We start from the raw sequence: 57,671 nt of genomic DNA on the forward strand, positions 1-57,671 counted from the left end.
GCGTTGCCTACCGCTCCGCAGGCTATTCGGGATGGTAGCTGTCGATCACGAAGACGTGCTCGTTGTCGATGCGCGCAGCTCCGGCGATGTGAGGGTGGTCGCTCCGAGCCAGCCTGTACGCGGATAGGTGATCAGCCAGCAGACATGCGGCAAGGCGAACTGCCGCGGCAAAGAGCGCCGGCCTGTCTTCCGCATGTGAAGAGTGACGCAGTCATAACTTCCCGAACGCCACGCCTCTCCAACCCCAGCCGGTCCGATGAGCGGCTTCAATTAGGGGCGTCTTTATTTCGGTGGTATTGAAGCGATATTCGTAAACCTTGCCGTAGGACAAATCTTCCTTGAAGGCGAAGGCCATGTCGAAGCTTTTTTCCCACTTTCGACCGCGAAACGCATTAGCGCTCAAAGTAAGCGTGGGCACGCCAGCGCGCCATTCGACGGACCATTCCTGATCGACGGCGCGAACTTCGCAAACGGCAGCATCGAATTTCATCAGCACCTTGAACACCCTTTGCAGCCCAGCTTTGGCAAATAGTTCGTACCAGCGGGCATCAGCGATCTTCCATTCGGCGACGAGATCGACGCCTTCCGGCTTGCCGTCACGAATGATGAACGGCGCAGTCTTTCTATTGATGGCGAGAAGATCATTGCGAAGCGCTGTCGTGGATTGGCGGTCCACCCCATTCGGCGCCGGTTTATATCCTGTCAGCCAGTCGAACAATTTCACGGGAGGTTCCTCAATCAGGGCACTGTGGACAATCTCTACAGTGAGACACATTTGCCAGGCCCGCTAGGAGAACAGATAAGAACAACGTGTACGGCTTTTGCACACCCCACTAACGAGAAGGCATGATGCAGGGATTTCGATCTGTCGGCGGCTTGCAACGTTTCATCTCGGTCTTCTCGGCAGTCCGAAATCTCTTCGTCTAACCGCACCAGAAACACTCAGCCCCAGCCACCCACATTCATCGGATCCGCACAAAAATGGCGCGCAGTGGAAAGCCGTGTCCGGCGCAACTATCTGAGTTCATAGACAAACGCTTTGTCGGGCGTTGATGAAACAACGTGACAGTGCCGGTGAACGTGCTCCGGCAGGGTTACCGCGTGAGTTTGCAGCAACGACACTTCTGCTTGAATGGCGCAAAATCGCCCGCACGCTGGTCAGGCAGGGCAGATGAGGTGGCCGAGGGCGCGGGACCGAGCGGGCACGACGTGACCACGCCCAAAAGCGGTCTTTCATCCGGTCTCGCTGGCGAAAAACATCTGTGAATGTGGGAAAATGCGCGCATATTAGCCCAACGATAACGACATCGTGCGCCGCAGGAGCGTTCACCGCTGTGGATCGAAAGCTTGCAGCCATCCTTTCAGCCGATGTTGCCGGCTTCAGCCGCCTCACGGCGCTGGACGAGGAGGGTACGGTTCGCGCACTCGATCTATGCCGCGGTCGGATTGACGAAATGGTTAGCGAGCATGGTGGCCGTATCTTCGGTAGCGCAGGCGACGGCCTTGTCGCCGAGTTCCCAAGCGCTGTTCAGGCCGTCCGGTGCTCAGTAGAAATCCAGCGCCGTCTCTTCAGTCTCTCCGAAGCCCTCCCACCCGATCGCCGCTTGGAATTCCGCATCGGCGTCAATCTGGGTGACGTCGTTGTGTCGGGAGACGATCTGCTCGGCGACGGCGTCAATATCGCGGCACGCGTGCAGGAGATCGCCGCTCCGTCAGGCATCTGCATTTCCGCATCGGTGCGCGAACATCTTGACGGCAAGGTGCCGTTCGCGCTGACCAGCCTCGGCGAGCGGAGCTTGAAGAATATCCCCCGGCCAATCTTCGTCTTCCGGGTCGATTGGCAGCAAGATATGCCTGTCGGAGGCAGCATAGCGTCCGCGCCATTACTTGTGGCCCGCCGTGACAAGGACCAGCCGTCAATCGTCGTCATGCCCTTCGACAACCTCAGCGGCCAGGGCGACGAATACTTCGTAGACGGCGTTGTAGAGGAGATCACCGCCGCGCTCTCGCGCGTTCGGGATTTCTTTGTAATCGCGCGACAGTCCGCATTCACCTACAAGGGACGCTTCGTCGACGTGCGTGAAGTCGGCAGGGAACTCGGCGTCAATTATGTGGTCGAAGGCACCGTTCGCCGGGGCGGCGACCGGCTGCGCATTTCCGTGCAACTGGTCGATGCGGAGACAAGGACCCAGTTCTGGTCCGATCGTTACGAGGGCGCGATTGAAGATATTTTCGAGTTCCAGGATCGGATCGCGGCGCAGGTGGCAGGCGCCATTCATCCGGTCATCCGCAATGCAGAGATCGAGCTGGCCAAGCGCAAGCCGCCGACCAGCCTGCGGGCCTATGATCTCGTTATGCGCGCCTACCCGTACCTTTGGGGCCGCCGCAAGGATACCAACAACCAGGCGATCGAACTGCTTCAGCAAGCGATCGCCGTCGATCGGAGCTATGGTCGCGCGCATGCACTTTTGGCGTGGTGCCACGCCTCAAACGCCTCCTACCTATGGACAGAACAACCGAAACCTGATCTGGAAAAGGCGCGCGCAGCGGTCGAAGCTGCAGGCTCGATCGGCGATGATCCAACCGCGCTGACTGCCGCCGGCGCGGCAATGAGCATCTGCGGCGACCAGCAGCGCGCCACCATCCTTATCGAAAAGGCGCTTGCGCTTGATCCAAACAATGCCTGGGCATGGGCGCGCCTGGGCTGGATCGCGATCTACAAGGGCGAAGCCACTCGCGCGCCGGAACGCTTCCAGCGTGGGATGACCCTGAGCCCAAGAGATCCGCTCACATTCAACATGAGATTAGGGATGGCCTTTTCTTTGGCCATGGAAGGTTCTCTATCCCAGGCCATCGCGATAGCCCAGGAGGTCATCAACAGCTATCCTGACGTGACCTGGTCCTATCGCCATCTCGCCGCCTGGTCGGCGATGAGCGGAGACCTGGAGACCGCCCGATGGGCCGCGCAGAAGCTATTGGCGGCCGAGCCAGGCTTTACAATCGAGTGGTATCGAGCGCTGCCCTGGTTTCAAAACATACCGCATTGGGAAGAGAAGATGGCCGAGGGTTTGCGGCAAGCAGGTTTGCCCGAACGCTGATCGCCGATCGAGGACATGCGCGGTCCGTTCTCGGCGGTGGATTTGCTCTTTTGGCGGAGCCGGCCAATGTCTTGGAAAGGGCGAGAGCGGCTAAGGTCTGGTTCTGGCGCGTTTGAGGCGATGAGCGCATCAGCCGCTCAGCATGACTGCTGCATCTATCCTTAAATCCTATTCGATTTAAGATGCAGCAATTCAAAGTGCTGCAGCGAGCTTTGCATTCAGTTCTAGTTTCGCGCGTCGACAGGCGTGTGCAGTGAAGCCCCCATCTTTTCGGCCGCTGCCCGCAGACGCTTGTCTCTGGTCCATAAGGCCGCACGCTGATCAAGGAGAACCGAGGCCAGCAAATGGGCCTCAGTGTAGCCAATGCCCATGCTGAAAATGTCGTGGCGATCGATCATCGTCATGACTTCGTCGTGTGTTGCGACGAACGCTTCGCGCTGAGCGGCCAGGAAAGGTATCACGCTCCCGCGATCCCGAAGCCTGCCAAGCGCCAGTTCGCCAATCACAGCCGGATGGCAGAGTAGGCCATCGTCCTCAATAATCCTACGCAGCTCTATATCGACATGGCGGAAATGATCAATCCAGATAGAAGTGTCTGCAAGTATCACTTGGCCGCTGTGCTCCGGCGGCGTGGGGCTGCCTCCGCATCGGGCATAGTTCCTCCGAGCGCGATGAGGCGTTTTCCCGACTCCACACGAACAAACGTCTCCAACGCTTGGCGGACTAAAGCGGCGATTTCTTTTGTACCGGTGAGGGATCTGGCTCTTTCCATGAGAGCGTCGTCGAGGTCGATAGTCGATCGCATTATCTGGTTTCCTAATTCTGGCATTATAAATAGCACCATTTGGTGCTGAATCTACGCCTGGTTCCCACTCTGATACGCCCGGCGCAGGCCATCAACTTAGCTCACGTGCGCACGAGACCCACGGCCGCCAACGCGCAGCAGCTTGCACGCATTTCTGGGTTCCACCCACCTTCGTCGCTGAGGAAGTATGTAGCCTACGGCGTTCACGGGCGGTGTGCGGTGTCGGAAACCCTGAATTCAGCTTCGACATCTCTCGCACTTGGCACTGGCAGTCCGACCCGTCGAAGCGCTGCGATGATGCGCATGCTGTCCTTCTGCGGCAGGTTTCTCTTCCTGTTCTCGGCCACGATGTTGGGCAGATAGTCGGGGCGCATGTTCATGAACACCTCGCCCTCACGCTTTGCGTCTGCCAACAGTCCGGCCTCAGAGTAGATGACCGCCGCAACGCCATGGAAGAGCGGAAATTTCTTCAGGTCGGCCTTGCGGATCAGCCGCACAGCCTTCTCATGATCCTGGAGCATGCAGGCGATCAGAGCGCGCGTCCCGAAGTAATATCCGGCTCCGCCTGGATTGAGCTTGATCGCACGATCCAGCAGTTCCGCACCACGCTCCCATTGCCCCGAGAACGCGACGCGCGTTCCGAGCTCTCCGAGGAACTCCGTGTCGTTCGGGTTGGCGGCGAGCGCCTCCTCGCCGACCTCGAACGCCTCCTTCGGCTCGTTATTGAAGAAGAGGGCCGTCATGAGCGCCTGCAGGGCGCGCGTGTTGTCAGGTTCGAGTGAGACCGCCCGCCGCGCCGAACCGAGCGCGCGCTCCATCGCGGGAACCTTGTCACTCTGCGGGTTGAACTGGAATCTGCCCTCGTCGAGTTGGACAATCGAGAGCATCGACCAAGCTGTGGCGTAGGCCGGGAAACGCGCCAAGGCGCTCTCTAGGCAGTCGCGCGCAGCCAGGTGTTCTTCCGGGGCCAGCTTCTCGCGGTAGGCGTAGAAACGCAGCATACAGTCATGGACGCCCACATCGTCCGGCGGCGGGTTCGCCGCCAATGATTTCGCGATGATGCCGTAAGGCTGGGCTATGGCCGTAGCCACTTTGCTGGCGACATCGGACTGGATGGCGAAGAGTTCGTGGGTGTCCAGATCCTCGTCGTAGTCCTGCGACCACAGGATCGATCCGTTGGAGGTTTCGACCAGGCGCACTGTCACGCGAACCTTGTCCCCCGCAACGCGGACCCCACCTGCGAGAAGGTAGTGCGCGCCCAGTCCATCGCGAACCTTCGATGTCTCGATATCGGGAGGCAGTGACTTCGATGTCTCGCGGCCGAAGACCATAATCTCCTTGAAGCGGGGGAGGGCGGTGAGAAGCTCCTCGGTCAGCCCGACGGCATAGCGTGCAGCCTGCGGGCCATCGCCCAGGTCCGCGAAGGGTGCGATCACGAGTGTCGGCTCGTCCGGAATCTGCCCGACGGAACGACTGGAGGCTGCCCCCGTCAGACCGCCTGCGTAATAGCCAAGTCCGGCGCAAACGAATGCTACAAACACGGCCAGCACGGGCCAACCGAGATGCCGCCATGTGAAGGCCCGGCGTCCGCCGCCGTCTTCGCTCAGTTCATCGTCGGCCGCCTCTGCCGGCGCCGGCGCGTCATTCCATGTAAAGGTTGGCACGTAGCCACCCTTGGGGATGTCAATGCGGATCGGATCGTGTTGGCCTGCAGTAAGATAGTAGCGTTCGATGACCCGGCGCAAACGTCCGGCCTCGATCCGCACGATGGGATCGTCCTGAGAGAAGTCCGCGCTGCGGTTGAACACCTCGATGGCAACCGAATACGCCTTGAGACGGTGCGCCCGGCCTGCAAGCGCTTCCTCGGTAACATACTTCAGGAAGGCAGCGCCGCGTCCACCACTAGGAAATTCGCGGCTGGACATAATCCGCACAAGTTGCGCCCTGACCTCCTCATGGGTCGGGTAGGGGCGCTCTGCCCGATCAACCGGCGACGACACCGAGGTCTGCATGCATTCTCCTCACCGGTCACAGAACGCGAGCAGTTTTTGCTTGTATTGGAATCCCTTATGCAACCTACCTCCCGAAGGGCATCTCGTCCACACTTGAAAGAGGTTTCGCAGCCGTAAAGTGTGGCGCTGTCGAGACAGAACCACCGGGAGAAATATAGGGTGGTGAACAGTGTACGATATTGCACATCCTCTCGCTCCGCAGCCAACCACAGCACGGCGAGCTTCGGCCGGAGTCGGCATGGTGCGGTCGCCATCATCGGTAGGGCCGCAGCCGTGGCGGTGTTCTGAACGTGCTTAACGAGCTTCATGAGTTCCGTCCTGGTTGAGGGCGTAGGCGAAACTTCGCCTGGCCGACTCCTGACAGGGCGCATCACGCGACATCGTCGCGATTTCCTCGGCATGTTGCTGTAGGTTACGGTGTGGCGGCGGCGGCCGGGGAGGGCACTCCGACGCGGATTGCCTTCGAGAAGTCGGGCGACAATCCGTCCGCCCGCGCCCGCTCATCGATTTTGGAAATCTCTCGCAACTGGGCAAGCGGCATCGACGTGTCGATGGCTCCCCGGTCATAGGCGTAGTCGGGAAGATAACCGTTGACGATCAGCCGCCAGTCGAACGGGACCTTGTCTCCGGCGACTCGCATCAGCTTGGCGACGGTCGTCGTGCAGTTCGTCGTGATCGAATTGTAGAACTGCGGAGTCCGGGCGAGAGCGTTGGCCTCGGCCACGTATTCGAGTAGCAGATTTCGTGCCTGCTCTGGACTGGCCCTCAGCCGATAGACTTGGACGTCCTCGCCACGCACGTTGGAGCGGACGCCGACAACGTCGCGTTCGTCCGCGGCAAGGATCACCAGAGGGTCGTTCTTGAAGAGATCGGCAAGAGGAGAAAACGCGCCACCGACCTTGTGGCGTACCTCGATCGACCAGGCGAGTTGCTCTCCGTCTTCGAAGCCGAAGCTGAAGATGACATGTGCGATCTTCGGCCCCGCCCAGTATGACATGAACAGGTCGACGGTCTTCACTTTGCTCACATCGTAGGTCCGTGTCGTCCAGCGCTCCGTGAAGTCGGAATTGCTTCGCCACCCGAAGTCCCGGACATCAGTCAAGGTCAGCGAATTTCCGTCAATGCTACCCGTGACCTGCCGGGCGACATCCGGTGCCCATGCTGCGTTCGCTTCCGGCTTGATCGAGCTCCACCAGAAGAGAACAAGGGCGAAGACGCCAGCGAACGAAAGGATGGCCCTCACGCGCAGCCGGCTGGCAAGCGCCGCTACAGTGAAGAGACCGAAGACGAGGAAGACGCCAGCGCCAATTGCCCGTCCGGCATCAGGCAGGGAAAGGCGAAACCAGAGGGCCAGGGAACCCCAGGCTGTCAAAGCCGCCACGATCAGCGCGATCGCGAAGATGAGGATGATCGCCATCAAACGAGGCATGTTGTTCCTTTTTTGTAGCCGCTGCTGTGCCGCGTTGATGCGGAGATCGCGCGTTCAACGGGCGGCAGGGAATGGCACGACCTTGTCAAGATCCAGCATGGTGTGGATTTCCTTGCCAAGGCCATCTATGAGTTCAAGCGCCTCGGCGTACCGCTCGTCTCGCTCCGGAGCCGTGGACGACTCCCAGTCCCGCACGAGTTGGTCCGCGATGGAAAAATCGTTGCACAGTTCTCGAAAGCTTTCATTGCGGGAGGCAAGCGCGTCGATCTCGCGCGCCTGCCCGGGAAATCTGCGCTTGGCGAACGCCGTATCGTATTCCATTGCATCGCCCCCGGACAGGCGACGTGAGGGGTTCCCTCACATCCGCGCAGTCGTCATGAAGATGGCACAGAATCCGGACGACGCCATGTAGGTTACCGTAACATACGGCGAGTTTCTTGCGGTTGGCAGCGGATGTGTGGTCCAAATCGGACATCGGCCCTTGGTGGGCCCAGCCATGCGAGGACGTTGCCGTGAAACCCATCCTGATCTCCGTCACAGCGCTACTAATGTCGACCGGACTGGCGAGCGCAGCCGACCCGATCGTCGGAAACTGGAAGACGACGCTCGGCGACACCGCCGCGATCGAGCCGTGCGGCGGCGGCTTCTGCATTACGCTGAAGAGCGGCAAACATGCAGGCGAGAAGATCGGCACGTTTGAAGGAGATAGCGGCAGCTATTCTGGCAAGATCACCGATCCTGACGCGAAGAAGACCTACAACGGAACCATCAGCGTCTCTGGCGACACGGTCACCCTCAAGGGCTGCGTGATGAAGATAGTCTGCGAGTCGCAGAAATGGTCACGCCTTTAGTCCGCGGGACCAGATGATACGGTAACATACCGGCGTTTCTGTCGGGACCTGCGGTTCTCGCACCGGGATTAAATTCCGGTGATCGGCCGGGCAAGTGGATCGGGCACAGCGGCTTGACAGGGCCTCGAAAGGGATATCTCGCGCTACAGCGCCGCGCGCCCTATTAGACGCGAAAAGGTCGCTGTCGCACTTTGACTTGCTGCATGCAGCTCTCGCAGCGGCAGCTCCTTCGGCTGCGGCCGACATCTCGGGGCCGGGACCGACCGTCATTGACAACGTCTGGAATAGGTCACGTTAGACGGGGCCGGCGGGCATGGCGACATCGGCGTGCGCGGCCTCCGCGTCAGGCGCGGTTGAGATCTCGCCTCTGGACGTGGTCGAGGATCAGGACGGTGCGATTGCGGGATCCTTTCAAGCGGTCGGTCGAATTTAATCTGATGCTGAGCGTAGCGCCGCAAGTCCGGCGGGTCCAAGAACGTCTTCACTGCGTGTGGAGCGGCGAAAGTTGTCGAAGTAGAGCGACCATTCGCCTTGGGCTGCCGAGCGGTACGGGCCGAACTTGAAATACTGCCGAGAGCCAAGCCCATGTTCTTCATGCCCGATATGGCCTCGGACCGTCACGATCCAGCGGTCGTTGGCGAAGAGTTCGATATGCCCTGTTCCATCCGGTCCCGGCTGGGTCATCACTGCAAAGTCAATCCATCCACTATGCGGCGTCGGCAGCTCATTACCCCGGTGGATGACGGTGATGCGATCCGTGTAGGCGGTGAACAGGCGCCCGTCCTGTGGCTTCCAGCCAGGGTCGGTGGCAACCAGCGCACGCATCTGCCGCTTTTCCGGCCGCAGAAAAACCGGCGTGAGGGCCGATGCGTCGGTCGACAAAGAAGAGCGCCGACAGATCACCGGAAAAGTGGTCTCAACGGTCGCAAACAGTCGGCCGCGAACGAGACGAAGCGCCAGGAACGGACTGAAGTCACCCCTCGCCTCCGGACCGATCTCGCGCTTCCATTGGGCGATCACATGGCGGTGGTCCCCTTGCGGGATGGGATCGGCAAACCTGACGGAAAAGCCGTACCAGACCGCCTTCTCATAAGGTACGCGCAGTGTCGTGCGTTCCCACACCTCCGCCCGCTCGCTTCGATCGTCTTCGCCCTCCCAGAGCGGTCGGACGCTTAGCTTCAACGCGCCGGCACTACGAAAGGTGACGTCGCGCTGAAATTCGACTGAGCCTGCACGTTGCTCGACATTGTCGCGGTAATAGAGCCCACCCATAGGCGAGAAGTTGTCGCCTTCGAAGCCGTCAACAAGGTTGGCTTCCCAGGACAACGGCGTCGCGGCGTCGCCATTCCCGTCAGGTGCGTTGCCAGCGGTATCCAATTCGACCTCCTCCATACCATCCATACTCGCAAGGCATTTCGTGCTTAAAGCTCCGTTCCTATCTTGCGACAGTCCATTGCGAGCCTCCGGTCAGCGATGTGGTCGTTGCACCGGGTTAGGTAGCAGCCGTTGTTTGACTTCAATCGACCGGCCCCACCGCAGACGTCACACGTGTGGTAGGATCGCTCCGCAATCTCGCGGTAGATCACACCAAGCGCGGCGGCTACTTCTGCCGACGGCCGATAGCCATTCGTCGGACTGAGATAGCAACGGAGACCACCCCATTTTTCCTCTATTTGCCGAATGTAGAGCTTGGAAAGCAGCCCGTGTTTGGCGAGGAAGACTTCGACACGCCGTACATACTCTTCGATTAATTCGTTCCAGCCCGTGTTCGCCGTTAGGAAAAGGGACCAAGCCTCCTCGCTCGTGCTTGGATCGAAGAGGCCGGCATAAGTTTGGCGAAGGTACACGAGGAACTCCGCATGTGTCATGCAGCGGCTCCTTTCGTATGAACCCGGGTTGGGAGGGACGGTCAGCTGCTGAGACATCCCGACAACCTCACCTAGCATAATATTCATGACGATCCCTCCAAAAAGATCCAATTTTGTCACGAAATGAAACTAACTCAGTCGATGTTGCCCACGAGGTGACGGCCGCCACAAGTTTGGTCGTAAACGCCCACAGCATCGCCACGCGATGGCGCGGCGATGCTGGTTCTGACGCAACCGGCAGGGACAGCGAGACCCCTGACTACAGGATGAAAAACCAATCACTCATGTTACTTCACGAGACCGAGGTTCACGAGCTGAACGCGTCGATTGTCGGCAGCCTTCGGGTTCGCCGGATCTACTGGCCATTCCTCGCCGACGCCGATCGCGAACAGACGGTCCGGCGCGACAGCGAATGTCGTCGATAGGGCCTCCGTAATCGCATTCGCCCGCTTCTGGCTGAGATCCAGATTGTGCTTGGCATCGCCCGTTGAGCTCGTGTGTCCGACGACAAGGAATTTGTAGCGCCGCAGGTTCGGATGATGCAGGGCGTCGGCGATCAGGCCGACGGTACGATAGGATTTCGGTTCGATGGCGACGGAATCGTTCTCGAAGTCGATCTCGACGATGAGCTGCGACAGCTGCGAAAGTTTCTGCCAGTTAGGAAGCGCGGCGACGCCCTTGCCTGCACTCGCAGCCGCTTCTTCCACAAGCAACGCGATGTCTACGGCGGGAGCGGCTCCCGCCAGAGCGTGCGCACGACCTGCGGGCCGCTCAGGTCCTGCGAGAATGGGTGGCCGGGTGCCAGCAGCAGTCCGGCGGCAAACATCGTTGCAAGTCGAAAGCTCTTCATGATTCTGTGTCCCTTCAACATTGTTCACCGCCATCCGGCATCGGTGATAGCCTGGCCGCACTGGCCTTCCTTCACGCGTGTCGCCTTGTTCAGGCAGGCAAGAATGTTGCCCTCGCCTTTCACGTCGCCGCAGTACTGAGCGACGTAATGCTTGCAGATCGTCGTGAACGACTGCTGGGCGGCAAGGCGCTGCTCGATCGAGGCAGTGACGCCCACCAGTGTCGCCGTGCAGGTGGGCGAGACCTTCGCGGCATGCTCCACCAAGCAGTTCTGGATGCGGCCGTTTCCGAGGTTCAGGCCCTTGCAGAACTTCTTGATGTCGGATCCGCAGTCGCTGGCGAGCGTGCTCACCGCATCGGCGAAGCTGATGGTGTCGGCACGGGCCGCGCCCGTCAGCGCGAGGAACGCGACCAGCGCCCCTCCTAACAGTCTGGTTCTCATCGACATGCTACCCCCATAGTGAACGGTTGATCGCCGGAGAAACTCCCCGCACACATCTGTTGCGCTATCGGGGGCGCGAGGGGAAGTATGTTACGGTTACATTGATCGTAGGATACGGCTTCAACGAGCCGCAACCGAGCTCCGGCTAGAACGTCACGGCCAGTTCGCGTGAATGTCCACGAACCATTTGTCGTTGATGCTACCATGCATGGCAACGAGACGACCGGCTCGACCGAGCGCGCCAACCGCTACGGTCGAACGCCCGGGAACAACGCTGAAATGCGCACGAAATCGAATTGCGTAGGCTGCTGAAGACTTGGTCGCCGGAGCGCCACCGGAACGCAAATGGTTCGTGACACTTGGCGCGGCTTTCAAAGCGGTCTCGGGTGGTCGTTGAGCAGTGCGCAGACGGAACTGAGTTCGCCCGTGACGTCATCAACGTCATTCGCCGCAGCTCCGGATCCGGAGCTGGTCGCTGGACGGCCCATCGACATACCCGGTCGCGACATGCCCGCGATCTTAATTTTGCTGCAATGCAACACAAACATTAGCGCTTACTGTTTGGCCGGGACTGTGGGGTCAAGAACAAGGTTTTGTCACCAAAACCTTGTCGCCATTTAAGGATATCAGATGTTCGACACACCCAAATCCAAATCGAACGACCTGGAAACCATAGCCCGCAGCGGCGGGGCGTTCCGCCGCATGGCTGCACGCGTACCAACCTATCTAACGGACGTGCGGGAGAATCCCGCCTGGCTGCCGATGTTCCTGCTGGCGCGGACAATGCCGTTCCGCAAGGCCCACTGGCTGACCGCCAAACCCGTGCGCTCCACTGACGACGCTACGCCTTCGATGTTCGGCAACCTTCAGGCGGAGGCAATCGCGACCGAACTCAGGCGAACCGGCATCTTTGCCGGTCTGACGCTGCCTGCGCCGATCCGCGAGGAAATCGCCCGGTTCGGCCGCGAAACGCCGTGTTTTGGCAACTTCGAGCGCAAGGTGGAGTTTCTCGCCGATGAGCACGCGGACGCCGAGCGGCGTTTTGGCCGCACGATACTGAGCGGCCATCATTTCGAGCGGGTTCTGCAGTGCGATGCCGCTTTGGCCGTGCAGCGGGACCCATTGCTCCTCAACGTCGCAAGGCACTATCTCGGCGGCCAAGCCACACTCATCACGACGCGAACTTGGTGGAGCTTTCCGACGAAGTCTGCTTCAGAGGCCGATCTCAGCCGCGCCTCGTTCAAGTTCCATTTCGATCTCGACGATTGGCGGATGTTGAAGTTCTTCTTCTACCTCACCGACGTCGATGCGGACGCCGGGCCGCATGTTTATGTGCGGGGCAGCCACAACCGCCGACGTGTCAAGCATCAACTGACGCTACTTGTCGGGCATCCGGCAGATGAGGTGCTGGGCTTCTACGGTGAGGACAGTGCCATTACCATGATCGGAAACGCGGGTACGGGTTTTGTGGAGGATCCTTTTGGCTTTCATATGGGAACATTGGCAAAACAGTCGCCGCGCCTGATGATGGAAGTTGGATTCGGCGTGTCAAAGCCGTCAAACCGCCGCTATCATGGTGAACCCGTCGTGCGGTGAACGAAGACGCCAGATTGGTTACGGTTGGCGCACTCCTGCCGGACCTTCGTCTCGTTCTGGCTCCTAAGAGAAACGACTGTCCAAGCTAGATTGGGAAGCTGTCAGGCAACCTCGAGGTGAGAGCCTATCGCCCCATGCGAGATCGCGGGCGCCTGCTTTTGCACGTGGGATGCGTTAAGTCGGCGCGCCACTATGTCGTGGTTGAGCCACTGGACGGGACCGGAGGGATCCGAGGTTTCGCCAAAAATCAGCTGCCCGGTCGCCTCCACCACGAGGGCACTCAGGTGGTCGCTGATCATCGCCTTGCCGTCCCGATGCATCTGCGTGATCTCGTTGGACGTGCCGATGGTCAGATCGGATTGTGCCTGGCTGTTTGCCATGGGCCACGCCGAGAAATCATAGAACGGACGCATGACCTCGTTGGCCTGCATATCGGTAATTTTCTGGATGACATCCGTCATCGTGAAGCCGTCTGCCAGAAGCCGCTCACATGCCTGCCACTGTTCTTCGGCCCATTGACCGCCGTTTTCCTTCTTCAAGGCGAGCAGCAGCGGTATCAGGGGAAGCTCGATACCCGTGAAGACGTCGGAGGAATTGGTCCGGATTTCAGGGCAGTTATAAACGGTTGCCTTGATACCCGCCGCCCAGGCTTCCTGCGCGATGCCTTCGAGCCGCATCTTGGCGTAGCCTTGGGTGTAGTTGGTGTAAGTCTGCCAGCGATAGCTGCCGTCGATCAGGACCGCCGTTCCATGGTAGCCGTAGGCCGTGTACCGGACCTGACCGCCCGATGCCTCCACACGTGCGCGGATCGCCGAACTGGACTCGATGAGGTGCCGAAAGGTGATCGCGGAGACTTCGTCGAAATTCTGCAGGATGAGCTTGCCCATATCGCTATCAAGCAGGGCTTGCGATGACATGTGGCGGGGACCACGCCCCTTGTAGACCCGATTGGCAACGACCAGGAATACCTTCGCCTTCGGGATGCCTCCGGCCATCGTATGGGCGAAAATGACATTGCGGCCGTCGGCAATCATTCCGTCGAGAACGGCCATGACCTGTGAAAGCGAATTCGTGAAGCGCGAAGTGGCAATGTCCCGGCACTGCTGGATGTAGTCCCAGTCGAGCCTGTCCTGTTCCCAACTCTCCAGTGTCATATTGGCCAGGAGATCAGTCGGAGTGGGACCACCTGCCGGAGCGTCGAGATCGAAGCCGGCCATAAGGGGGATGTTGATGATCCTGCCGCCCAGTCGCTCTTCGGCGGCAGAGAGTTCCTCGGCGTCCAGAGGTCGCAGTGCGTTGTTCTCGTCGCGGCGCCCGACCGTGATTCCCACGATCTGCATGCCTGCCTGTCGGGCTTGGTCGAGCAAGCCAGTTGCGTATCCGCGGCCGAACAGTTCGCCGAAAAGGACGAAAACATCACCTTTGCGAAAGACGTTGTTCTCGGCAAGGCGATTCAATGCGATCGGGTTTTCCATACTGTCAGCTCTTTGGTCCGTTCGTCGTCGAGCGGTGAGTCGGACGACCTTCAATCGTTACATGACCGGACTGATCCGTAATGGGAAGTCATATTAAGTGACCGTTCATTTCAAAACGTGATGTGCCGCCGGGGATCGCTGGGCGCAGTGGGTCGACATTCAAGGAGATCCGGCGACGATCTTGGGGCTGAGGTTGCCTCTTGTCGCCATGTCGGTGGCCGACATAACGGTTTCATTTCAGGCGGCGTCATCCATTTGCTTTTGCCTGCTCAGTCCAGCCTCGCGCACGATGTCGGCGATCCGAGCGAACTGCGTCGACAGTGGATTGGTCTTTCGCCAGACCATCCCGATCGTCCGGGTGGGGCGGTGGCCGGCAAGCCGTGACACGCAGACCGATGAGGACCGCGTTTCGGTCTCTATGGCCATCTCGGGAATAAGCGTCACGCCTATGCCCGCGCCCACCATCTGCACGAGTGTCGAAAGCGAACTCCCCTCCATCACATCGCGCGTCGACGCAGTCGTGATGTTGCAGACGGACAGGGCCTGATCCCGGAAGCAATGTCCCTCCTCCAGCAGGAGTAGGCGCATCTCGTGAAGTCTCTCCGAAGACGGCACCGGCTTGCCCGCATCCTCCAGGGGCCGTACCAGCACGAATTCCTCGTCAAAGAGCGGGATTTCCTCCAGGGCAGGCTCCGAAATCGGCAGCGCGACGATGGCGATATCCAGTTTCGCCTCCGCCAAGTCCTCGATCAGTCTTTGTGTGATCGCCTCACGCGGCCGCGGATCGAGTCCTGGATACAGTCGTGTCAGCGACTTTATTATGGTTGGCAGCAGATAAGGCGCTACCGTTGGAATGATGCCGAGGCGAAGGCGGCCGGCGAGCGGCCCGTGGGCCGCCCGTCCGAGATCTGCCAGTTCGTCGACAGCGCGCAGGATCGCGCGGGTACGGCCAACGAACTCCTCGCCGAGACCCGTCAGCCGTATGCGGCGCCCGCCTCTTTCCACGAGCGGCGCGCCAAGCAGTTCCTCCAGTTCCCTTATCTGCACGGATAGCGCGGGCTGCGAGATGGCGCAGCTCTCTGCGGCGCGGCCGAAATGGCCGATCCGGGCAAGGGCGTCAAAATAGCGGAGATGTTTCATCGTCAGGCCATTCATAACCTCAGCATATCGCTGCCTTTAGAATATACAATTGGAATTTATGAGGTGGGCTTGTTACTCATTGGCCACTCGGAAGGCACTTGCCGGTGGCGCTGACCCAAGAGGTATGCCCGCGAAGCCCTTCCAGTGTCCGTAGATTGAAGAAAACCCGTTGGAGGACCAAATGGATACGAAGACAACCACGGCCGGCAAGTGTCCGGTCATGCACGGCGGCGCCACGGCTCTCGGCAACTCCGTCATGGAATGGTGGCCCAACGCACTCAACCTCGACATCCTGCACCAGCACGACAGCAAGACCAATCCGCTGGGCAAGGGGTTTAACTATCGCGAAGAGCTCAAGAAGCTGGACGTGGAAGCGCTGAAGGCGGACCTGCGCGCCCTGATGACGGACAGCCAGGAATGGTGGCCGGCTGACTGGGGTAGCTATGTCGGCATGATGGCGCGCGTCACGTGGCACGCGGCCGGCTCCTACCGCGCCGCCGACGGCCGCGGCGGTGCCAACACCGGCAACCAGCGCTTCGCCCCGCTCAATTCCTGGCCGGACAATGTCAACACCGACAAGGGTCGCCGCCTGCTTTGGCCGATCAAGAAGAAATACGGCAACAAGATTTCCTGGGCCGACCTGATCGCGCTTGCCGGCACCATCGCCTACGACGTTGCCGGCCTGAAGACCTTCGGCTTCGCCTTCGGTCGCGAGGACATCTGGGCGCCGGAAAAGGACGTCTACTGGGGTGACGAGAAGCAGTGGCTCGCCCCGAGCGACGGCCGCTACGGCGACGTCTCCAAGCCAGAGACGCTGGAAAACCCGCTTGCTGCCGTGCAGATGGGCCTCATCTACGTCAACCCGGAAGGCGTGAACGGCAAATCCGATCCGCTGGCGACCGCCGCACAGATGCGCGAGACCTTCGCGCGCATGGGCATGGACGATGAGGAAACCGTGGCACTCACCGCCGGCGGTCACACCATCGGCAAGTCCCACGGCAACGGGAACCCTGGTGACCTCAGCCCCGATCCGGAAGCCGCAGGCCCTGAATTCCAGGGCCTCGGATGGATGAACACCAAGGGTCGCGGCATCGGCCGCAACACGGTCGTCTCGGGCATCGAGGGCGCCTGGACCGCCCAGCCGACGAAGTGGGACAACGGCTTCTTCGAGATGCTGTTCAACCATGAATGGACGCTGACGCACAGCCCTGCGGGCGCCTCTCAATGGGCGCCCATCACCATCGCAGAGGAAGACAAGCCAGTCGACGTCGAGGATCCCTCGATCCGCACCATTCCGATGATGACCGATGCGGATATGGCGCTGAAGGTGGACCCGATCTACCGCGGAATCTCGCTTCGCTTCAGGAACGACTTCACGGCCTTTTCGGATGCCTTCGCCCGCGCCTGGTTCAAGCTGACGCACCGCGACATGGGTCCGAAGTCCCGCTATCTCGGCCCTGATGTGCCGGCCGAAGACCTCGTCTGGCAGGATCCGATCCCGGTCGGCCGCAAGGACTACGATATCGGGGGCGTCAAGGCGAAGATCGCGGCATCAGGTCTTTCCATCGCGGATCTGGTTGCCACGGCCTGGGACAGCGCCCGCACCTTCCGCGGTTCGGATTTCCGTGGCGGCGCAAACGGTGCCCGCATCCGCCTTGCCCCGCAGAAGGACTGGGAGGGCAATGAGCCCGCACGTCTGTCCCGTGTTCTTTCCGTTCTCGAACCGATTGCCGCGGCATCGGGTGCCAGCCTTGCCGACGTGATCGTGCTCGCCGGCAACTACGGCGTCGAGCAGGCGGCAAGGGCCGCAGGCTTCGACATCGAAGTGCCCTTCGCCGCAGGGCGTGGCGATGCGACCGCCGAGCAGACGGACGCCGACGGCTTCGCTCCTCTCGAGCCGCTCGCCGATGGCTTCCGCAACTGGCAGAAGAAGGACTATGTGGTGAGCCCGGAAGAGTTGCTGCTCGATCGCGCCCAGCTCATGGGCCTGACCGCGCCCGAGATGACAGCGCTCGTCGGTGGTCTGCGCGTCATCGGCACGAACCATGCAGGCACAGCGCACGGCGTCTTCACGAGCCACGTCGGCGCGTTGACGACAGACTTCTTCGCCACGCTGACAGACATGGGCTATTCCTGGGTTCCGACCGGCAACAACCTGTACGAAATCCGCGACCGCAAGACCGGCGCGACCAAATACACGGCGACCCGCGTCGACCTTGTCTTCGGGTCGAACTCCGTACTTCGCGCCTATGCGGAGGTCTATGCCCAGGATGACAACAGGGAGAAGTTCGTCAAGGACTTCGTTGCGGCCTGGACCAAGGTCATGAATGCGGATCGTTTCGATCTGGCTCCATGATCCCTGGGATCACCCAGTCAACGCCTTCCCCCGTCAAACGGGGGAGGCCCTCGGATCCGCCGTCCCTGGACATCCGCATTCATGCTCGAACGCTAGGAACGGCTTGCCGGTTTCTTCGCAGGCTTCTCGGATTTGGCACTCCGGCCTGACGGCATCTTTCCAGCCGCTTCCCGCGCGTGGGCTTCCGGGCCGGCGACGATCGTGCCAGGTTTGGAACTATCCCGGCGATCGTTTTCTTTCGATTTGTGCGCTTCAGCTTCTTTTTCCATTGTTTCCCTTCCTCCGTTGCAAGACGCAACCTTAACGGCGCCGCCGACGTCTGGTTCCGTGCTATCGCAAAAACGCGGATATTCCTCGTTCGATGCAATTCAAGAGGTCTGCCACGGCTGCCACTGCGAGGGGCAGGGCGTTATAGCGAAACTGGATATCGAGACCATTCGCATCTTGCGAAATTGCAGGACTGCGGAAATCGCCAAACGCCTCGGATCTGGGCGGTGAGCGTCCACCGCGTGCAGGCCGGTGCTTAGTCTGACGGCAACCCGTCCGGGAACCGATCCGGCACGAGGTTCAGCTGGATGCCGTGTTCGAGCCATGCTTTGGCGCCGGCGAGCACAAAAGAGAAACCCTCGGTAGCGTCCACCGCCATCTGCGCGACCTCCTTGGCGGCGCCCCGGAATCCTTTATTGGTAACCTTGGCGAAAATGGTGCTGTCGGGCCCCTCGGTGAAGTTCCATTCGATAGGCGTCGGATAGCCGTAACCAGACCACTCGACTAGGATGCGCTGGTTGGGCTCGACCGCCTTGACGTCAGCGTCGACAGAGAAATTGTACCACCTCCAAGTCCATGTGATGCGCCTGCCCCGCTCTAGCCGGCCGCTTCCTTCCGAAAGCCAGAAGCGCGAGGTTATCGAAGGATCGACGAAGGCCTCGAACGCCTCGGCGACTGGCCGGCGGATCAGCATTTCGGCGTTGGCGATGAGCTCATCCTGCAGTTTCATTGCTGTTCTCCGGGCCAGACTCGGTGTGAGCGGCTGTTCGAACAACCCGTCCTGGCAGAAACGGCGGCCATCCTGTTCAGGAAAGGCGCGTGCTTCTGGCCCGCTCCAACCCCAAAAATCAGCGGCTCAAGGCGCCAAGCTAATCTGTTGATACCATTTTGACTTAACTTGCGATTGGCCGACGCGATGGCGTGTCGCCTGTCGCATGAGCGAGGACACGACACTGCGCCAAGCAAGGCTTCAAAACCTCTTGTTTCGCAGGAGCTGCCAGCCACGTGGCGGTTATTGGGAAGCTCCATGAACTTCGGTTCCTTGGTCCCGAGACGTCCTTTTGTTGGAGCGCTGGGCGTCTTTTGTTCCTGGGGCCCGCAGCAACACAGCACCAAAAATGGCCGACGAGACCGAACCGAGCAACACACCAAGTTTCAACTCGTTTTGAAGCGCAATCGCATCAGGGAATGCGAGCAGTCCAACGAACAGAGACATCGTGAATCCGATCCCGCAGAGCATCGCTACCCCATAGACCTGTTTCCAGCTCGCGCCGCTAGGCAGTCGCGCCCAGCCCAGACGGATGACAGCAGCTGACGCCAGAAAAACGCCGAGCTGTTTTCCCGCAAACAAGCCAAGCGCGATGCCAAGCGGAACGGGTTCGGCGAGTGATGAAACCGTCATTCCGTCGAAGGACACCCCGGCGTTTGCGAAACCGAAGAGAGGAACGATCAGGAAGGTGACCCACGGAGCCAACCCATGCTCGGCTTTGTGAAGCGGTGACGACATGTCGTCGGGCTTTGCAGAATTTGAACGCAATGGGATAGTCAAGGCAAGGATTACACCAGCCAGCGTTGCGTGAACACCGGATTGCAGAACAAGGAACCAGAGGACCGCACCCAGAGCGATATAGGGAAACAGGTGCTTCACGTTTGTCCTGTTCAATGCCACGAGTGCGACGGTGACCGCCGCTGCGCCAGCCAGCGCTAGGCCGCTCAACGAGCTTGTATAGAACAAGGCGATGATCACAACGGCTCCAAGATCATCGATAATGGCGAGTGCTGTGAGAAAGACCCGGAGAGATATTGGCACCCGCGGACCAAGAAGCGACAGCACCCCAAGGGCGAACGCGATATCCGTCGCAGCAGGGATTGCCCATCCGTTCGGATGTCCGCCCTCACCTAGGTTGAAGGCAAGATAAATCAATGCCGGACCGACCATGCCGCCGACTGCAGCACTTCCGGGGAGGACGCGGCGCGACCATGTCGATAGTTGTCCGTCAAGTACCTCCCGTTTGATCTCAAGACCGACCATCAGAAAGAAAAACGCCATCAGTCCGTCGTTGATCCAGTGCAGGACAGACAAACCGCCCACGTAGAGGTGCAGTGCCTGTTCATAGGACGAGCCGAACGGCGAATTGGCGACGACCAGCGCAGCTGCAGCGGCGAGCATTAGGATGATGCCGCCGGAGGCGTGGTTGTCGAGAAAGGCACGGAGGGGTGACGCGGGGCGCTTGGCCGCGAGCGCTGAATTAATCATGGATTAAGCAATTCTCAGTTTGAAGGACGGATGTCCTTCACCTGATCACGTTCTATCGATCGAAGGAAATCGATAGCTGTGTTGCCTCTTATAGAGCAAATCTATAAGAGAGGGTATGCCCAGTATCCAACAGCTTCGTTATCTGGTTGCCATTGCCGACACTCTCAACTTTAGTCGGGCTGCCGAGATATGCCATGTCACTCAACCCACCTTGAGCATGCAGCTTCGAGAGCTTGAACTTCGACTCGATGCACATCTGGTCGAGCGTACACGCTCACGCGTCGGCCTTACGCCAACAGGCGAGGAGGTGGTGTGCCGGGCCAGAGAGGTGCTGGCCAAACTCGGGGATATCCGTGAAGTCGCCAGACACGACCAGACTTACGGCCTCCAGGGCACATTACAGATGGGCGTTGTTCAAACTGTTGGAGCCTACATTCTGTCTGTTGCCATGCCGTCAATCAAACAGGATTACCCAGGCCTGCGGATTGTGGTGCGGGAGGACCGCCTTGAGAACCTGCCGAAAAAACTATCTGACGGTGCACATGACGTGCTGCTTCTTCCATGCGGCGTCGATGATTCCGAGTTTTGTTCCGTTCGACTGATTCGAGAACCCCTTCACCTCGTGCTTCCATCCGATCATCCCCTTGCGCAGCAGGAAACGATCGAGCCGGGACAGCTTGCGGGAGAAACTATCCTTTCGATGGAGCACGGCCATAGAATCCACGACCAGATCGCGGCGCTTTGTAGCGATGTGGGCGCGATACATGCGAAAGACTATGCTGGGAACACGCTGGACACGCTGCGCTTGATGGTTGCATGCGGAATGGGGTTGACCCTGCTACCGGCGCTTTATGTTAGGTCCGATGTCATGCGGGAGACGCTGGTGACAGCGCGACCGCTATCGTCTAGGGCACCCTCACGCGACATTCATATGGTTTGGCGCAACTCATCTCCACGACAGGCCAGCTACAACGCGCTAGCGGAATTGATAGCAAAGTGCGTGGCTCCTTGGGCCGTGTCAACGCAGTGAGTTCTGTTCGATCCCAAACTTGGTTCGGATTATCGTCGTGACATCATCTGCAACCGCAATTGGCGGCACTCCTGCCAGACCTTCGTCTGCTTCTGGCCCGAAGAGAAGCCAGCTCCCAAGCCGGTGGGAAGCTGTCGGGGCATCTCGAGGAGAGAGCCTTCCGCCCTTTGCGAGATCAACGGCGCGGGAGACTCTTTTTTGGCGGTAGGCGCCACGATATCGAGGTTGTGCCACTGGATGGGACCGGAGGGATCTGAGGATTCGCCAAAAGTGAGCTGCTCGGTCGCCTCCACCACGAGAACACTTAGGAGGTTCGCTTATCATCACCGCCGATTGTCAGATCGGTCTGCTCTTGGACGCATGACCTAGTTGGCCTGTAGATCGGTAATTTCTGGAGCACATCCGTGTCATCGTGAAGCCGTCGGCCAGAAGCCGCTCGCCACTGGTGTCCTCTGCCCATCGGCACCGATCTCATTCTTCAAGGCAGAGGATTCTCGTCATCTAAACCGGACATCAGGTTAATGCCGAAGCCATTGGAGGAGGGGCGCCGATCCCAAAATCGAGGTCGCTGGATCTCGGGACGGTTCCAAGGGGGACATGATTTGAGTTTGCCCGCGGCTCTATTGTTGTGGCCATTAGTTGCCGCCCTTAAGGCCCTTGGTAGTAGGTCGCATCGTCCTGCAGAAGCTCTGGCTTTGGCAGCACCGCGGTCTGCTTCTTTGTCCCCGGCAGGACCTCGAACCAATTGTCAAATTCGACCATGGTCGACGCGAGCTGGCTAAGAACCTGCGGATTGCCGTCCATCTTTGCCTTCCCGGCAGAGACCTTATCCGACAGCTTCGCCGTGCCGATCATTACATCCTCGAGTTCACCGCGATCGATGGTGATCGTCAGATCGGCATCGTCGGCCTGATAGCCGGCAATGGTTGTCAAAGTGGCATTGTTCATCTCGACAACGAACGTCTCGCCATTGTCTGGCGTCAACAGATTGATCTTGAAGTTCATTCCCTCGGCCTTGCGGCTGTCCATCTGGATACCGAGGTAGTTGAGGAATTGCTCCGTACCGGTGCCGCGCACGAAGTCGGGACTACCTGCCTTGGCCGCCTTCACGGCAATGACGCCGTCTCGCAGTTCTTTCGCGCCAGCCAAGAAGCTATGCCGGAGACTGGGACTCTCGAATTGATAGCCCATTTGCTCGTAGGTGTCGGCGAGCAGATCCTTTGCGTCCTGATTGTTCGGCTCAGCATAGACGAGCTTGTTGAGGATTTCGGTCGCAAGCCGATATTCGCCCTTAGCGTTTAGATCATGACCCTTGGCCATCACCTTGGAAGCGCCGCCCATCATCTCGATGTAGAGTGGTGCGGAATCCTCTGGCGACAACGGAACCAGCGTCGCCGGGTTCAGGTCCCAGAAGCCGAGATAGCGCTGGATGACGGCTCGGCTATTATGCTGGTAGGAGCCGTGATAGCCGCGGGCGTACCACTGCTCCTGCAGGCTCTTCGGCGGTTCGTAGACATTGTGAATCTGGTTTATGGTTACGCCCGTGTTCGCCAGATGCAGGACCTGATTGTTCAGGTTGGCATACATGTCGCGCTCACCGCGCATCACTTCGGTGATCCGTTCTCTCCCCCAACGTGGCCAGCTATGGGATGCAAACATTACATCGGCCTTGCTGCCGAACTCGTAGAGCGCGACGTTGATGTATTGCGACCAAGCCAACGCGTCCCGCACGGGGGCGCCTCGCAATGTCAGGATGTTGTGAAGGCTGCCGACGATGTTCTCGGCAGCCCAGAAGGCCTTGAGGTCCGGAAACCAGGTATTCATCTCCGCCGGCGCTTCGGTCCCCGGCGTGTTTTGGAAAACCATCCTAACCCCGTCGATGGTGAGTTCCTGAATGGGTTTGTCGATGGTGATGGTCGGGGGCAGAATACCGACGTCTCCGCTGGCGACAGCCTTGCCGATTGAGGCGTCGACATGGCCAAAGGGGCTCGGCGGGATGAGGTCGCCATAGGTGTACGTCTTGCGGCGGGTCATGACGTTTCCCGCGTAGAGGTTTTCGGCGATTGCCTCGTTCATAAATCCTTTCGGAGCAATGATCTGGACCTTGCCGGCTGCGAGCGCGGCATCCTCGACGACGCCACGAATACCGCCGAAGTGGTCGCCGTGGGAATGCGAAATGATCACGGCGACGACGGGTCTTTCGCCAAGTTTTTCATTGACGAATTTCAGGGCGGCACGCGCCGTTTCCTTGACCGTCAGGGGATCGATTATGATCCAACCAGTATCGCCCTTTATGAACGATATGTTGGCGAGATCGAAGCCGCGCACCTGATAGATGCCCGGAATGACCTCGAACAGGCCGTATTCCATGTTGAGCAAAGCTTGACGCTGCAGCGACGGGTGAATGCTGTCGAAGTCCTTTCCCTTCAACAGGAACTCCCAGTTGTCCATGTTCCAGGCTACGTCGCCCTTGTCGTTGATGATCTTGCGAAACGATGGAGCAGCAATGAAACCGCGTTCAGCTTCCGCGAAGTCTCGTTTGTCGGCAAAAGGTAGAAGCTGCCGTTGGCGTTGTTGCGCCTCGATCGTGAATTGAGACGGCATCTTTCCCTTCGAACTAAAATGTTGTTGATCCTGTGCAATCGACGCGCCTGCGAGTGACCCGGCAACAATTGCACCAAATGCCCAAAGTCTAAGTAGTCTGCTCACGGCCTTCTCCCTTCGACAGATTGAAGCGCGCGTTAGGCGCCGCCATCAGGACTACGAGCAGGTCGTTAAGCTCCAAGCCGTTCTCGAGCGGCGCCTGCGGGTTTTGGCATAGACCGAATGCGCGGCGAGCTAGTTGTTCGAACCGAGCGAGTTGCTCAGCACGCGCACCCGAACATTGCGCTCGTGCAGCGCCTTGACGATCGAGCAAACCCTCCTTCAACTCGGCGCCCCGTCCACGAAAGAAAGCGGTAACGTCGTCGGTCGCGAGCAGCTCCTGTTGGCAGGCTCCGCGCAGATTGAAGAGATCGGGTCGCTTGATCGGAGCGACGGGCTCTTGCACGTCACTCCGCCTTGTCTTGACAGATTTCGAACCACTTTCAGTGAACAACTTTTAGCAGGGCGGATAGGGGTAATATCCACACTGGTTGTAGTTGTTGTAGTAAGGGTTGGCATAGCCGTAGCCGTAGCGGTAGGGCGCGGTGGCGGCTGCGCCAATGGCGGCCCCCGTTGCAAGCCCGGCGCCGGCATACCAAGCGCCATGATAATCTGGAGCGTGCCAATAGTTGGCGTGGACATCGTTCACATGAACGTCGGCCCCCATTCGATCGCCGCCGGCGAAACCTCCGTGGAAGCCCCCGCCGCCAAAGCCGCCACCACCAAAGTCACGGCCACCACCGCCAAAGCCACCACCACCGCCAAAGCCACCGCCGCCAAAGCCGCCGCGGTCGATGAACAGTGCTGCAGGGCCGGTTCCGCCCGAAAGACTTCCTTCAAGGACCGCCACTTCGAACGTCAGGTTCCCACCCGAGAGCTTTGGCTTCATAATCGTCACTACAGCATCTTCGACCTTCGACCCGTTCCCGCCAAGGACCGAAATCGTGGCATTGGGCGGATCTGTGGAAAAACTGCCCTTACCTTCGTCCCATTGCATGACGAACTGCTCGGTCGAGAGGTGACCGGCCGCACGAACTGGCCGATCGGCGAAGACGATTGAATTCATCGAAACGCCCGTCATTGTGAGTGTGGTTCCCTCCAATTTCGCGCCCGCAGAGTTGAGGACGAAAAGCGACGGAACAGGCCCTGTCGCTTTTACCTGGCCGATCGTTTTGGCAAGCGGAACGTGCGGTGGTGTATTGGCGTCCTGCGCCAAAACCGAGCCGGGGATGAGAAATTGGCTCGTGGCAAGGAATACGGAAAGAAAGACAGCAGTTCTGGGTTTCATAACGACCTCCTGCGTTTCAGGGCAAATTGAAATGCGTATGAGCTGGCGAAGCTGTTCGGTCAGTCCGCGAACACTCGTCTCCAGTCGTTTTTCATGCTGATGACGATCCAGCCGTCCTTGATGGCTTCGTCGTAAAGTTCCTGCGTGAAAGTGCCGACCTTGGTCTCAGGCAAACCATTTGCCGGGCCATAGGCATATTCTCGTTTTGCGTCGTCATGCAGCACGAGAACGGAAAGCCGGGGGCCGTCCCCCGCTTCGGTATATTCGAGCATCTCCTTGTCGCCCGTTGAATTGCCGAAAGCGATGATCGGTTGTTTCCCAATCATCAGATGGATTCCCTCCGGTTTTCCGGCATTGTTGTCATTGAGGAGAAGCTTGGGATCCTTGGTCAGGAAGGGCTTTCCGTCCTTTCCATATCCATAGGTCGTTCCTCCGGCTGTACCCACCACCTGTTCAGGAGGGATCCCGTATGTGCTCTCGGAGTAGACACGCACGAAGTCCTGGCCGCCGCCTGTGACGATGTAGGTCTTAAAGCCATTGTCGCGCAGATAACCAAGAACCTCCTTCATGGGCTGGTAGGTGAGTTCGGTAAAGGGGCGCTTCCATCGCGGATCCTTTGCCGATGCGATCCACTTGCTGACCTCGGCCTCGAACTGGTCCACCGTCATGCCGGTAAGCGTGGCAGCAAGGATCTTTTCGAGATCCGCCATGGGGAGCTTGGCGATCGCTTCCCTGTCGCCGGTCAGCACGGTCTTGAAAGGCTCGATGTCCTTCAACTCCGGTTTTTCCTTCACCAGAGCCGGAACCCGCTCCAGGCAGTATATCACCTGGCTGTACATCGGGTGTTCGACCCAAAGCGTACCATCCTGATCGAAGGTTGCGATCCTTTCTTCGGGCGGCACGAAAGTGGGCTTTGTATTGTCGGTGGTCGCCTGCACGAACTCGACGATTGCCTGCTTGGCCACGTTGTCGTTCCAAGAGGGCAGGGGATCGGATTGAGCTTGGGCCGCAGTGGCCGCGAAGAGCGCATACAGCCAGAGATAAATTACAGTCAGGTGACCCGAACGCATGTCGAACCCTCCATCCGGGATAAAACAAGAATGCGGACGCCCCGAAGAGCGTCCGTTGTGATGTCGCTATCCGACAGCGTTTCAGTCGTGACCTGTCTTCATTTCCTTAACTTGCTGCATGACCTGCTCAAGATTATAACTTGCAGGGTCCTGCAGCGGCGGAAAGTTGATGTAGGTCTCGAGATGCTTCAGCCACAGCTGCTGCCCGATGGGCAGGATGTTCCAGTCATAGACATAGGCCGTCGAAGGCGAGGCGATCGCGCCCCCCATGCCGAAGAGTGTCTTGATCTGCTGACCGACCGAAGTTTCGAACGGATCACGCTTGATGTTGACGACCTGTGTCCAGGAATAGGGCTGCACGCCGGAAATGAAGCCCGCAGGGTCATCGGACACCATCGCGAAATACATCTTCCAGTTTTTGAAGCGGACCGCCGACGGCTCTTTGCCGGAATAGTACAAGAAAGAGTCGCGTGCGGATGGTGCCTTACCTTCCAGGAAGTCGCGCTGATCGATCCCGTCGAGAGTGGTTTTGACAACTTTCGGATACTTGCCCGCTTCGATCTCCTTCTTGAGCCCATCACCTTTCGGGCCGCCAGCAATGTTCACCAATGTCGGCAGCCAATCGAGTGATGCGAAGATCTCGTTCTTGACCGTTCCCGGTTCGATATGGCCCGGCCAGCGCACGACCAGCGGAGCGCGCATGCCACCTTCCCAGGTGCTGAGCTTTCCGCCCTTGAACGGAGTGGTGCCGCCGTCGGGAAAGGTAATCGTCTCGGCACCGTTGTCGGTGGTAAAGACGACGATGGTGTTGTCGAGTTCTCCCATCTCCTCGAGCTTCTTCAGCACGTAGCCGATGTTGTCGTCCATTTGCTTCATACCAGCTTCGTTGACGCCCCAGTCCTTGCCGCCCGGCTCGCCAACCATGTTCAGGTACTTGTCCGGCAGCACGGTGGTGATGTGCATGCGTGCCGGATTGTACCAGACGAAGAAGGGCTTCTTGGTTTTCTCAGGGTCGTTCCTGTCGAGGAAGTCGATGACCTTGCCGGAGATTTCTTCGTCAATCGTCTTGGAGCGCTCCAGTGTCAACGGCCCTTCGTCCTTGCAAGATTGATTCTCAGGGGTTCCGTCGGAGGATGCGCACGCTAGCATGGGACGCGGTGGTGTCAGGCACGTTGTTGTCTTCGGATCGACCGCCGCAGGATTCTCGGTCAGCCCGGGGATTGGCGTATTCCTGCAAGGAGGTGCGATCCCCTGCTCTGTCGGCGTCTTGTTGATGTCGGGGAAGCTCACGCCCTGCATTGCGTCGAGGTGATAGAGATAGCCCCAGAACTCCTGAAAACCATGGGCAGTCGGCAGGGACTCAGTGGTATCCCCGAGATGGTTCTTGCCGAACTCGCCTGTCGAATAGCCGAGATCGTTCAGGAACCGGGCAAGGTGAGGCGTGCCTGCCCGCAGGTAGGACGGGCTTCCGGGAATTTCCGGCAGGACCATGCCGACGCGCACCGGCTGCATGCCGGTGATGAAGGCGGTACGACCAGCCGTGCAGCTTTGCTCGGCATAATAGGTCATAAATTTCGCACCCTCATTGCCGATGCGATCGATGTTGGGCGTTTCGCCGACCATCAGGCCCTGATGATAGATACTGGGTTGCATCCAGCCGATGTCGTCGCCCATGATAAACAGGATGTTGGGCTTGGTTTCCTGCGCCTGCACGATAGCGGTGCCGGCCCAAAGGCTACTCACTGCAGTTAATGCTGCTGCGATGCACGTCGTTCTTATGCGAGGCATTTCACGTCCCTCCCTCAGAGAACCTTGCAAGGTTCATTCACCAGATTTGATGCACAAGAAGAGTTGAATGCGAAGGCGTAGGTGCCGCCATTGCGACACAGTCGAAAGTGTGCAGCGCGACACTGCAAAGCTGCTCTCTAATTCTTAAAACGGCTCAGATCAAACGGGTCTAGTTTGGCCAGGTCTGCATAGCATCAGGTCGAACAGCCTCCACTTAAACATTGCTTGTGGATCCGCCGCCCGTAGCGCCAAAAGATATGCCCATGCATGCGCCGTGAAATCGCTTGGCACACACATGATCATGGTGCAGGAGGTGGGGTATTTCAAGACTTGCATTCTCATTGGAAGCACGCTGCAGTCGAAAAATCTGCACTTTCGATAACTAGACGTTAATGAGTAACACCAACGCCTTACTCAAACATGGGCCCGTGGGCTGCCTTCTTAATCTCCATCCCGCCCTCTCGATGCTGAAGTCCAGGGTTGCATGATGCCAAAAGCGGCACCTCGGCGGCCCATTTTAGAGCCAGCCGCAGAACCAGGGTTTTGCCGACGCTCCTTTGCGCTCGCAGTCTTGCGTGAACCCTTCAGCCGAAGGGGTCGTTGGATGAGCGCATGATCCATCCGGTTGCCAAAAAGCCATAATTGCTTCACCTAGATCGTGGAGTGACACTCGGCATCAAGAATTGGATCGATCAGAATGCGCATATCATACGTTTTCCTTGGTGCGTTTCTGGCAGTCGTACAGTCCGCATTTGCTGAAGTCGCCTCACCGCCTGTTTTGGAGCCGCTTAAGCAACAGGCACAAGCCGCTCAGTTGAGTGCAGAATTTCTCACGCGCTTCAGTTATAAGCCCGTTCCACTCGACGACGCCTTGTCGGCCAGGATCATGGATCGGTTCATCCAATCACTTGATCCAGACCATGCGCTCTTTCTGCAAGCGGACATCGACAGGTTCATGTCGGACCGCAACGAGATCGACGACGCCATCGAACGGAAAAACTTGGACATCCCATTTGCAATCTTCAACGTTTATGCAAAGCGCGTTGTCGACCGAATGAACTTTGCGCGCAACTTGCTTAAGCAGGACTTCGATTTCGGTGCGCAGGAGAACTTTTCCGTGCTGCGCGATAAAGCGCCGTGGCCGCAGTCGGAGGCCGAGAGCAATGAACTTTGGCGCAAACGCGTCAAAAGCGACTGGTTGCGGTTGAAACTGGGCGGCAAGACCGACGCGGCCATTCGCGAAACACTCGACAAGCGATATGCAAACGCTTTGCAGCGAGCTTACAAGTATAAAAGCGATGACGTTTTCCAGTCGTTCATGAACGCCTACACAACGTCGACCGACCCACACACGGACTACTTCGGCGCGACCGCTTCGGCCGATTTCAATATCGCAATGAAACTTTCACTCGTTGGTATCGGTGCGTCACTGCAGGAACGCGACGACTACACGACGATCCGTGAACTCGTGCCTGGCGGACCGGCTCAGTTGTCGGGTAAGCTCTCGGTCGGAGACCGCATTACTGGCGTGGGTCAAGGCAAGAATGGGGCGATAAAAGAAGTGGTTGGCACGCGCCTTGATGAGGTTGTGCAAATGATACGAGGGAAAAAGGGCACCGTCGTGCGCCTGGATATCCTGCCGGCGGATGCCGGAGCCGATGCCACCCATCGGATCATCAGCCTGGTGCGCGATAAAATCAGCCTCGAAAAGCAGGCTGCCCAGAAGGCCGTGCTGTCTGTGAAAGTGGGTGAAGCCACGCGTAAAATCGGGGTGATTACTCTGCCGGCATTCTACGAGGATTTTGAAGCCCGGCGCAAAGGAGACAAGGACTATAGAAGCGCGAGCCGCGATGTCCGAAAGCTTCTCGATGAACTGAAGCAGGAAAAAGTCGACAGCGTTCTCATTGATATGCGCAACAATGGCGGCGGTTCACTGAAGGAGGCGATTGATTTGACCGGCCTATTCATCGGCAGTGGCCCGGTCGTTCAGCAACGCGATAGCGACGGTAAGGTCGCGGTATCAAGCGCTGATTTTCCAGCGCCTGTCTGGACCGGCCCTGTGGGTGTCCTCATCAATCGCGGGTCGGCATCGGCTTCGGAGATTTTCGCAGCGGCAATCCAAGATTACGGTCGGGGCGTTATCGTTGGCGAACCCAGTTTCGGTAAGGGTACCGTTCAAACTGTCGTGAATCTTGACGAGGTGGTTCGCAACAGCAAACCCGAATTCGGTGACCTGAAAGTCACGATTGCGCAGTTTTTCCGGATCAACGGCGGCACGACGCAGTTGCACGGTGTGACGCCTGACATCAGCTTGCCGAGTTTTTCTGATCCGGCTCGCTTTGGCGAGACCAGTTATGACAATGCCCTGCCGTGGGCTCAGATCAAACCTGCGACCTATAAGCCCATCGGCACCATAACGGCGTTGTTGCCGACACTTCAACGCCGCCATGAAGCTCGGGTTGAGAGTAATCCGGATTTCCAACGCCTGTTAGAAGACATTGCGGACGTGGAAGCGCAGCGCAACAAAGGGGTTGTCTCCCTCAATGAAGCCGAACGTCGTAGGGAATTGACGGCTCGAGAAATTCGAATGAAGTCTCGGGCGCAAGCAGGCGATGGCGCAAATACTGGCGAAGATGATGGCCTGCGTGCAAACGAGCGTAGCCTGATTGCTGATATTGCCATTGAGAATGCCCGCAAGAACGCAAAAGACGTTTTGTTGGACGAGGCCGCGGCCATTCTTGCCGATGAGGCGGATTTGCAGGAAGGGGTGGTGAAGGCGGCCACAGGACAATCGGAAAACACGGAAGGAAAATAATCGTACCCGGCCGGCGCAACAGTATGCGCCGCTTGCGATCATGTCTCTGTTCTTCGCGGCGGCATGATTACAGGGGAAGTACGGCGTAGCACGCCATGGTCCAGTCGTAAGCGCGGCATGCTGAACTGGGGTTCAGATCCCTTCACATCAGGCATGACCGCGTTTGGCGGTCCGAAGAGTTTCTTCTAGACTCCGGCATTTCCGCGATCTACCTTGGGTGCTTCCTGAAATTGTATCAGGTTTCAGCCCCTTCGCATCGCCTACCGCAATGGAATTGCGGTTCGGGCCTGCGCTTCAGCCCCAATGCAACGTAATCTCACCGCGCAAGCGGGAGGAGTTTCCATGGCCAATGCCCAATGCGCCTGTGGCGCTCTTAAACTGATGCTTCGCGAACCGCCGCAATTGACTGCGCTGTGTCACTGTTTCGCTTGCCAGCGAAGAACTGGTGCACCGTTCAGCGCTAATGCGTTCTACTCGATTAACTGTGTCGAAATATCTGGAACGTCTGCAGAATTCATTCGTACTGCCGAGAGCGGTCGCAAGGTCCGAATGCATTTTTGCCCAACTTGCGGCTCAACCGTCTATTGGAAGGCCGATGTCTCGCCGTTCTGGATCGGGGTGGCTGTAGGTTCATTTGCCGACCCGGCGTTCGCGCCACCTGCCATATCAGTATTCGAGCAATCGAAACATAAGTGGGTGAAGGTCGCCGACACGGTAGAGCCTTTCCAAGGTCTCCCAATCGGCCAACATTAGGATGAATCGGCAGGTGACCGCGTGGCCTAATCACTGGCCATAAGCTGGCAACATAGTGAGGATTCTGACCCGCCATGATGCAATTTCACGCAGGCAACTGCCCGAGCTGTCAGAACGGCCGGCTTTTTCTCTTTCGTGAGAGCGAAACCGGAGATGTCTACGCACACTGCGAGGAGTGCGAGCAGGGGTATCGATCGCCAGAAGAAGTCGAGGGCAAGAGTGGGTTTCTAACCCTACTCAACGATTCCGATGCCGAATGGGCGACCGAGGATGAAATCTCTCGAAGTGTCTGGGCGAACCATCAAATTTCGAGGCATAGCCTCACCAGTTACGAAGGCGCGTCCACTCAATGACCGCCGTCTCGCGCGATACTCGGCGTCGGTCGCGTGCTCACGGTAGTCTCGTCGGTATACCCTATTGAGCTGGCGCAGTCGTTGAAGGCTGGGTCGTCGAGGGCTGAGTCGTCGGCTCAGTCGTAGTCGCCGGCGGTGTCGCTGTTTCCGTTGTGGTCGTTTTGCCAGGGAGTAGGAAGACAACGGCAAGGATGATTACGACTACGGCGACAATGACGCCAATAACGGTGTTTCTGCTCATAACTGCTCCTCCTGAGCGTGTTTACCCGTACTTTATAAACTGGAGCAGCTGGGTTCGTTTTCAATTCTGAAGTCGGCGTATAGCAGCCCGGTAGCTCGTCTGCCTCTAACCAGAAGGGTCGCAGGTGCGAATGCTGCCATTTCAGCCGGCGGACGTCGTTGCCAATTTTTGCCATGCGGCTATGCTCGTCCCTATGAGTACAATGAACATTTCCCTGCCGGACTATCTGAAGAGCTTCGTAGATGAGCAAGTCGCTGGGCGGGGCTATGGGTCGAGCAGTGAGTATATCCGAGAATTGATCCGTCGAGATCAGGACCGGCTCACGTCACGCAGGCTGTTGCTTGACGGAGCCTCCTCTGCGCAGACTGAACCGCCCGACGCCGCTTATTTCACCGGGTTGCGCGATCGAGTTCGTGGTCGGCAGGGCAAGTGAAGAACAAACCGATTATTCCACGTGAATTGGCGCGCATGAAGTGACCGTAGATTATTACGCACGCGAGGCTGCGATTGATGTCGCGCTGGGCTTCATCGACAGGCCGGCTGCATCGACGTGTGGCGTGTGCTTCATGCCAAGCGCGATATCCCGCAGTGGATGCAGGGGTCGGATAGTCACTGACTGCGCGGAGATTTGCACGGCTGTACCCGCTGTGCCCCACCACCCTATGCACGACCCCTGGCCAAAGTCACTTGCGCTGGCGTCGGGGGACTGACGAAGCAGATAGCTGGGAAGACTTTAGGGACGTCATGCGCAACTTCGAAGATCCTGGTCGGTCGCTGGCCATCGCCCGTCACGGGATGGCGGCAACCTCACATCCGGCCTCAACCCTGACGGCCATCGAGATCCTGAAGGCGGGAGGGAACGCCATCGATGCGGCGGTGGCGGCCGTCGCGGTTCAGTCAGTAGTCGAGGCAGGTTCGACTGGTGTTGGTGGGGATTGTTTCGCAATGATCGCGGTGGAAGGATCCACCGACATTCGCGCGTATAACGGCTCGGGCCTGACGCCAGTAGCACTGAGCCGCGATGCGCTGCGTGCCGACGATGTGACAGCAATCGAGCGCTCTTCTCCTCATGCGGTCACGGTTCCTGGAGCGGTCGATGCCTGGTGCCGCCTCCTAAGCGACTTCGGCCGGATGTCGATGGCCGAGGTGCTTCAGCCTGCAATCGCGATGTCCCGCGACGGCTATGCGCTGACGCCCCGTGTCGCCGCCGACCTGGGCATGCAGCGCGATCTCCTGGCTGCCCACCCGACCACCCGTGCCACTTTCCTGGTCGCGGGAGAGGCGCCGGCGATGGGCAGCGTCCAGCGCCAGCCCTTGCTTGCGGATACACTCGACGCGATCGCACGCGGCGGCAGGGACGCCTTCTATCGCGGCGCCATCGCCGAGGACATGGTGGACTATCTGCGCGGCCTCGGCGGCTGTCACTCCCTGGACGATTTCGCCAGCGCTGCAGGAGACTACGTTACACCCATCTCCACGACCTATCGCGGCCGCACCATCTACGAATGCCCGCCGAACGGCCAAGGCGTCGTCGCCCTGCTGATCCTCAACATCCTCTCGCGTTTCTCGCTATCCAACGACCCGTTCGACCCCGATGATCTGCATCTCCTCCTCGAGGCAACACGGCTCGCCTACGCCGCGCGCGACGCGATGGTCGCCGATCCGTCTTTGTCGGATGGGGCCGTCGAGCGCATGCTGTCGAGCACACTTGCTGATCGCCTTGCCCAAAGCATCTCCCTCGATCGGGTCACCGAACCGCTGCCCTCGTTCGACACCGTCGAGCACAAGGATACCGTCTATGTTTGCGTGGTGGATCGCGACCGCAACGCGGTCAGCTTCATCAATTCGATATTCAGTTCCTATGGCAGTGGGCTGATGGCGCCACGCTCAGGCGTATTGTTCCACAACCGCGGTCAGAGCTTTTCGCTTGCGGCAGGTCACCCCAACGAAATCGCGGCTCGCAAGCGTCCGATGCATACGATCATCCCGGGAATGGTCGCCGAGGGCGGACGTGTCGTGATGCCGTTCGGTGTGATGGGCGGCCACTACCAGGCTATGGGCCATGCTCACCTGTTATCCCGGCTCTACGATTACGGTCTCGATCTTCAAACCGCCATTGACCTGCCGCGCCTCTTTCCGCTGCCCGCTACAGTGACGGTCGAAGCCGAGGACGCCATCCGCACGAGCATCGGCTCCGAACTGGAACGGCGTGGCTTCAAGGTTCAGCCGTCCCTTCGTGCCATCGGCGGAGCGCAGGCCATCCGGATTGACTGGGAGCGTGGCATTCTGATTGGAGGGTCGGACGCCCGTAAGGACGGGATGGCGTTGGGCTACTAACTTTGCCTCACAGGTAGAGTGATGAGATGGACGGCTCTCCCAAGTGTTTGACAGCCACCGTATGCTACAGCGACGGCGGGCACGAGGTGGTCGCTTCTGCAGCGAGTCCTCGGTCAAGCGGAGCGGTTGCTGGGCTACTCGTCCGGCTTCCGGCTGGTCACCATTGTTCCTTACTTCAATACCAAAGTGATGGTTGGACTCTTGCATGGGCTTACGATCAAAAGCTTCGTTGGCGGGAGAGCCCAGCTCGCAGATTAAAGAGGCGTCAAAGTTGCAAAGACACGCCGGTCTACCGGGTTGCTCGATCGGAGGCGTCTCTTGATGACACCGGACAGGCAATCGATAAAGGAAAGGGCTGCAGATCCTTGGGGACCATTTCGCCTCGAAATAATGCTGAGGTCCCGCGGTGAAAATCTCTCCTCGAGATCCAACAATACCGTGCGGTCGTAGAAAGGGGGTACAGCCGTCATGATGCTTGGAACCCAGGTGCACATATCTGCCTGCTCAACGAGTGTCTGAGAAAGCAACACCGAGTGTGCCAGTACAACGCGCTTTTCATCCAATGTCGCGCCGTGTCGCCAGAAAACCTCCTGCATCAGGCCATCACGACCGTCAGGGGCGTAGTTCAGCAGCCAGTCCTGATCCAGCAGTTCGTGAATGGACTTGCATCCCTCTTTCGCATGACCTCGACGAACCATGATGCCCGTCTCGTAGCGAACCAACGGTTCAATCAGAAATTCCTGAGCAGACATCGCTGGCGACGCCTGGCCTATGGCGAGATCCATGTAGCCGTCGCGAAGAAGTGGTTGCGTGATCATTACGAAACTGTCGAAGAATTCGAGCCTTACATTCGGCATGCGTCTTCTAAACTCGGTTACGACCTCCGGCAGCAGCGTCAGGGAAAGCCACGGCGTTACGGCAATGCAGAGCCGTCCCTCAATTTGGCCACGCCGAATGCTCATCTGGCTCTCCGCCTGCCTGAGCTGATTGAGAACGAGACGAGCGTGGGTCAGTAAAGCATAGCCGTGATCGGTAAACTTCAGGCCACTTGGCGAGCGAACGAGCAGCGGTAGCTGCTGTTCGGCTTCCATCTCCCTCAAGGCCCGCGTTACAGCGGGTTGCGATATCCCCAGAAGGCGCGCTGCGGCGCGGATGCTGCCGGTGTCGGCGCTGGCAACCAGTGCCTCGAGTTGATGCAGCTTCATCCGGTCTCCGGTGATAACGATTGGTTATCACCATAATAAACTTTTGTCTCCCGCTCAATGCGCGCATTCACTAGATTGCGAAGCACTGCCTCACAGGCAGAGGTCGGGAATTCTCAGGGGCGGAGTGGTGGATGAAGAACGCGATCGTGTTGCCAGGGATTTCCGATTTCCAATCTGAAGCGATCTCGATTCGCAGGCAGATTCACGCTCATCCGGAGTTGGGCTTTGAGGAGTTCGCGACGAGTGAGCTGGTCGCCAAGCTGCTCGCCGAATGGGGCTACGAAGTTGCGAGGATCGCAGGGACTGGCGTAGTCGCAACTTTGCGCAATGGTGAGGGGCGGTCGCTTGGCATTCGCGCCGATATGGATGCGCTCCCGATCGAGGAAGTGACGGGACTATCCTATAGCAGTACCGTTCCTGGAAAAATGCATGCCTGTGGTCACGATGGTCACACGGCGATGCTTCTCGCTGCAGCTAGGCATCTGGCGCAGTCGCGAGACTTCCACGGCGCTCTCCATCTAATCTTTCAGCCGGCCGAAGAGGGCCTTGGGGGAGCCGCGCGGCTGTTGGGCGAGGGGCTGTTCGAGCGGTTTCCCTGCGATGCTGTCTTTGCCATGCACAACGTCCCAGGCCAACCGGTCGGCACGTTCGGCTTTCGCAGCGGCGCGTTCATGGCTTCCGCCGATACGGTGACGATCCGTATCATTGGTCATGGCGGACATGGCGCTGTTCCACACAAGGCGGTGGATCCAGTCGTTGTCTGCTCGGCGGTCGTCATGGCGCTTCAAACAGTGGTCTCACGCAATGTCGATCCGCAGGACGCTGCGGTAATCACGGTTGGGTCAATTCACAGCGGAACCGCGTCGAATATCATTCCGGATGCGGCCGAGATGTCTGTAACGGTGCGCTCGCTGTCACCGGAAGTCCGCCGCGAAGTCGAGGCGCGGATCTGTGGCTTGGTGCATGCGCAGGCGGAGAGTTTTGGGGCGAGAGCCGTCATCAATTATGAGCGCTGTCATCCGGTGCTTATCAATCACCCGGTCGAGACGGAATTTGCCCAAGACGTCGCTCGGCAATGGCTCGGTCCAGAGGCATCAATCCTGAACGCGCACCCGATCATGGCCAGCGAAGATTTCGCTTTCATGCTGGAGCGCTGTCCTGGGTCCTACATCAATATCGGCAACGGCGAGGCGAGTCACCCGCTGCACAACCCGAGCTACGACTTCAACGATGAGGTATTGGCGATCGGGGCGACCTATTGGGTCAAGCTCGCCGAGCGGTTTCTCGCAACGCCCGCTCAGTCCGACATCACCCGACGCACAGCAGGCATCGCAGCACAGCGCCCATGTGCTGCGACCGAGTAATCGGTCCGGTTCGGGCGAAACCAACGAAAACCAAACTGGGGAAAATCATCGTGTTCAAGATCATAGCAGCATCTCTCATACTGCTTTCCGGCTCCGTCGCGGCACATGCCGCGGATCGCACTGGACAGACGATTAAACTGGGCATCGATCCGACTTACCCGCCGCTCGAGTTCAAGAAGCCGGACGGCAGCCTGACCGGTTTCGGGGTCGAGATCACCGAGGCCATCTGCGCCGAACTACGCGCCAAATGTATCTGGGTGGAGAGCAGCTGGGACGGCATCATTCCTTCGCTGCAAGCACGAAAATTCGACATCATCGCGTCGTCGATGACGATCACGGAGAAGCGCAAGGAGCAGATCGCCTTCTCTGACAAATACTCGAACGCGCCGTCGCGCCTGGTCGCAAGACGGGGTTCGGGTCTGGAGCCGACGCCGGAATCGTTGAAAGGCAAGCGGATTGGCGTCCAGCAGGGGTCCTCGCAGGAGACCTACGCTATGGCCGTATGGCGGCCCGCCGGTGTGGAAGTTGTCGCTTACCAGACGCAGGACCAGATCTATTCCGATCTCGGATCGGGACGTCTCGATGCATCTTTGCAGGCATCAATCCAGGCAAGTGACGGCTTCTTGAAGAAGCCTGAAGGGCAGGAATTCGAGTTTGCCGGTCAGGATATGAACGACCCGAAGTACTTCGGCATCGGCTCGGGTTTTGGGCTCCGCAAGGAAGACGCGGAACTGCGCGACGACGTCAACAAGGCGATCGCGGCAATCGTCGCTGACGGCACCTACAAGTCAATCAATGACAAATACTTCGACTTCGACGCCTACGGCGGACAATAAACGCGATAGCGATGTTCCTGCGTGGTCAACTCGCCCTGTGCAATCGTATCGGCTGCACAGGGGTAAATCCCGCGTTGCCGTGGCCATTCACGACGCGCTTACGAAAAGAACAGACATATGGCCCTCGACGGATATGGTCCCCTTGTATTGGCCGGGTTGCTGACGACGATTGAGCTCGCCGTCCTGTCGATCGCAGGCGCATTCTTTGTTGGCATCGTCGGGGCAAGTTGCAAGCTGTCGTCCAGACGCTCGCTACGCCTTGCCGCAACCGTTTATACGACGGTGATCCGCAGCGTACCCGATCTCGTCATGATGTTGCTTCTCTTCTACAGCCTTCAGATGTGGCTGAACGGAGTTACCGATCGCCTCGGTCTGCATCAGATTGATATCGATCCGTTTGCCGCCGGTGCGATCACACTCTCGTTCATCTATGGTGCTTACTTCACGGAAACATTCCGAGGCGCATTCCAGGCCGTCCCGCGCGGACAACTCGAGGCGGCGGCGGCATATGGCATGACGCCGTGGAAAACGTTCTGCAGGATCTTGTTTCCGCAGATGATGCGCCATGCCCTTCCAGGCATCGGCAACAATTGGCAGGTCATGATCAAGGCGACCGCACTGGTTTCGCTCATCGGCCTCAACGACTTGATTAAGGTTACGCAGGACGCGGGCAAGGCGTCTTCCAGCTTCTTTTTCTTTAGCATTCTGAGCGCGGCCATCTTCCTTGGGCTCGCAACGGCGACAAATGTCGTCGTGTTCATGCTCGAGCGATATTTCTCAACCGGCGTCAGGAGGGTAGGCGCATGATTGAGATCCTGCAGGAGTACTGGAAGGCCTATCTGTGGACCGATGGCTACCGGATTACCGGCGTCGCCATGACCTTGTGGCTCCTTGTTGCCTCCATCGTCCTTGGATTCGTTCTGGCGATACCGCTTTCGGTGGCACGAGCATCGGCCAATCCTTACATCCGGGTTCCGGTCTGGCTCTACACCTATGTGTTTCGAGGCACGCCCCTCTATGTGCAGTTGTTGATCCTCTACGCCGGTTTCTACAGTTTCAGCTTCGTACGGTCGGTGCCTCTTCTCGACAGCTTTTTCCGTGAGGGGATCAACTGTGCGATCCTGGCATTTGCGCTTTGCACCTGTGCTTACACGACCGAGATCTTTGCCGGCGCCATCCGCGCCGTGCCTCATGGTGAGATAGAGGCGGCCCGGGCATATGGCATGTCGGCATTTACGGTTTACCGGCGGATCGTCCTTCCGTCAGCGCTCAGGCGCGCACTGCCAGCCTACAGCAACGAAGTGATTCTTGTCCTGCACGCGACTTCGATCGCGTTCACTGCGACCGTGCCTGATATTCTCAAGGTTGCGCGCGACGTGAATTCGGCGACCTATGCCTCATTCGAAGCCTTCGGTATCGCCGCCGTTCTCTATGCATCGATCGCATTCGCTCTCGTTTGGCTGTTTCGGCAGCTTGAAGGCAGGCTTTTGGCATTTGCGAAGCCTCACACGGGCCTGAGTGGCGTAGGGCAGACACGGGTGTGAGCACCGTGCTGGAACAATTGGGACAGTCTCACGAAAATAACGAAGGGTCGGAGTTGGTCCGCCCTCACAAGGGAGGGTGCTTATAGTGAACGGTCAGGAGGAGTTGGAGGGGAAATCGATCGCGGTGGCGGTCGGGAACCTGCACAAAAGGTTTGGCGCCCTGGAGGTTCTCAAAGGCGTCAATTTGAACGCATTGGAGGGCGAGGTGGTTTCGATGATCGGGGCCTCCGGATCCGGCAAGAGTACGTTGCTGCGCTGTATCAACCTACTTGAACTTCCCTCGCAGGGAACAATCGAGGTCGCCGGCGAAAAGCTTAAACTTCAAGCCAATCGCGACGGAAATCTCCACCCTGTCGATCACCAGCAGCTTCGACGCATCCGGACGCGCCTGTCCATGGTATTCCAGGGGTTCAATCTTTGGCAGCATATGACGGTTCTGCAGAATGTCGTGGAAGCGCCGATCCACGTGCTCGGCATTTCGCGAGCGGATGCGCGAGAGAAGGCGGAACACCTGCTCAACAAGGTCGGCCTTTACGAAAAGCGACACCAGTATCCGGCCTATCTCTCCGGAGGGCAGCAGCAGCGGATCGCCATCGCCCGTGCCCTATGCATGGATCCCCGTGTCATGCTTTTCGACGAACCCACGTCGGCGCTCGATCCTGAGCTCGTCGGAGAAGTCCTGAAAGTCATCCGGGACCTTGCGGAGGAGGGACGAACGATGCTTCTTGTGACCCATGAAATGAAGTTCGCCAGAGACGTTTCGAACCATGTTATGTTCCTTCACAACGGAATCGTTGAAGAACAGGGGCCACCTGAACGGGTGTTTCTGCACGCTGAGAGCGAGCGTTGCCGCCAGTTCCTGTCGCGCTCGCACTGACATCTAGGGAGGGCTGCTAGACAATTGGAAACCAAGCAGCTTTCTTACTTTGTTCTCGCTTGCCAGTATAGAAACCATGCAGAGGCGGCCGCAGACGCAGGCATGTCGTCTTCGGCGCTTAGCGAAAACATCAGCCAGCTCGAGCAGGACCTCGGGATCAAGCTTTTTCAACGGGGCCCCTTGGGCCATTACCCGACTGAGGCTGCGCGATGGCTGTATCAACGAGTCGAGCCGATTTTGCAAAGGATCGAAGCGGCCGAAGACGGCACATACGCCGCTATCCCTGTGCCAGCACCCCGCTTGGAGGTTTCGACCCCTCTCCAGTTCACGCTGGGGCGTTTGTCGAGAGCTATAAGCCTTTCCGTCAGATATCTGCGAAAGGAGCACCCGCAGGTCATTCCACGCGTCCGTTTTGATGTGCCGATTGAGGAGGACCAATCCGATCTGCCCGCTCACGTGGCTATCCGCTACGGTGACGATAAGACCCCTTACGAAGATGCATTGCTTTATCGCGATGATTGGATCGCTGTCACCAACCATGAACGGGCCGGCGAGCCGGGTCGCAGCCTGGACTTTGATGCACTCCGGCGGTTGCTGATCCTGGTGCCGCCGCTTTTGCCGGCGCAGCGCAGACTGGTTCGCGCCTATTGCGCGGCCCATGATCTTCCCGAGCCGATCGCCACTGCCGAGGATGTTGGAACTTTTCCTTATCTCTCCCGCGAGACGCGCGCTTGGGCTATGCTTGCACCACGCAGCCTTGTCGCTGTGGGCGCTTCGCGCCTGCAGCTCGATTATGCGGTTTTACCGGTCGAACTCAGCAGCCCTGTCGTGGCGCATGTCACAGGAACCGCGCAACCGGCAAGAACATTCGTCGACCATCTTCAGCGCGTTCTGTCTTCGCCGCCGAGACCTGTGGTCTACGACCCGCGTATCACGTTGCGGCAGATGCGCTACTTCCTGGCATTGATGGACCAGCTCAACGTTACAGCCGCCGCTCGCAAACTTCACGTCGTTCAGCCGGCATTATCCAGCCAGTTGCGCAAGCTCGAGGCGACGCTGGGTGTCAATCTTTTTGAGCGTCAGCGGACGGGCCTGAAGCCGCTGGCAGATGCCCACGGCTTAGCGGGGCTTTTCAGAGATGGGGTTGAAGCATGCGACCAACTCGTTGTGCAGGCCAACAGGATCGCGCCCGGCGACGCTCAGAAAATAACCATTGGTGTCGTTCCTCTTGCGACGCATATCGGCCCGCTTTCGGAGGCACTTGCCGCGGCAATCAGCGAATGGACCGGCCAGCATGCGGCGATCAAGCTACAGCTGGTCGAGGCACCGGCCACAGCACTTCATCGTTGGGTGGAGGCTGGCGAGATCAGTTTCGCCATCGTTGAAACGCAGGTGTCACGATCGTCACAGCTCGATCTGCGTAATCAGGATCGGATGGTGGTGGTCACCAAATCAGTCGATGCCATTCTTCCGCCTGGCGATGTCGAATTGGCAAAGTGCACGACGCTACCGCTGATATTACCAAGTCCTGTGTTTGGTCTTCGCCAACTGCTGGACCAGGCCGCAGAGAGCGAGGGCCTGGCTTTCGCGCCTGATATGGAGATCAATTCCATTGCCATGATCCTTGCGCTCGTCCGTCGGATGCGGCTTGCGACTATCCTTCCTGAGACGGCCATCCAGAATGTAGCGCATGCCGAGATGTTTCAGCTCAACCCGATCGGTAGTCCGAGCATCTATCGGCGGTTGTCGATCGTCTTCTCGACGGACCGAAGCCTGACCAATGCGGAACGCGCGCTCGTGGAGCTTCTCAAAATGCGCTTGGCCGATGCAAGCCGACAGGAGTTTCACGCGTCGCTTGAACCGGGTTAGAACGACTAGGTCATAGCGCGAAAACCTCACACTCCATCATTCCTTCCAGCGCTTGACGACGCCGACGTCCAGATCGAAGAGGTCCAGCGCGCGCCCGACGGTGTGGTCGATTATGTCTTCCACGCTCTCAGGGCGGGAATAGAACGCTGGCACGGGCGGCATGACGATCGCACCCATCTCGGTCACCGACACCATATTGCGGCAATGGCCCAGATGAAGAGGTGTTTCACGAAACATGAGGACGAGCCTCCTTCTCTCCTTCAACATCACATCCGCGGCTCTCGAAACGAGGGTGCCACATGCTCCCGATGCGATTTCACCCAATGTCTTGGCCGAGCAGGGCGCAATGAACATGCCTTGGGTGCGGAAGGAGCCGCTTGATATGGCGGCCGCGACGTCGTCGTTGGAATAGACATGATCGGCGCGGTCCCGGATGCCCTTCACCTTGATGTCGGTCTCGTAAGCGAGGGCCACCATTGCTGATTTAGACATGACGAGGTGTGTCTCGCAGTTCAGCTCGCGCAACACCTCGAGCAACCGGATTCCGTAGATATGGCCAGAGGCGCCCGTGATCGCCACCACGAAACGCTTCCTGGGCTGAGGCATGACAAACTTGCGGCTCGCGCTGGTCGCGTCTGGGACAAGGTTCTCAGTAGTCATCAAGCTGCCTCCTCACACTTTCGTAGATATCCGAAGGCGGCTTGACGAATTCCGATCGTCCACCCGGTTCGCCGTCGCCGGGGCGCGTCGTGGCGACCATTCCGATCTTCGTGACAACGAGGTCTTCGTGGACGGGATCGCACCGGTCGGCCTTGACCCCGGGCAGAACGATCAGGTCCTCGTGGCCGCGGAAACGTGCAGCGAGCGACCATTCGACCTGCTGCCAGTCTTCCGGATCGACGTCGTCTTCGACGGCGATCACGAGCTTCAGAAGATTGACGCACCCCATCGCAAGCAGGATAGCGCGCTTGCCTTCGCCGAGCCTCGGGCGCTGCATCGTAATCACTGCATGCAACCGGCCCATGCCGCCGTCGGTGATCACAACGCGTTTCACGGCCGGAATGGCACGTTGCAGATCACGTGTGAGCGTTGCCCCAATCGAGACGGCTCCCATTAGGCAGTGTTCTGCTGCATAACCAGGCAGGATCGCCTGATAGATCGCCGACTTGCGATGGGTGATACAGGTGACGTCCACTCCAATTCCGGGTCCGTAATAAACATAGAAGCCTGGGAATTCGGAAACCGCCCCCTCATCGATCAGGTCATCGGGCCGCAAGCGCCCTTCAATAACGATCTCGGCGTGCGCTGGAACTTCGACGTCAACCGTGCGGCATCGCACGAGCTCGATCGGCTCGCCCAGTAGCGCACCGGCAGTGTCGAATTCGTCATCACCGAGGTCGAGGTATAGCTGTGAGCCAAGAAGCACGGCCGCGTGGTTGCCGATGGCGATTGCAATATCGAGGTCGCGTCCGAGGTGCTTGGCCTTCTCCGCCAGTTGGGCCAAATGGTGGTTCTTGGCGATACCGGCCATCGTGCGTTGACCACCCTCGAGACGGAGTCGAGCAATCGAGACGTTGCGGCGGCCGGTCTCCGGATCTTTCGCGATGATGACGCCTGCTGTGATGTACGGGCCACCTTCCTTCTCGAACCAGTGTGGGACTGGCAACAAGGCGCCCACATCGAAGGGCGGCTTATGGGTCACTTCCTGCACCGGGGCACGATCAACCAGAAGCGGTTTGATCGGCGCGCGCAGCGCAGACAGGCAGAACGCATCGAGTTCGGCGGCATCTGTACCCAGGGCGAGGGCATACCTCTGCCTGTTGTTGTAGAGATTGCCGACGACCGGCATGGTGTGGCCGCGTACGTCCTCGAAAAGCTGTGCAGGACCGCGGTCGCGCAAGCTCAGGACGGATGCAATTTCAAAGCGGCTATCAACCTCGCGTACTACGCGGTGCAGCTCTCCTCGCTGTTCAAGTGTTGCGAGAAAGCTACGCATACTTTGATCAGGTCTAGACAATAGCTTCTCCCGAACCCTGCTCTGGTTCTGTGACGAGGTCGAATTTTAGGATGGCGTCGTGGATAACGGCGGCGCCTGCTGCAAGACTATCGCGCTCGGCCCACTCTTCGGGCGCGTGGCTGCGACCCTCGCGGCATGGAACGAAGACCATGGCGCTCGGTGCGATCCTCGTGAGGAAGGCCGTGTCGTGTCCGGCTCCTGAGGCCATGGTCCGGCTCGACAAACCAAGGGAGATTGCACTCTCTTGGAGCATCGACCGAAGCGTGTCGTCGCATTGAGCCGGGTCGCTATCGGAGAGGACCTTCCAGACCGGCCGACCGATCCCCAATTGGTGTGCGATCGCACGGGTGCGTTGGTCCAATGCGGCTGTGAAGTGTTGCGTGAGCGAATGGTCTTCGGCACGGATATCTACGACGATCCTTGATGCGCCGGGCACAACATTGGCGGCGTTGGGTTGTTGTTCGACGATGCCGCAGGTGGCCACGAAATGTCCTTGTCCGGTCAATGCGTCCTTGGAAGCTCTGTCGGCCACGAAAGACACTGTCATCGCCGCGGCAAGCCCGGCATCGCGCCTCATGGTCATGGGTGTGGTGCCGGCGTGGTCAGCACGGCCCTCGAAAGCGATCTCAACCCGGGCGATTCCGACGATAGCGCTGACCATGCCAAGGTCTATGCGGCTCTCCTCGAGCACTGCACCTTGCTCTATGTGCAACTCGAAGCAGGCAACGACATCGCCGCGGACCGCATCGGTCAAGCGCTTGGGATCACCTCCGACACGCGCGATCGCTTCGCCAAGGCGTTCTCCGGTGGGATCCGTAAAGTCGAGCTGATCGCCGGTCAGCATTCCGGTCATTGCGCGACTGCCCACGCAAGAAAGTCCGAACTCGGACGGCTCTTCGGCGAGGAAGTCCACTACCTCGACGGCATGACGAAGTTTTCGGCCGGCTTGGTGCAGCGACCGCGCAATCTCAAGTGCAGCAATAACGCCGGCGACGCCGTCGAAGCGACCGCCAGATGGGACGGTGTCTGAATGCGAGCCGATTATGATCGTTCCGGCAGTCGTATCAGAGCCCTCCAGCCTTCCGATCAGGTTTCCCCCCGCATCGATGCGAACTGTCATTCCCGCTTCCTTGAAGCGCCGCGCGAGCCATTCACGCCCCTCGATGAACAATTTCGAAAACGAGCGTCTCGTGTAAGGTCTTTCGGGCTCGGTGATCGTCGCGAGGTCCACGAGATCGCTCCACAGACGCTCGGCGTCGAGGGGCATATTCCTTCCCAATCTTATCGCGGCGCTCATATCAAGATCTCCCGCGAGGGCGTGATGAACTTGCCTGCTCCGGGGTGAGCCAGGACCTGCGTGCCATCGAAAACCATGTGGCCCCGCTGGAAGGTCGCAACCGGGCGGTGCTGGATCTCGAGCCCTTGGTACGGGCTCCAGCCAACAACGTTATGACCGCTTGCAGCCGGATCATAGCGTCTGGGGTCTTTGGCCATGACGACGATATCGGCATCGCGACCCGGCTCGAGCGCTCCCTTCCGGTGTCCTATTCGAAACAGTCGCGCGGGATTTGCTGCGAGCAGCCGGGCGGCCCATGTCGGGCTCAACCCGCGAAGCAAGAGCCCATCGAGAAGCAGCGAGTAGAGAACTTCAAGGCTCGGTGCACCGGATGCATTCTTGAGCATGTCGGGGTCGCTTTTGCGATCCTCCGACCAACTGACGTGATCGGTCGAGACGACAGTCACGCCGCCAGCGGCAAGGTGCCGCCAGATCGCCTTGAGCTCGCTGCGCGGTCTGATCGGAGGGTTGACCTTGGCCTTGCCGCCAAGGCGCGACACGTCGTTTTCCTCATCGAGCACGAGATAGTGGATACAGGCCTCTATCGTCGCATCGAACCCGTTTGTCCGATGGTTTGAACACAGCTCATAGCCACGACCGATCGAGCAGTGCACGATATGCGCCGAGCAACCCGTTGCAGCGCCGATCTCGTATGCCTCAGCCGTGGCCAGTGCTTCGGCGATCGCTGGCCTTGCCATGCCATGCGCGCGATAGTCGCTGATGCCCAAGGCTTGGACGTCGGCGTCAGCAGCGCGCACCATTTCATCGTTCTCGTTGTGAACGCCTGCAGCCAGCCCGTGGCGTGCAATTTCGGCGAAGCACGCATGCAATGTCTGCGGAGGTATGCGCGGAAAGCGCTCTGGGTGTGTTCCGAATGTTGAGAACTTGAAAGCAGCTGCTCCGGCGCCGACCATCTGGGCAATATGCTTTGGCCCGTCATTGGGATGGACGGTGCCGTAGAGCGCAAAGTCCACGCGCGCCTGTTGCCCGGCTTCCAATGCCTTTTGGGCAAGCCGCTCGGCGTTGCAGATGAGATTGCCGTCGTCATACGGCATATCGACGATTGTGGTTACGCCACCGGCGGCGGCTGCGCGTGTCGACCAGATGAAATCCTCCTGACCGGCCTGCGAGCGCGAATGCACCTGTGAATCGATGGCGCCGGGAAGAATATAGGCATCTTCGAAGTCGTGCCGCTCCTTGCTCGACGCTGGGGGAATACCCTCGCCAATGCGTTCGATGATGCCGTCGCGCACAGCGACATAGCCGTTCTCCCGGACACGATTGGCGTCCACCACGCGGCCAGTTAGGATCAAGTCAAAATCACTCATAGCGTCTCCTCAATGCCATGAGCATGCGCAGGCAGGTGGTCTCTGGATAATTGCTTTGTCCGAAGTCGGCTATCGCCGGACCCGAATTCGCCGAGGCGCCGAGGCGATCTGACGAGGATGTTTGCTATTTGAGAGCGCGGTGGCCCCGCAGGTCGCAAATCTGTTGGGCAGTTCGCCGTCCGCTATGGCTCACTTCGCCATTCCTGTTTGGACGGAAGCCTTGCATCCCAGCAGGGTTGCGATTGCAAGGCGCATTCGGCACGGGCACTTGGGGAGTGGTACAAGCCGCCGCTGCCGCCATCACCATAAGCAAAATAAGAGGGAGCATTGTCATGAGCAGCATCACATCTGGGGTGGAGGCCTCAGATCGCAAACAGGTCATCGCTGGACGCCGGGCTGTTGTCGCGGCATCGGTCGGAAACGCGCTTGAATGGTACGACTTCATCATCTACGCGTTGTTCGCCGTCTATATAGCCCAGAACTTCTTTCCTGGGGGCGACCAGACGACGGAACTCGTCAAGGCATTTATCGCGTTTGGTTTGGGCTTTATCATCCGTCCGCTGGGCGCAGTTCTGATTGGCGTCTACGCGGACCGCGCAGGGCGGAAAGCGGCCCTGACGCTGACGATCATGATCATGGCGCTTGGCACTCTCGTTATCGCCGCCGCGCCCACCTATGCCGCCATCGGGATTGGTGCGCCACTCCTCCTGTTGGTCGGCCGGATGCTTCAAGGTTTTTCCGCGGGCGGCGAACTCGGCGGTGCAGCCGCCTTTCTCGTTGAACATGCCCCTGAGGGAAAGAAGGGCAAGTACGCATCATGGCTGCAGGGAAGCATGGCAATCTCCAATATTCTCGCCGCACTTGTCGCCTTCTCGGTGACCGCTCTGCTCACGCAGCAGCAGATCGGTGAATGGGGATGGCGCCTGCCGTTTCTTGTCGGACTTCTCATCGCGCCGGTGGGTATCTGGATGCGCCGCACGCTCGATGAGACGCCGCATTTCCGCGAGGAGATTGCTCGTCAGAACAAATCCGGTGTGACCGAACGACTGCCGCTAAAGGCGGCGTTCGTGGAGTTCTGGCGGGAACTGCTCAAAGGCACGGGAATGTGTGTGCTGTGGGGTGTGTCGACCTACACGCTTGTCATCTTCATGCCGATCTATATTCAGCGCAGCTTCGGCATGAGCGGCTCGGACACCTTCCTTGCTTCCCTTATCGGCAATGTATTCATGTTGATCAGTTGCGTCGTGGCGGGAAGCTTGTCGGACGTTGTTGGACGCAAGAAGATGCTGGTCGTGGCAGCAATCATCCTTGCGACGGCGGTCCATCCGTTGCTTTGGCTCCTGCACATGTCGTCGACGCTTCCCACGCTGATCTTTGTGCAAACCGCGTTCTGCATCATGGTCGGCCTCTATGTCGGCGTGGCACCGTCGGCCCTTTCCGAGATCTTCCCGACACGCGTTCGGTCGACCGGAATGTCTCTTGCCTACAACACCGCTACGACAAGCTTTGGCGGTTTCGCACCCGCCATCCTCACATGGCTCTCCCAAGGAGGAGGAATCTATGCGCCAGCCTGGTATATGACCGCAGCGGCGGCATGCGCGTTGTTGGCCATCGCCACGTTGAAGAGGCCAGTCGGGTAAACATGCCGGCCGCAACGCCGAGCGGCTGGGAGCCTTCGCCGCCGTAGCGCAAGGCGCTGATAGCGCTTCTCTCTCTACGGCGACGCAGGCAATGATTGGCTGGGGGGAGGAGATGGCAACGACGATATGGAAGTCGGTATTAGCAACGATGCCTTCGCAGGCGGTGAGGGGAGCGCCGCCGCGGGTTAAGTCCCGGACTCATCGTGTCGTCGGTTCCATTTGTAGGGTTCGGTTTGCGGCCATTCCACCGGTGAGTCTTCCCAGAGTTCCTGGCGACCATACGATCAGAGCGTTCAATCGCGCATCACCCGGCCGTTGCGGAAATATCGGAACGCAGGCAGCGAATATAGGCGCAGAACATGTCGGACATGGCATTCGCGTATGCTGCGATTTCCGCGTCGGTCTTCGGCTCGGCTGAGAACTCCTTCCCGACCGTGGTCATGGTCGTCATGACGAGGTCGCCGGCCGTGGCCCGGACCGCCGCGGAGGCATCCGGAAGAAGCTCGGACATGAACGCTTCGATGACCGTGTCATCCGCCGCCCGCGCGTCCTGCGCTTCCGGCGCATCCCGGTAAAGCGGGGCGGCATCGCTAAGTGCCACCCGAACGGCAGCTTCCTCGCATTCCGAACGGATGAAGGCCTGCACGAGGCTACGGAGCCGCTCGAGCGGCGGACGGGACCGGTCCGTCAGGATGTCGCCCAGGAGATCTGATGTCTGCCGCCACTCGTCGCTCTGCAGTCGGAACAGGATAGCCGCCTTGTTGGGGAAATACTGGTAGAGAGATCCGACGCTGACACCTGCCCGTTCGGCCACCCGCGCGGTCGTAAAACGCTGCGCACCCTCCTGCGCCAAAACCTGAACAGCCGCCTGAAGAATGGCGGCGACAAGCTCGTTCGAACGCGACTGTTTGGGCTGTTTTCGTGTGGAAATACGGGGACTTGCGCGATCAGTCATCGGGACCTTTTGCAATGCGATTAGCAAACGCGACGAATTATTCGTATTTTTAATTCGAAAGCAAGTCATCGCAGCGAACCAAGGATTTTCCGATGAACACTCTCAAGGACATACGCCTTGCATCTCTTCTCGACCGTCTCTTCGACGAAGCGGATGCCGCCACCAGCCCGGGTTTGGCAGAACTCTCCCACGCGGAGCGCGACCGCCTCATGCACAGCAAGACGGAGTATCTCGACTTCTACAGCCGCATGAAGGATCTTTGGCTTCCCGTGTCCCGCCAGACCGGCGAACTGCTCTACATGCTGGCCCGAAGCAGCGGCGCAAGGACGATCGTCGAGTTCGGCACGTCGTTCGGCCTCTCGACTCTCTACCTTGCAGCAGCGCTCCGGGACAATGGCGGGGGCCAGCTGATCACCAGCGAGTTCGAGCCGTCGAAGATTGCAAGGGCACGACAAAACCTGGCTGACGCGGGCCTCATCGACCTCGTCGAAATCCGCGAGGGCGATGCGCTGACGACGCTGAGTATGGATCTTCCCGAAAGCATAGATCTGCTCCTGCTCGATGGCGCGAAGCCGCTCTACCCGGAAGTCCTTTCACTGGTCGAGAGCCGTCTGCGGCCCGGTGCACTGGTCGTTGCCGACGATGCGGATCATTGCCCGGACTATCTCGATCGCGTCCGCGCGACTTCGGGCGGCTATCTGTCAACACCGTTCGCCGACGACATCGAGTTGTCGATGCGCGCGGCCTGAGCCTGCCAACGTTCAACTGCCACCAAACCAATCCGAACATACAACGAAAGGACCGTCCCAATGGGACGGCCCCCTCAATGGAGAATTGTCATGCATGTATTCGTAACGGGCGCGACCGGCTGGGTCGGCTCCGCCGTCGTCGAGGACCTGATCCGCTCAGGACATAAGGTCAGTGGCCTTGTCCGTTCGGCGGGGAAGGCATCAGCCCTTGCAGCCATCGGTGCGAAGGTTGTCGAAGGTTCGCTGGACGACCTCGACATCCTGCGGGCTGCCGCTTCAGCCGCCGACGCCGTAATTCACACCGCCTTCAACCACGACTTCTCGAGGTTCCTGGAGAACGCGGCACAGGACGAACGGGCGATCCAGGCACTGGGAGGCGCACTCAAAGGGTCGGACCGCCCATTGCTCGTTACCTCCGGCCTCTTGGGTCTGCCACGCGGCGCAACCGAAGCAGACCTTCCCAATCCGGCGTCGCCGCGCAAGTCGGAAGCTGCCGCAAGGGCGGTGGCGGAACAGGGCGTGCGCGCAGCGACGGTGCGTCTTGCGCCATCCGTTCATGGGGTGGGCGACCATGGTTTCATCCCGATCGTCGCTGGCCTCGCGCGAGAAAAAGGCGTGTCCGCCTATGTTGATGACGGCTTGAACTGCTGGTCCGGGGTTCACCGTCTGGATGCGGCGCAGGTCTACCGCATGGCCCTTGAAGCCGGCGTGACGGAGAGCGTCTACCATGCGGTTGCCGTCGAAGCGGTTCCGTTCAGGGAAATCGCCGAAGTGATCGGGCGCCAACTCGGCCTGCCGGTCGAACCGCGGCCGCGAGAGCACTTCGGCTGGTTTGCCAACTTTGCAGCGGCGAACATGGCGGCGTCAAGCGCCAGGACCCGCTCGCTCCTCGGCTGGCAGCCGAGTGGTCCGGGCCTGATCGCCGATCTCGATCGACCCGCCTACTTCCCGCGCTGATCGTGAGACGAGTTCTCACTGCCGCGCTGATGCCGAGCCCCAGGCGTTACACTGAAACTGCACGCCAAACACTCGCCTCACGTTTTGCGGTCTATCTCAATGCGCGCGCAGGAAGCGAAATAGATCCTGTGTGAAGTCATGCGGGTTCTGCAAATGGGAAAAGTGGCTGACTTCCGGCTGTATTAGCAGACCGGCACCGGGAATGTTTTCGGCGATGAACAGCGTATCGGTACGCCTGACAATTTCGTCGTGGTCGCCGGCTGCAACCCAGATAGGGTGTTCAAGGTTGCGAAGGTCACTTTTCGTTATGTTTGGTTGCGAGCCCCACATTTTTTCCATTTGCTCAAGGAAGTCGTCGTATTCGACGGGTGTGGAAGACAGCTTTTCATACTCATCGCGCGTCCGCTGAGAATAGTTCTCAAACATCCTGCTATCGGATAGATCGTAGATCCCGGATGGGTCACTGTTAGCCGCAAATGCGAATAGGCGGCTAACTCGGCCAGGATTAGCGATCACTAGCTTGAGGCCGATGATTGCGCCGTCGCTCCAGCCTATGACCGCAGCCGTGGACACCGTTAAATCATCCATCAATGCGATGACGTCGGAGGCCATGCGGTCGTAGCTGAAGGGGTCCGCATTTCGAGTGCTGCGTCCGTGGCCGCGGCTGTCCATAACGATGACCTGATAGGCTTGGCGAGTTCCGGAACCTGATGGCCCCAGTAATTGGAATTGGCGAGACCGCCATGGAGCATAATCACGGGCTCACCGGAACCGTAGACAGCATACCAGATCTTGATGCCGTCGACCGCGACATACCCTTCGCGGGTCGTCGCGGGCAATTCGGGAGTTGCGGGAAGAGTTCGCCACCTTGGTTCTGCCATAGTAGCCTCCATCAACCCTTAGTTTGCGGCCTTCGAAGATCGCGGCAATCGTTGTCCGTGTAAGTTGCAATATACGTGATCTTCTCGCGGTTGCCAGTCACCCGGTTGGGTGACTGGGGCGTTGGCTGCCACAGACGGTTCTGAGCCATGCGGCTGTTTGCGCGTACGACAAGTTTACGCGTGAAGGTGACGAGGAAAACTTTGGGCGGTTTTCAGCCTGAGGTGACGTATTTTCTCCAGCCATGCTCGCTGCGAAAACCCAAAATATCACGCGCCTTCCAGTTCGACAGCAACGTCTCGAACTCGCCGAGTTCCCGCTTGAGCGGTACGCCTGGATAGAAACGGTCGATGAGTTCGCGGGTAGGCAGATCGGAAGAGGTGTCGTCGTTTGCGGCATTGAAGATCTGGAATCCAAGCCCGTCCTTCTCAATCGCGCGAAGCGTGATCTGACCGAGGTCGCGCGCATCGATGTAGCTCCACGCGATGCGTTTTCGAAAGCCCGGATTTGCGAACCATCCAGGAAACAGTTTGTACTCGCTCGGCTCAATGACGTTGCCGATGCGCAGGGCATAGATGTCGAAGCCGCTGCGCAGGGCAAAGGCGCGTGCCGTCTGCTCATTGATAACTTTCGACAAGGCATAGCTGTCCATGGGGTCGACGTCGTACTCCTCGTCGAGCGGAAAGTAGCGCGGACTGCGGGGCTCGTTGGCAAAGACGAGGCCGTAGGTCGTCTCGCTGGATGCTATGATGACCTTGCGAATACCGAGTTTCACAGCAGCTTCGATGACGTTGTAGGTGCCGAGCGCGTTCACGCGGAAAAGTTCGTTGTCAGGAGCGATCATGATGCGCGGGATGGCGGCAAAATGCACGACGGCGTCGATCGGCTGTGGCCTCAAGGATGGGTCGAACTCGTGCAGTCCGGTGTAACTCGACAAGGCGTTGAAGACTTGCCCGCTATCGGTGATGTCCGTGATGAGCGTCCTGACCTTCGGATTGTCGAGAGGCCGGGTATCGAGATTGAGGACCTGGTGACCCTGCTCGATGAGATATTGCACGACATGGCGACCGGCTTTGCCGCTGCCGCCGGTGAAGATGATCCTCTTTGCCATTCTGCTCTCCACAATGTGACGCGGATAAGGTCTCGCTCGCCAATGCGACGCCACGGATCAATTCGTTCCGATGCTGGCGAAGCATGTCGCTCGCGTCAATGGGGATGCCTGCCACCGCCTGCGCTGGCAAGGGTTCGGTCGGCGATTGTCCGGGCGCCCGCGAACGGGGCCCGGACGAGATCGTCACTTCTGGATGCACGTGTCGACTGTATCCTTGGTGCACTCATCAAGACCGGTGAACACCGGATCTTCCACCGGCTTACCGGCGATCAGATCCATCATGACAGACGGTGCCTTGTAGCCCATCTCGAACGGACGCTGCCCGACGAGTGCCGTCACCAGCCCTTCACGCGCAATGGCAACTTCGTCGCCGATGGTATCGGCAGCGCCGATGACGAATTCGTTGCTGGCAATCTTGTCTGCGATCGGCTTGAACAGGTCGCGATAGGGCTGCGGTGCGCCGAATAGTGGCCAGCCACCCATGATACCAAAGGCATCAAGGTCCGGATTGGCGGCGAGAATATCCGTCATGGCCTGCACGCCTTTTGCCCCGTCGTCATTGGTGAAGACTGGGCAGCCTGCGACTTCCGTCCAGCCTCCCTCACCCTTCAGTTCCGTCAGTCCCTCCTTACCGGTCAGGGTGTCGCGCATGCCCTGGGCTCGGCGCAAAATGTTGTCCGCCCCCGGATTGCCCTCGATCGTGCAGATCTTGCCGCCATCCGGCTTGGCCTTCTTGATGTACTCGCCAATCCGGGCACCCATCAGGTAGTTGTCGGTACCGAGATAAGTCTTGCGCAGGGCCGAGTCCTCTTTGGCTAGATCCGCGTCGAGCGTCATGACGGGGATCGTCGGGTTCGCGGTCTTTAGCGTTTGAGCGATCAGTTTGGCATTAGACGGCGAAATGGCGATTGCTGCCGTGTCGGCTTTGCCGAGCATGTCCTGAACGATCTGTGCTTCGCCGGCTTCGTCGGATGTCGAGGCTGGTCCAGTGTAGAAGCACTCATACTCGGAATCCGGGTTTTCCTTGTTCCATTTCTGGCAACCCTGATTGATCGCTTCGAAGAAGGGGTTATCGAGCCCCTTCACGACGATGACGAGCTGCTTCTTGGCTAGAGCCTGGCCGGCACAGAGCGCCAGGACAGCGACGGCGGCCAGCAATACTGTCTTTCTCATTCTATCCTCCCATTGAACAAGCGGACGTTGTTTGTCCGCGGCACAAATCAACCCGGATAAAAGACGACACGAGGATCGTTCGACTGACGCTCGTATTGCCAGGCCGAGTCGATAAGCTTTTCGAGATCGTAGTCAGGGCGCCAATCCAGAAGGTATTTGGCCTTGCTGTTATCCATCCAGTTCGAGTGGAAGCCGCTGGGGACGTCGACCGAGCCGAGGCCGCGCGTACGTGCAAGGTAGCTTGCCACCTCGCCATAGTCGACTGGACGGTCCATGGAGACGTTGAACAACTGCCGTGCGGCGCGGGGATTGTCGATCGCTGCCAGGATCGCCGAGACCAGGTCGCTGACGTGTACGAAATTGCGTTTGAGCGGCCGGCCATCTGCGTCGCGAAGGAGCGGCACGGTTCCGGCCTCGGCGTATCGCCTTGCTTCTGCGGGCGCAAAGAAGGTCTTCCAGTCGGGCCCGCCAAACACATCGTCGCCGAACGACAACGTCTGTTTGAAGTCGTCCTTCTCCATGATCCACGGCGCGCGAAGGCAGCAACCGTTCGTGCCGTATTGAATTGCGTACTGATCGAGCATCACTTCCTCGATGACCTTCGATAGCGCGTAGCAACCGGGATAAGCGCGGTGCGGCGTCTTCTCAGTCACGGGACCATCGTGGCGATAAAAGAAATGGCCGACCGACGCGTCCCCACCGACGAGGATAAACTGGCGTGCGGAAGGGCTGACCCGGAAGGCCTCGAGTAGCCAGAACAATCCTTTAACCGTGATGTCCATGACCGCGTCTGGCGTTTCCTTGCAGGTGGCGAGGTGCACCACATGGGTGACGCTCTTCATTGCCGCATCTGCGACGTCGCGGTCGGCGATCGTCCCGCGGACCATGTCGATTCGATCGCACGGCTCGAGCAGGCGATTGTGGCAGAGCGCACGGATCTGCGCCTGCGAAAAACGCGGTTGGTCAAGCAGCCCCGCGATGAGGCTCCGCCCGACCTTGCCCGTTGCACCGGTGACAAGGATAAGCATTTTTGTCTCCCACTGATGGCTAATATACAGGGCAACGTGTATTTGTCATACAAAACAGTTTCTAGGCATAGGACGTCATTGACGCCTTCATAAGGATTTGCGTAAATAAAGATGTAGACCGCTGGGTGAAGACTGAGGAACGATCGCGCCCGTTGGCGTGCCGGCGTGCTTCGGGAGGCGAGACGACTGGTGGCGACACTCGAGATCACCAACATTTCCAAGCATTTCGGCGCCATTCAGGCGGTCAACGACGTTTCGCTCTCGCTGGAAGCAGGCCAGGTGGTCGGCCTCATGGGGGATAACGGCGCCGGTAAGTCGACGCTGGTCAAAATGATTGCCGGCAACCATCGCCCGAGCCAGGGAACGATACGGCTCGACGGCAACGAAATCGTGCTGCATCGGCCGATAGAGGCAAGGCAGCACGGCATCGAGATCGTTCATCAGGACCTGGCGCTGTGCAATAATCTCTCGGCGGCGGCAAATGTGTTCCTTGGACGCGAACTCAGGCGCGGCTTTGGCCCACTGCGGGTCCTTGACTACAAGGCAATGTACCGTCGCGCGGGAGAGATCTTTAGCGAGCTTCGATCCGAAACTCGCCCCCGCGATCTCGTCAGGCAAATGTCCGGAGGGCAGCGGCAAGCGGTCGCGATCGCGCGAACGATGATCTCCGAGGCAAAGATCGTCCTTATGGACGAGCCGACGGCGGCCATTTCGGTGCGCCAGGTCGCCGAGGTGCTGCATCTGATCCGTGGTTTGCGCGATCGCGGCATCGCGGTCGTGCTCATCAGCCATCGTATGCCGGATGTTTTTGATGTCGCAGATCGCGTCATCGTCATGCGGCGCGGCCGAAAGGTCGCCGACAAGCCAATTCTGCAGACGTCGCCTGAAGAAGTGACAGGATTGATTACGGGCGCCATCGAAAGAGGATGAGCGCTGCAGGTGCCGCATCGGAGGAATGCGTAAGAAAATGGCAACAATGCTCGACCAGACGATCGCTCACAAACAACGCACGTTGGGCGCTGCGATCCTCGCCAACCAGACGTTCTGGGTGTTCGTCGCTGTCGTTCTGGCATGCATCTTCCTTTCCTTCGCAACGGATTCGTTTGCCACAGCGAAGAACCTCTACAACATCACCCGCAACGCCACCTTCGTCGCTATCATTGCCCTCGGCATGACGCTGGTTATCATCACCGGCGGGATCGACTTGTCGGTTGGGTCGGTGCTTTGCCTATGCAGCATGGTCTTGGCGGTCGTCATGCATTCCGGCTACAGCATCGAGGTCGGGATTGTCGCCTCGGTGGCAACGGCGCTTTTCATCGGCGCGTTCAACGGTGTGCTCATCGCCTATGTCGGATTTCCTCCTTTTGTGGTGACACTCGGCATGCTTTCGATCGCACGAAGCCTGGCGATGGTAGCGTCAAACAACACGGTTGTTTTCCAGTTCGGACCGGACCACGACAAACTGCTCGCTCTTGGCGGGGGGGCCTGGCTGTTCGGCATCGCCAACCCGGTGATCTACATGATTGTGCTGACGCTGCTGACGGGTTTCGTTCTGCGATGGACGAGGCTGGGCCGCTATATCTACGCCATCGGCGGCAACGAGCACGCCGCGACTGCTACCGGTATACCTGTGCGTCCGATCAAGGTCGGTGTGTATATGATTTCTGCCCTCGCCGCCGGTGTCGCCGGCATCATCCAGACTGGCTGGCTCGGAGCGGTAACAACGAATATCGGCGCTGGCATGGAACTTCAGGTCATCGCAGCGGCGGTGATTGGTGGCGCCAACCTGGCCGGCGGCGTTGGCACGGCCTTAGGCGCACTGGTCGGTGCGGCGCTCATCGAGGTAATCCGCAATAGCCTCGGGCTGCTCGGCATCAACGCGTTCTGGCAGGGAACGTTCATTGGCGGCGCGACCATCCTGGCGGTGCTTTTCGACCGCATCCGCAATTTCCGGCAGACCGAGTAGCTGCGAGATTTCGTCGCGCAAACCGCTCGATGAATTGTTCTGCGAGTTGGAATCTACGCCGGCGCGGCCGAGAT

At 59.1% G+C, this 57,671-nt stretch carries 48 protein-coding genes and 3 pseudogenes; 22 read left to right on the forward strand and 29 right to left on the reverse strand.

Annotated elements, in window-relative coordinates; genetic code table 11:
* Positions 1-211: 211 nt before the first annotated feature.
* Entirely contained in the window at positions 212-724 is a 513-nt protein-coding gene (locus ASD03_RS22530; RefSeq protein WP_057216459.1) for a hypothetical protein, read from the reverse strand.
* A 113-nt stretch (positions 725-837) separates the two neighbouring features.
* On the opposite strand from ASD03_RS22530, the pseudogene ASD03_RS38080 reads away from it, so the two are divergent.
* A pseudogene (locus ASD03_RS38080) lies at positions 838-1,022 on the forward strand (IS6 family transposase); the annotation flags it as partial.
* A 312-nt stretch (positions 1,023-1,334) separates the two neighbouring features.
* Positions 1,335-3,098: an adenylate/guanylate cyclase domain-containing protein gene (locus ASD03_RS22535; protein ID WP_057216462.1), complete on the forward strand. Its 1,764-nt coding sequence runs from the start codon at positions 1,335-1,337 to the stop codon at positions 3,096-3,098.
* Positions 3,099-3,322: 224 nt separating this feature from the next.
* On the opposite strand, the gene ASD03_RS22540 is transcribed toward ASD03_RS22535, so the two are convergent.
* The 5 genes from ASD03_RS22540 to ASD03_RS22560 form a co-directional block, all read right to left on the reverse strand.
* Positions 3,323-3,706, reverse strand: a complete 384-nt coding sequence (locus ASD03_RS22540) for a type II toxin-antitoxin system VapC family toxin (protein WP_057216466.1) — start codon at positions 3,704-3,706, stop codon at positions 3,323-3,325.
* Positions 3,703-3,903, reverse strand: coding sequence for a type II toxin-antitoxin system VapB family antitoxin (locus tag ASD03_RS22545; RefSeq protein WP_057216469.1), 201 nt, complete (start codon positions 3,901-3,903; stop codon positions 3,703-3,705). Before ASD03_RS22545 ends, ASD03_RS22540 begins: the two co-directional genes overlap by 4 nt.
* Before the next feature lie 203 nt (positions 3,904-4,106).
* The gene (locus ASD03_RS22550) at positions 4,107-5,915 is read right to left on the reverse strand and encodes a hypothetical protein (RefSeq protein WP_057216472.1); all 1,809 of its coding nucleotides are present in this window, start codon (positions 5,913-5,915) and stop codon (positions 4,107-4,109) included.
* Between the two features lie 412 nt (positions 5,916-6,327).
* A complete protein-coding gene (locus ASD03_RS22555; RefSeq protein ID WP_057206764.1) occupies positions 6,328-7,344 on the reverse strand; it encodes a DUF4105 domain-containing protein in 1,017 nt (338 codons plus the stop codon).
* Positions 7,345-7,398: 54 nt separating this feature from the next.
* Entirely contained in the window at positions 7,399-7,665 is a 267-nt protein-coding gene (locus ASD03_RS22560) for a hypothetical protein (protein ID WP_057206766.1), read from the reverse strand.
* Positions 7,666-7,892: 227 nt separating this feature from the next.
* On the opposite strand from ASD03_RS22560, the gene ASD03_RS22565 reads away from it, so the two are divergent.
* Positions 7,893-8,195, forward strand: a complete 303-nt coding sequence (locus tag ASD03_RS22565) for a DUF2147 domain-containing protein (RefSeq protein WP_057206768.1) — start codon at positions 7,893-7,895, stop codon at positions 8,193-8,195.
* A gap of 429 nt (positions 8,196-8,624) precedes the next feature.
* Here ASD03_RS22565 and ASD03_RS22570 read toward each other — a convergent pair whose 3' ends face one another.
* The 4 genes and pseudogenes from ASD03_RS22570 to ASD03_RS22585 all read right to left on the reverse strand — a co-directional run bounded on the left by ASD03_RS22570 (position 8,625) and on the right by ASD03_RS22585 (position 11,360).
* Positions 8,625-9,467, reverse strand: coding sequence for a polysaccharide lyase (locus ASD03_RS22570; protein ID WP_057217180.1), 843 nt, complete (start codon positions 9,465-9,467; stop codon positions 8,625-8,627).
* Between the two features lie 149 nt (positions 9,468-9,616).
* Positions 9,617-10,063 carry a hypothetical protein gene (locus tag ASD03_RS22575; protein ID WP_156408050.1) on the reverse strand — a complete coding sequence of 149 codons (447 nt, stop codon included), beginning with the start codon at positions 10,061-10,063 and terminating at the stop codon, positions 9,617-9,619.
* A gap of 287 nt (positions 10,064-10,350) precedes the next feature.
* Positions 10,351-10,913, reverse strand: a pseudogene (locus ASD03_RS22580) (OmpA family protein).
* A gap of 24 nt (positions 10,914-10,937) precedes the next feature.
* Complete coding sequence (locus ASD03_RS22585) at positions 10,938-11,360, reverse strand: cysteine rich repeat-containing protein (RefSeq protein ID WP_057216480.1); 423 nt, start codon at positions 11,358-11,360, stop codon at positions 10,938-10,940.
* Between the two features lie 624 nt (positions 11,361-11,984).
* Here ASD03_RS22585 and ASD03_RS22590 point away from each other — a divergent pair.
* Positions 11,985-12,950: a hypothetical protein gene (locus ASD03_RS22590; protein WP_057216483.1), complete on the forward strand. Its 966-nt coding sequence runs from the start codon at positions 11,985-11,987 to the stop codon at positions 12,948-12,950.
* A gap of 101 nt (positions 12,951-13,051) precedes the next feature.
* Here ASD03_RS22590 and ASD03_RS22595 read toward each other — a convergent pair whose 3' ends face one another.
* On the reverse strand, positions 13,052-14,425 hold the full coding sequence (locus tag ASD03_RS22595; RefSeq protein WP_057216486.1) for a hypothetical protein: 1,374 nt from the start codon (positions 14,423-14,425) through the stop codon (positions 13,052-13,054).
* Positions 14,426-14,662: 237 nt separating this feature from the next.
* Positions 14,663-15,580, reverse strand: coding sequence for a hydrogen peroxide-inducible genes activator (locus ASD03_RS22600; RefSeq protein WP_057216488.1), 918 nt, complete (start codon positions 15,578-15,580; stop codon positions 14,663-14,665).
* 166 nt (positions 15,581-15,746) lie between these two features.
* On the opposite strand from ASD03_RS22600, the gene katG reads away from it, so the two are divergent.
* Complete coding sequence (katG, locus tag ASD03_RS22605; protein WP_057216491.1) at positions 15,747-17,921, forward strand: catalase/peroxidase HPI; 2,175 nt, start codon at positions 15,747-15,749, stop codon at positions 17,919-17,921.
* A gap of 523 nt (positions 17,922-18,444) precedes the next feature.
* Here katG and ASD03_RS22610 read toward each other — a convergent pair.
* On the reverse strand, positions 18,445-18,918 hold the full coding sequence (locus tag ASD03_RS22610) for an SRPBCC family protein (protein ID WP_057216494.1): 474 nt from the start codon (positions 18,916-18,918) through the stop codon (positions 18,445-18,447).
* Between the two features lie 282 nt (positions 18,919-19,200).
* Positions 19,201-20,445 carry a Na+/H+ antiporter NhaA gene (gene nhaA, locus ASD03_RS22615; RefSeq protein WP_057216497.1) on the reverse strand — a complete coding sequence of 415 codons (1,245 nt, stop codon included), beginning with the start codon at positions 20,443-20,445 and terminating at the stop codon, positions 19,201-19,203.
* 115 nt (positions 20,446-20,560) lie between these two features.
* Between nhaA and ASD03_RS22620 the strand changes: the two genes are divergently transcribed.
* Positions 20,561-21,475: a hydrogen peroxide-inducible genes activator gene (locus ASD03_RS22620; RefSeq protein WP_057216499.1), complete on the forward strand. Its 915-nt coding sequence runs from the start codon at positions 20,561-20,563 to the stop codon at positions 21,473-21,475.
* A 648-nt stretch (positions 21,476-22,123) separates the two neighbouring features.
* Here ASD03_RS22620 and ASD03_RS22630 read toward each other — a convergent pair.
* The 5 genes from ASD03_RS22630 to ASD03_RS22650 form a co-directional block, all read right to left on the reverse strand.
* On the reverse strand, positions 22,124-24,079 hold the full coding sequence (locus ASD03_RS22630) for an alkyl sulfatase dimerization domain-containing protein (RefSeq protein WP_057216503.1): 1,956 nt from the start codon (positions 24,077-24,079) through the stop codon (positions 22,124-22,126).
* Positions 24,080-24,167: 88 nt separating this feature from the next.
* Positions 24,168-24,524 carry a hypothetical protein gene (locus tag ASD03_RS22635; RefSeq protein WP_057216507.1) on the reverse strand — a complete coding sequence of 119 codons (357 nt, stop codon included), beginning with the start codon at positions 24,522-24,524 and terminating at the stop codon, positions 24,168-24,170.
* A 51-nt stretch (positions 24,525-24,575) separates the two neighbouring features.
* On the reverse strand, positions 24,576-25,406 hold the full coding sequence (locus ASD03_RS22640) for a hypothetical protein (RefSeq protein ID WP_082557379.1): 831 nt from the start codon (positions 25,404-25,406) through the stop codon (positions 24,576-24,578).
* A 59-nt stretch (positions 25,407-25,465) separates the two neighbouring features.
* On the reverse strand, positions 25,466-26,476 hold the full coding sequence (locus tag ASD03_RS22645) for an HAD family hydrolase (RefSeq protein ID WP_057216510.1): 1,011 nt from the start codon (positions 26,474-26,476) through the stop codon (positions 25,466-25,468).
* Between the two features lie 81 nt (positions 26,477-26,557).
* Positions 26,558-28,264 carry an arylsulfatase gene (locus ASD03_RS22650; RefSeq protein WP_057216513.1) on the reverse strand — a complete coding sequence of 569 codons (1,707 nt, stop codon included), beginning with the start codon at positions 28,262-28,264 and terminating at the stop codon, positions 26,558-26,560.
* Between the two features lie 697 nt (positions 28,265-28,961).
* On the opposite strand from ASD03_RS22650, the gene ASD03_RS22655 reads away from it, so the two are divergent.
* From ASD03_RS22655 to ggt, 5 genes and pseudogenes are all read left to right on the forward strand, one after another.
* Positions 28,962-31,079 (forward strand): carboxy terminal-processing peptidase, encoded by a 2,118-nt coding sequence (locus tag ASD03_RS22655; protein ID WP_057216516.1) that lies wholly within the window; start codon positions 28,962-28,964, stop codon positions 31,077-31,079.
* 342 nt (positions 31,080-31,421) lie between these two features.
* On the forward strand, positions 31,422-31,832 hold the full coding sequence (locus ASD03_RS38085) for a GFA family protein (protein ID WP_082523528.1): 411 nt from the start codon (positions 31,422-31,424) through the stop codon (positions 31,830-31,832).
* A gap of 787 nt (positions 31,833-32,619) precedes the next feature.
* Positions 32,620-32,859, forward strand: coding sequence for a type II toxin-antitoxin system ParD family antitoxin (locus tag ASD03_RS22665; protein WP_057217184.1), 240 nt, complete (start codon positions 32,620-32,622; stop codon positions 32,857-32,859).
* Positions 32,856-33,042 (forward strand): annotated as a pseudogene (locus ASD03_RS40740) (hypothetical protein). The gene ASD03_RS22665 and the pseudogene ASD03_RS40740 overlap by 4 nt, the downstream one beginning before the upstream one ends.
* A gap of 128 nt (positions 33,043-33,170) precedes the next feature.
* Positions 33,171-34,763, forward strand: a complete 1,593-nt coding sequence (gene ggt, locus ASD03_RS22670) for a gamma-glutamyltransferase (RefSeq protein ID WP_057216522.1) — start codon at positions 33,171-33,173, stop codon at positions 34,761-34,763.
* A 254-nt stretch (positions 34,764-35,017) separates the two neighbouring features.
* On the opposite strand, the gene ASD03_RS22675 is transcribed toward ggt, so the two are convergent.
* Positions 35,018-35,968 carry a LysR substrate-binding domain-containing protein gene (locus ASD03_RS22675; protein WP_057216525.1) on the reverse strand — a complete coding sequence of 317 codons (951 nt, stop codon included), beginning with the start codon at positions 35,966-35,968 and terminating at the stop codon, positions 35,018-35,020.
* 131 nt (positions 35,969-36,099) lie between these two features.
* Between ASD03_RS22675 and ASD03_RS22680 the strand changes: the two genes are divergently transcribed.
* The 6 genes from ASD03_RS22680 to ASD03_RS22710 all read left to right on the forward strand — a co-directional run bounded on the left by ASD03_RS22680 (position 36,100) and on the right by ASD03_RS22710 (position 42,458).
* On the forward strand, positions 36,100-37,332 hold the full coding sequence (locus ASD03_RS22680; protein ID WP_063991867.1) for a M20 aminoacylase family protein: 1,233 nt from the start codon (positions 36,100-36,102) through the stop codon (positions 37,330-37,332).
* Positions 37,333-37,382: 50 nt separating this feature from the next.
* Positions 37,383-38,168, forward strand: a complete 786-nt coding sequence (locus ASD03_RS22685; protein WP_057216528.1) for an ABC transporter substrate-binding protein — start codon at positions 37,383-37,385, stop codon at positions 38,166-38,168.
* Positions 38,169-38,285: 117 nt separating this feature from the next.
* The gene (locus ASD03_RS22690; protein WP_025430551.1) at positions 38,286-38,975 is read left to right on the forward strand and encodes an ABC transporter permease; all 690 of its coding nucleotides are present in this window, start codon (positions 38,286-38,288) and stop codon (positions 38,973-38,975) included.
* A complete protein-coding gene (locus tag ASD03_RS22695; protein WP_057216532.1) occupies positions 38,972-39,712 on the forward strand; it encodes an ABC transporter permease in 741 nt (246 codons plus the stop codon). Before ASD03_RS22690 ends, ASD03_RS22695 begins: the two co-directional genes overlap by 4 nt.
* A gap of 85 nt (positions 39,713-39,797) precedes the next feature.
* Positions 39,798-40,589 (forward strand): ATP-binding cassette domain-containing protein, encoded by a 792-nt coding sequence (locus ASD03_RS22700; RefSeq protein ID WP_272502219.1) that lies wholly within the window; start codon positions 39,798-39,800, stop codon positions 40,587-40,589.
* Positions 40,590-41,045: 456 nt separating this feature from the next.
* Positions 41,046-42,458 (forward strand): LysR family transcriptional regulator, encoded by a 1,413-nt coding sequence (locus ASD03_RS22710; protein ID WP_057216536.1) that lies wholly within the window; start codon positions 41,046-41,048, stop codon positions 42,456-42,458.
* A gap of 36 nt (positions 42,459-42,494) precedes the next feature.
* Here ASD03_RS22710 and ASD03_RS22715 read toward each other — a convergent pair whose 3' ends face one another.
* Genes ASD03_RS22715 through ASD03_RS22730 form a run of 4 tightly spaced genes read right to left on the reverse strand, consistent with a single transcriptional unit; the run spans position 42,495 to position 47,139 of the window.
* Positions 42,495-43,064 (reverse strand): UbiX family flavin prenyltransferase, encoded by a 570-nt coding sequence (locus ASD03_RS22715; RefSeq protein WP_057217186.1) that lies wholly within the window; start codon positions 43,062-43,064, stop codon positions 42,495-42,497.
* Between the two features lie 43 nt (positions 43,065-43,107).
* Complete coding sequence (locus tag ASD03_RS22720) at positions 43,108-44,454, reverse strand: UbiD family decarboxylase (protein ID WP_057216538.1); 1,347 nt, start codon at positions 44,452-44,454, stop codon at positions 43,108-43,110.
* Positions 44,455-44,467: 13 nt separating this feature from the next.
* A complete protein-coding gene (locus tag ASD03_RS22725; RefSeq protein WP_057216540.1) occupies positions 44,468-45,772 on the reverse strand; it encodes a Zn-dependent hydrolase in 1,305 nt (434 codons plus the stop codon).
* The gene (locus tag ASD03_RS22730; RefSeq protein WP_057216542.1) at positions 45,769-47,139 is read right to left on the reverse strand and encodes a dihydroorotase family protein; all 1,371 of its coding nucleotides are present in this window, start codon (positions 47,137-47,139) and stop codon (positions 45,769-45,771) included. Before ASD03_RS22730 ends, ASD03_RS22725 begins: the two co-directional genes overlap by 4 nt.
* A gap of 332 nt (positions 47,140-47,471) precedes the next feature.
* Here ASD03_RS22730 and ASD03_RS22735 point away from each other — a divergent pair, with 332 nt between their 5' ends.
* Positions 47,472-48,779 carry an MFS transporter gene (locus ASD03_RS22735; protein ID WP_057216544.1) on the forward strand — a complete coding sequence of 436 codons (1,308 nt, stop codon included), beginning with the start codon at positions 47,472-47,474 and terminating at the stop codon, positions 48,777-48,779.
* Between the two features lie 304 nt (positions 48,780-49,083).
* Here ASD03_RS22735 and ASD03_RS22740 read toward each other — a convergent pair whose 3' ends face one another.
* Complete coding sequence (locus tag ASD03_RS22740) at positions 49,084-49,734, reverse strand: TetR family transcriptional regulator (protein WP_057216548.1); 651 nt, start codon at positions 49,732-49,734, stop codon at positions 49,084-49,086.
* A gap of 92 nt (positions 49,735-49,826) precedes the next feature.
* Between ASD03_RS22740 and ASD03_RS22745 the strand changes: the two genes are divergently transcribed.
* Both ASD03_RS22745 and ASD03_RS22750 read left to right on the forward strand, forming a co-directional pair.
* Positions 49,827-50,483, forward strand: coding sequence for an O-methyltransferase (locus ASD03_RS22745; protein WP_057216550.1), 657 nt, complete (start codon positions 49,827-49,829; stop codon positions 50,481-50,483).
* Between the two features lie 90 nt (positions 50,484-50,573).
* The gene (locus ASD03_RS22750; RefSeq protein WP_057216553.1) at positions 50,574-51,440 is read left to right on the forward strand and encodes an SDR family oxidoreductase; all 867 of its coding nucleotides are present in this window, start codon (positions 50,574-50,576) and stop codon (positions 51,438-51,440) included.
* A gap of 96 nt (positions 51,441-51,536) precedes the next feature.
* Here ASD03_RS22750 and ASD03_RS22755 read toward each other — a convergent pair whose 3' ends face one another.
* The 4 genes from ASD03_RS22755 to ASD03_RS22770 all read right to left on the reverse strand — a co-directional run bounded on the left by ASD03_RS22755 (position 51,537) and on the right by ASD03_RS22770 (position 55,631).
* The gene (locus ASD03_RS22755) at positions 51,537-52,112 is read right to left on the reverse strand and encodes an alpha/beta hydrolase (protein WP_348523279.1); all 576 of its coding nucleotides are present in this window, start codon (positions 52,110-52,112) and stop codon (positions 51,537-51,539) included.
* A gap of 421 nt (positions 52,113-52,533) precedes the next feature.
* Positions 52,534-53,430, reverse strand: a complete 897-nt coding sequence (locus ASD03_RS22760; RefSeq protein ID WP_057216556.1) for an NAD(P)-dependent oxidoreductase — start codon at positions 53,428-53,430, stop codon at positions 52,534-52,536.
* Between the two features lie 183 nt (positions 53,431-53,613).
* Positions 53,614-54,603 carry a sugar-binding protein gene (locus ASD03_RS22765; RefSeq protein WP_057216559.1) on the reverse strand — a complete coding sequence of 330 codons (990 nt, stop codon included), beginning with the start codon at positions 54,601-54,603 and terminating at the stop codon, positions 53,614-53,616.
* Between the two features lie 47 nt (positions 54,604-54,650).
* Complete coding sequence (locus ASD03_RS22770; RefSeq protein ID WP_057216562.1) at positions 54,651-55,631, reverse strand: NAD(P)-dependent oxidoreductase; 981 nt, start codon at positions 55,629-55,631, stop codon at positions 54,651-54,653.
* Positions 55,632-55,763: 132 nt separating this feature from the next.
* Here ASD03_RS22770 and ASD03_RS22775 point away from each other — a divergent pair, with 132 nt between their 5' ends.
* Entirely contained in the window at positions 55,764-56,561 is a 798-nt protein-coding gene (locus ASD03_RS22775; protein WP_057216565.1) for an ATP-binding cassette domain-containing protein, read from the forward strand.
* Positions 56,562-56,598: 37 nt separating this feature from the next.
* A complete protein-coding gene (locus ASD03_RS22780; RefSeq protein ID WP_057216568.1) occupies positions 56,599-57,597 on the forward strand; it encodes an ABC transporter permease in 999 nt (332 codons plus the stop codon).
* The last annotated feature ends 74 nt before the right edge of the window (positions 57,598-57,671 follow it).

The organism is Ensifer sp. Root127 (assembly GCF_001425225.1).
In the GTDB taxonomy this organism is placed as follows: domain Bacteria; phylum Pseudomonadota; class Alphaproteobacteria; order Rhizobiales; family Rhizobiaceae; genus Ensifer; species Ensifer canadensis.

Bases quoted from the DNA above. Each gene is read 5' to 3' on its own strand.
- ASD03_RS22545 (WP_057216469.1), bottom strand. From the start codon at position 3,903: ATGCGATCGACTATCGACCTCGACGACGCTCTCATGGAAAGAGCCAGA.
- ASD03_RS22550 (WP_057216472.1), bottom strand. From the start codon at position 5,915: ATGCAGACCTCGGTGTCGTCGCCGGTTGATCGGGCAGAGCGCCCCTAC.
- ASD03_RS22555 (WP_057206764.1), bottom strand. From the start codon at position 7,344: ATGCCTCGTTTGATGGCGATCATCCTCATCTTCGCGATCGCGCTGATC.
- ASD03_RS22560 (WP_057206766.1), bottom strand. From the start codon at position 7,665: ATGGAATACGATACGGCGTTCGCCAAGCGCAGATTTCCCGGGCAGGCG.
- ASD03_RS22565 (WP_057206768.1), top strand. From the start codon at position 7,893: ATGTCGACCGGACTGGCGAGCGCAGCCGACCCGATCGTCGGAAACTGG.
- ASD03_RS22570 (WP_057217180.1), bottom strand. From the start codon at position 9,467: ATGGGTGGGCTCTATTACCGCGACAATGTCGAGCAACGTGCAGGCTCA.
- ASD03_RS22575 (WP_156408050.1), bottom strand. From the start codon at position 10,063: ATGACACATGCGGAGTTCCTCGTGTACCTTCGCCAAACTTATGCCGGC.
- ASD03_RS22585 (WP_057216480.1), bottom strand. From the start codon at position 11,360: ATGTCGATGAGAACCAGACTGTTAGGAGGGGCGCTGGTCGCGTTCCTC.
- ASD03_RS22590 (WP_057216483.1), top strand. From the start codon at position 11,985: ATGTTCGACACACCCAAATCCAAATCGAACGACCTGGAAACCATAGCC.
- ASD03_RS22595 (WP_057216486.1), bottom strand. From the start codon at position 14,425: ATGGAAAACCCGATCGCATTGAATCGCCTTGCCGAGAACAACGTCTTT.
- ASD03_RS22600 (WP_057216488.1), bottom strand. From the start codon at position 15,580: ATGAATGGCCTGACGATGAAACATCTCCGCTATTTTGACGCCCTTGCC.
- katG (WP_057216491.1), top strand. From the start codon at position 15,747: ATGGATACGAAGACAACCACGGCCGGCAAGTGTCCGGTCATGCACGGC.
- ASD03_RS22610 (WP_057216494.1), bottom strand. From the start codon at position 18,918: ATGAAACTGCAGGATGAGCTCATCGCCAACGCCGAAATGCTGATCCGC.
- nhaA (WP_057216497.1), bottom strand. From the start codon at position 20,445: ATGATTAATTCAGCGCTCGCGGCCAAGCGCCCCGCGTCACCCCTCCGT.
- ASD03_RS22620 (WP_057216499.1), top strand. From the start codon at position 20,561: ATGCCCAGTATCCAACAGCTTCGTTATCTGGTTGCCATTGCCGACACT.
- ASD03_RS22630 (WP_057216503.1), bottom strand. From the start codon at position 24,079: ATGCCGTCTCAATTCACGATCGAGGCGCAACAACGCCAACGGCAGCTT.
- ASD03_RS22640 (WP_082557379.1), bottom strand. From the start codon at position 25,406: ATGAAACCCAGAACTGCTGTCTTTCTTTCCGTATTCCTTGCCACGAGC.
- ASD03_RS22645 (WP_057216510.1), bottom strand. From the start codon at position 26,476: ATGCGTTCGGGTCACCTGACTGTAATTTATCTCTGGCTGTATGCGCTC.
- ASD03_RS22650 (WP_057216513.1), bottom strand. From the start codon at position 28,264: ATGCCTCGCATAAGAACGACGTGCATCGCAGCAGCATTAACTGCAGTG.
- ASD03_RS22655 (WP_057216516.1), top strand. From the start codon at position 28,962: ATGCGCATATCATACGTTTTCCTTGGTGCGTTTCTGGCAGTCGTACAG.
- ASD03_RS38085 (WP_082523528.1), top strand. From the start codon at position 31,422: ATGGCCAATGCCCAATGCGCCTGTGGCGCTCTTAAACTGATGCTTCGC.
- ASD03_RS22665 (WP_057217184.1), top strand. From the start codon at position 32,620: ATGAGTACAATGAACATTTCCCTGCCGGACTATCTGAAGAGCTTCGTA.
- ggt (WP_057216522.1), top strand. From the start codon at position 33,171: ATGCGCAACTTCGAAGATCCTGGTCGGTCGCTGGCCATCGCCCGTCAC.
- ASD03_RS22675 (WP_057216525.1), bottom strand. From the start codon at position 35,968: ATGAAGCTGCATCAACTCGAGGCACTGGTTGCCAGCGCCGACACCGGC.
- ASD03_RS22680 (WP_063991867.1), top strand. From the start codon at position 36,100: ATGAAGAACGCGATCGTGTTGCCAGGGATTTCCGATTTCCAATCTGAA.
- ASD03_RS22690 (WP_025430551.1), top strand. From the start codon at position 38,286: ATGGCCCTCGACGGATATGGTCCCCTTGTATTGGCCGGGTTGCTGACG.
- ASD03_RS22695 (WP_057216532.1), top strand. From the start codon at position 38,972: ATGATTGAGATCCTGCAGGAGTACTGGAAGGCCTATCTGTGGACCGAT.
- ASD03_RS22715 (WP_057217186.1), bottom strand. From the start codon at position 43,064: ATGCCTCAGCCCAGGAAGCGTTTCGTGGTGGCGATCACGGGCGCCTCT.
- ASD03_RS22720 (WP_057216538.1), bottom strand. From the start codon at position 44,454: ATGCGTAGCTTTCTCGCAACACTTGAACAGCGAGGAGAGCTGCACCGC.
- ASD03_RS22725 (WP_057216540.1), bottom strand. From the start codon at position 45,772: ATGAGCGCCGCGATAAGATTGGGAAGGAATATGCCCCTCGACGCCGAG.
- ASD03_RS22730 (WP_057216542.1), bottom strand. From the start codon at position 47,139: ATGAGTGATTTTGACTTGATCCTAACTGGCCGCGTGGTGGACGCCAAT.
- ASD03_RS22735 (WP_057216544.1), top strand. From the start codon at position 47,472: ATGAGCAGCATCACATCTGGGGTGGAGGCCTCAGATCGCAAACAGGTC.
- ASD03_RS22740 (WP_057216548.1), bottom strand. From the start codon at position 49,734: ATGACTGATCGCGCAAGTCCCCGTATTTCCACACGAAAACAGCCCAAA.
- ASD03_RS22745 (WP_057216550.1), top strand. From the start codon at position 49,827: ATGAACACTCTCAAGGACATACGCCTTGCATCTCTTCTCGACCGTCTC.
- ASD03_RS22750 (WP_057216553.1), top strand. From the start codon at position 50,574: ATGCATGTATTCGTAACGGGCGCGACCGGCTGGGTCGGCTCCGCCGTC.
- ASD03_RS22755 (WP_348523279.1), bottom strand. From the start codon at position 52,112: ATGGACAGCCGCGGCCACGGACGCAGCACTCGAAATGCGGACCCCTTC.
- ASD03_RS22760 (WP_057216556.1), bottom strand. From the start codon at position 53,430: ATGGCAAAGAGGATCATCTTCACCGGCGGCAGCGGCAAAGCCGGTCGC.
- ASD03_RS22765 (WP_057216559.1), bottom strand. From the start codon at position 54,603: ATGAGAAAGACAGTATTGCTGGCCGCCGTCGCTGTCCTGGCGCTCTGT.
- ASD03_RS22770 (WP_057216562.1), bottom strand. From the start codon at position 55,631: ATGCTTATCCTTGTCACCGGTGCAACGGGCAAGGTCGGGCGGAGCCTC.
- ASD03_RS22780 (WP_057216568.1), top strand. From the start codon at position 56,599: ATGGCAACAATGCTCGACCAGACGATCGCTCACAAACAACGCACGTTG.